We start from the raw sequence: 55,839 nt of genomic DNA, 5'->3' as shown, positions 1-55,839 counted from the left end.
GCCAGCAGGTTGGTCTGCTCGGCGATGCTGTGGATCACGCTGACCACGCCGCTGATCTTCTGGCTGTCGTCGGCCAGGCGCTGGATCATTTCGGCGGTCTGCTGCACCCCCGAAGACAGGCCGGTGATCGACTGCTGTACCCGGCTTACCACTGCGTGGCCATTGCCGGCCAAGGTGTCGGCGGTTTTTGACAAGTCGCGGGTGGCGCCGGCGTGCTGGGCGATGTGGTAAACCGTGGCCGACATCTGGTTGATCGCCGTGGCCGCCTGGTCGGTCTCGCTCTGCTGGCCGAGCATGCCGTGGCGCACATCGGTCATGCTCGACGCCAGGCGCGCCGCACCACTGTCCAACTGCCGGGCCGTGCTGGCGACGGTGTCCACTACACGTTGATAACCGGCCTGCATAGCGTTGAACGCCGCCGCCATCTGACCCACTTCGTCCTTGCAGGCCAGGGGCACGCGGGCGGACAGGTCGCCGGTTTTTTCCACGTGCAGCATCACGTCTTTCAATGTGTTGAGTTGACTGAGCAAGAAGCGGATCAACAACTGCGAAGCGCCCAGCATCGCCAGCATCAGCACGAACACCGCCATGGCGTATTGGCTGAAACGTTCGCCGAACACTTGGCGCAAGCTGACGCCATGGGCCAGCACGGCGAGTTGTTGACCATCATCGTTACGACGAATCACTTGGGCGCCCAGCAGCGGGTCATCGCCAAACATCGGCCCGGCATTCAGTTCGACCCAACCATTGGCCTGGGCCAACGCAGGCAGCGGTTGTCCGTTCACGGCCGGGATCTGGTCGCGCTGAAATGCCAGGAGGTCATCGGCCTTGGGCAATGACTGCCCGGCAGGCCAGGCACCCAACAGGGATGCCTGAGCCTGGGCATTGGCCTGGACGGCGTGGTTGCGCGCCTGCTGTTCGAGGTGAACCGCGTAGAGCACCAGCAGCAAGGTCGTGATAAAGGCGACCGCATTGACCGCCCAGAATTTGTACTTCAGTGAGATATTGCTAAGCCAGGCACCCATGGAAGGTCTTCTCTGATAGCGGAAACAGTTTTGGCAAGGTGCCATTATTTTGCTGCTATCAGAGGAGGTGGGTTTTGATGTGGATCAACAGAGATGACGCCAGGCGTCTTGTGCTTGAGCAGGGTCCTTGTGGGAGCGAGCCTGCTCGCGATAGCGATGTATCAGCTTGCAGATAAGTAACTGACACACCGCCATCGCGAGCAGGCTCGCTCCCACAGGGTGTTCGGATTGATCAGGAAATCGAGGGCAACCCGAAAAACGCCCGGGCGCATGCCGTGCTGTGGGCCGCCAGGTCTTCCTGGGTTTCGCCGCGGTGCAAGGCCACTTCGCGCAGCACCTCGGTCAGGTAGGCAGGTTCATTGCGACCGTTCTTGGGTTTGGGCCGAAGCGTGCGAGGCAGCAGATACGGCGCGTCGCTTTCGAGCATCAGCCGACCGCGGGGAATCTCGCGCACCAACGGATGCAAATGCGTGCCCCGACGCTCATCACAGATCCAGCCCGTAATGCCGATATGCAAATCCAGGTCGAGGTAGTTGAACAGGGCCTTTTTTTCACCGGTAAAGCAGTGCACCACCGCCGCTGGCAACTGATCGCGAAAACCCCGCAGCATCTCCAGCAGGCGCTGGTCGGCGTCCCGCTCGTGCAGGAACACCGGCAATTGCAACTCGACCGCCAGGGCCAGGTGTTCTTCCAGAACCTTTTCCTGTTGCGGCCGGGGAGAGAAATCGCGATTGAAGTCCAGCCCGCATTCACCCACCGCACGCACCCGGCTTTGCATCATCAGGTCCTTGAGGTGCCTGGCGCTGTCGGCGGTCCAATCACTGGCACTGTGGGGGTGAATGCCCGCGGTGGAAAATAACCGTTCCCCGCCGTCGTCCAGGCGCTCGCACAACTCCAGGGCTTGTTCGCTGCCCTCGAGGCTGGTGCCGGTCAACACCAGTTGGCAGACCCCGGATGCATAGGCGCGCTCAAGCACCGCCTGATGTTTATCAGCGAAACTGGGGTTGGTCAGGTTGACGCCGATATCGATGAGTTGCATGGTGCTACCTCGGCCCAAAGGCTGGAAAGCATATCAGAGCTGTAGATTTATAAGAAAAGCCAAGAACTACAACGAGTTGGGGCTGTCTGTTGAGGCCGCGTGACAAGTCAGGTTGGTATAAAAGCCATCACTGTGCCAGTCTTGCGCACTTTTCAGCGCCCCAGGCGCTCTGTTTCTGTCGGCTCAGCCTCATTTTCAAGGCGCCCGGCAGCATCTCTCGGAGAGTGGATGACACGTCCCCAGACGTTGCTACTGCTGTGTTGTTCGCTGCTCTTGCCGATGCCGGCCGAGGCGCTGCTGCCTGGACCGGTGCAAACCGTGGCGCCGGGTACGGTGCGCGACCTGGCGCAAATCCGCAGCAGCCGGGTGTTGAAAGTGCTGGTCAACCAGAGCCGCAACAGCTCTGGTGAAGTCCAGGGCCAGCCCATTGGCGTCGAGTATCACCGGTTGCGGGCCTTCGAGCAGTACCTCAACGGCCACGCCCGGGATGGCCAGGAGATCACCCTCAAGATCATTCCCAAGGCCAAGGACCAATTACTCGGCGCCTTGCAGCGCGGGGAGGGCGACCTGGTGGCGCCCGGCGAACTGCTGGAGCCGCAAGCCGGCCTTGCGGTCAGTCCCAGCGATCCGATCCGTAGCGATGTGCCGTTGCTGCTGGTGGGCATCAAGGGCGAGAAACGCTATACCCGTGTGGAACAACTGTCCGGCAAGACCCTGGCCCTGCCCAACGGCAGCGCGGCGGGGGATGCAGTGAGCCAGGTCAACCAGAAACTGGCGTTGCTCAAGTTGCCACCGGTGAAAATCGAATGGGTCGATCCTACCCTGGCGGTGGAGGACGTGTTGGAGATGGTCCAGGGCGGGATCTTCCACCTGACCATCGTCGAGCAGCCCATCGCCGAACGCTGGGGCAAGATTCTTCCCAAGCTGCGTTTCGACCGCCAGGTGTTGATCGGCGAGCCGGGTGCTGAATATTGGTTCGTTCGTCGTGACGCCGGCATGCTGCGGGCCAGCATCGACCGCTTCCTGGCGACCTATAAGGCACCGGACAACCAGGATGCGGCGTTCCTGCGCATCTATCGTCGTCTTTACCAAGTCCACTATCCGCTGGCGCGCGCCGATCGACAGCGCCTGGAGAAACTGCGCCCGGTGCTGCAAAAACATGCCGAGGCCCAGGGCATGGACTGGCTCAACCTGGCGGCGCTGGCCTTCAAGGAATCAGCCCTGCAACCGAGCAGCCGCGGCGGCGGTGGCCCCACGGGCCTGATGCAGATCACCCCATCGGCCGCCCAGCGGGTCGGGGTCGATAACATCCAGAACCTGGACGCCAATGTGCAGGCCGGCGCCAAATACCTGGCCATGATTCGCCGCAAGTTCTTCGCCAGCCCCAAGCTTAACGAGCGCGAGCGCATGGCGTTCGTCCTGGCCGCCTATAACATGGGGCCGGAGCGCGTCCAGGGCATGCGCGCCGAGGCCCGTCGGCGCGGATTGAACCCCAACCAGTGGTTCTTCCAGGTCGAGCGCATCGCCATGGAGCAGGTGGGGATGGGCGCCGTCAGCTACGTTAATAGCGTGAACAAATACTATCTGGCCTTTGACCGTGAGCGAGAGTCACTCGAACCGGCCGGGCAAAAGGTCGCCCTGCGAAAATAATCAATTAAACTGATTGGTTTGTCGTATTTTTTGCGCTTTTTGCATAGGTGTTTTTGATTAATATGGCGACCAACAACCACACACCTGGGATGAACCCGCATGAACTCGTTGATCAATAAAGTAATGTTTACCCGAGCCGGCTACGGCCTGACTGTTCTGCGTGTCGCCGTCGGCGTCATCTTCGCTGCGCACGGCTCGCAGAAACTCTTCGGCCTGTTCGGTGGCTACGGCCTGGCCGGCACGGCGCAATGGATGGAAAGCATCGGCCTGACGCCGGGCTACCTGATGGCGACATTGGCGGGCGGCACCGAGTTTTTCGCCGGGCTGGCGTTGGTCATCGGCCTGCTGGTGCGTCCGGCGGCGCTGGGCCTGGCCTTTCTGTCGCTGGTGGCGATTTTCTCGGTGCACATTGGTAATGGTTTGTTCATGGCCAATAACGGTTATGAATTTGCCCTGGCGTTGTTGGCGGGGAGTGTTGCGGTGTTGATCGAAGGTGCGGGTAAGCTGTCGGTGGATCGCGCTGTTGCGGGCTGACGGTGTTCGGGGTTATGTATCTATATCCGTTTCCTTTGTAACGGCTACTTAGGGTTTCGCTCTTCCAGCGGGTCACTTTTGGAAGAGCGCCGCGCCCCAGATCAAGAGCTCGCCGAGGCGGCCTGACAGCCGACCTGATTCTTCCGGCCCTGCACCGACCCACTGTGGGAGCGAGCCTGCTCGCGATGGCGGTGGGTCTGCTTGCATCAATACTGAATGTGCCGACGCCTTCGCGAGCACGCTCTCTCCCATAATTCGAGGTATGGCTGGAGTGACAGGGCGACTGTCAGGCCGTCTCGCGAGCAAGCTTTGCTCCCACAGATTGGCCTCCACAGATTTTCTCCAACAGCTCAGGTCCCAAAGACCTGACGGATGTACAACCGCCAGAGCCAGGCCGGCTACCAGGCCGCCTCGGCGAGCTGATGATCTGGGGCGCCCCATTAACCACGCTGGCCGAAACCCTAAGCAGCCGTTACCGCAGCAACGGATATACACACCCACCTATTGAAGACAGAAAAAGCATCAATCCCGTAGCCACCGATTCTTGACACCCCCCAGCCAGCTTCTCTACGATGCCCCTCATGCGCCGATTTAAACAGCTACTTGCGGGGCGCCAGGTAACTCATCCAGTTACCGTCAGAAGCCAGAAACAAGGCTTCGAAATACCGCTAAAGCGCTGGTTCGGTGTTGCCTCTCACCTGCCATGCAGACTTTTGAGGCAGAGACACGACACGATGAACGCACCCAGTCCCCTTGTACGTCTTGCGCCGATCACGGCGAATCTTGTGCAACGCAACCCGAAAATTCTCTTGGGCGGCACCCACCAGCCCACTCTCCTGCGTTATCTCGACGGTTGGCCGCGACGCAACCACGGGCCCGCTGCATTCCTGATCCAGTTTGTCGAAGACGGTGAATCCCTGGCGCGTTTCGCCAATGACAGCTTCGACCTGGCCGTTATCCAGTCCCCCTGCGCGGCGGACGCGCCGGAAATGATCCGGCAATTGACACGCGTCGCGCGGCAGGGATTGATCACTCGCCGTTGAGGTGTTCGGCCTTTGGTCGCGGACGAAGCGGGCGGCCGATTAGGGGTACGCGATGTCGACGATGTAGACCCGCTTTTCCCCGGTAGGCGTCTGGACCTTGACCTCGGCATCGAGGGCCTTGCCAATCAGTGCGCGGGCCAACGGCGAGTCGATACTGATCAGGTTCTGTTTCAAGTCCAGCTCGTCCGGACCGACGATGCGATAGCGTGATTCCTTGCCATCCTCATCCTCGACGGTGACCCAGGCGCCGAAGTACACCTTGTTTGGATCGCTGGGCTTTTCACTGACCACCTTCAGCGCTTCAAGACGCTTGGTAAGGAAGCGCACGCGACTGTCGATTTCCCGCAGCATTTTCTTGCCGTAGGTGTATTCGGCATTTTCCGAACGATCGCCCTGGGCGGCCGCTTCGCTGACCGCCTGGGTTACCTGGGGACGGCGTACATGCCACAGCTCATGGAATTCGGCGCGCATCCGTGCTTCACCCTCGGGGGTGATCAGCGCGGTGCCGGCGGTGCGGGGAGGGCGATAGCGGCTCATGGCAAGTTCTTGTAATTGCGAAGTCGGGAGTCTATCAACCCTCGCGCAACACTGTCAGCGGGCTGGCATTGAGTGCGCGACGGGTGCCAAACACCCCGGCACCGCCGATCAACACGGCGCCCACCAAGGGCAACAGCAGTAGCCACGGATGCGGATGCCACGGCAAGTCGAAGGCGTAACGGTAGAGCACCAGGCTCACCAGTTCCGAACCCAGGGCCGCGAGCAGGCCACTGACCGCGCCCAGCAGTCCGAACTCGATGCGTCGGGCCTTGACCAGCAACGGCCGTTCGGCACCCAGCGCGCGCAGCAGCGCACCCTGGCGAATCCGTTCGTCGAGGGTCGCTTGCAGGCCGGAGAACAGCACGGCCATCCCCGCCGCCAGCACGAACAGCAATACATATTCCACGGCCAGGGTGACCTGGGCCAGGATGCTGCGCAGCTGTTCGAGCAGGGCTTCGACTTGCAGGATGGTTACCGCCGGGAAGGCCCTGGACAGGTCGACAATCTGTTGGTCGTGGCCCGCCGCCAGGTAGAAGCTGGTGAGGTACGTGGCCGGCAGGTCCTTCAGTGTGCCGGGCTGGAAGATCATGAAGAAGTTGGGCTGGAAGTTATCCCAGTTGATTTCCCGCAGGCTGGTGACCTTCGCTTCGCGGTTGACGCCGCCCACGCTGAACACCAGGCGATCACCCAGCTTGATCTTGAGGTTATCGGCGACCTTGCCTTCCACCGAAACTCCCGGGATGTCGTCCGGTGGCTGCTGCGGCCACCAGGCACCGGCCGTGACGACGTTGCCCGCCGGCAGGTCGGCGGCCCAGGTCAGGCTCAGATCGCGTTGCAGTGCGCGGTCGCCGGCGGAGTCCTTGGTGACGAACTCCGTGGCCGGCTCGCCGTTGATGCTGATGAGTCGCCCCGGCACCACGGGGTAGAGCGGCGCCGATTGCGCGGACAGTGCCACCAGCTTGTCGGTGAACGCCTGCTTGTCGTTGGGCAGGATGTTCAGGGCGAAATAGTTCGGGGCATTTTTCGGCAGCTGGTTTTGCCAGGTGTCCAGCAATTCACCGCGCAACAGCGCAATGAGCGCCATGGACAGCAGGATCAGACCGAACGCCAGGGCCTGACCGGCCGCCGCCAGGGGATGGCGCAGCAACTGGCCGAGGCCCAGCCGCCAGGGCAGGGCAGCGCGGGCCAGCAGACGGCGCAGGCTCTGGAGCAGCAGTAACAGCAGGCCGCCGAGCATCAAGGCGGCAACGACGCCGCCACCGAGCAGGGCGAAGGTGAGGACCAGGTCCAGGCTCAGGCGCCACATGATCAGGCCCAACGCGCCCAAGGCGGCGCCATAGACCATCCAGGTACTGGAGGGTATCGGCAGCATGTCCCGGCGCAGCACGCGCAACGGCGGTACCCGACCCAGTGCGGCCAGTGGCGGCAGGGCGAACCCGGCCAGGGCTACCAGGCCGGTGCCGATCCCGGCAATCGCCGGCAGCAGGCCTCCTGGTGGAACAGCCGTGGGCAACAGGTCATGCAGCAGCGCGAACAGGCCCAGTTGGGCGATCCAGCCAAGTAACGCGCCGCTGATGCTCGCCAGCAGGCCGAGCACCGCCAACTGCAGGCTGAACAACAGCATGGTTTCCCGGCGTGACAGACCCAGGCAGCGCAGCAGGGCGCTGGCATCGAAACGTCGGGTAGCGAAACGGTTGGCCGACAGCGCGACCGCAACGCCGGATAACAGCACCGCCACCAAGCTGGCCATGTTCAGGTAGCGCTCAGCCTTGCCCAGGGCGCCGCCGATCTGCCGGTTGCCGTCGCGGGCATCCTGCAGGCGCTGGTTGGGCTCAAGGCCCGGTTTGACCAGGTCGCGATAGGTTTGCAGCGCCGTGGCCGGGCCGCGCCACAAGTCACGGTAGCTGACACGGCTGCCGGGTTGCACCACACCCGTGGCGTCCAGGTCCGTGAGGTTGATCATCACCCGGGGCGTGAGGCTGTAGAAATTACCGGCGCGATCGGGTTCGTAGGTCAGCACCCGGCTCAGGCGCAGGGTCTTGTTGCCGACGTCGATGTGGTCGCCAATCTTCAGGTCCAGGGCCGTCAGCAGGCGGGCTTCGACCCAGGCCTCGCCAGGGGCCGGACGCCCACCGGTCTCTTCCGGGGCGAATGGGGCCGCGGCGCTTTTCAGTTCGCCGCGCAATGGGTAGGTGTCGTCGGCAGCCTTGACGCTGGACAGCTGGATGCCGTTATCGGTGGCGACAACGCTGGAGAACTCCACCACCCGGGCGTGTTCCAGGCCCAGTTCGGTACCGCTGCGAATCTGTTCCGCACGGGCTGGCGAGCTGCCTTCGAGCAGCAGGTCGGCACCGAGGAATTCGGTGGCGCGCAGCATCATCGCGCCGTTGAGGCGGGCCCCGAAGTAGCCGATGGCGGTGCTCGCCGCCACGGCCACCAGCAGGGCGAAGAACAACACCCGCAACTCACCGGCGCGGGCATCGCGCAGCAATTGACGGACAGCAAGACTGAACAGGCGCAACAGCGGCAAGCGTGCCATCAAGGCTCCAGGGGCGCGACCATCTGGCCGGCTTCAAGTCGGATCAGGCGCCGGCAGCGATGGGCCAGGCGTTCATCGTGGGTGACCAGCACCAGGGTCGTGCCGCTTTCCTTGTTCAGCTCGAACAGCAGATCGCTGATGCGCTCGCCGGTGTGGCTGTCGAGGTTACCGGTGGGTTCGTCGGCAAACAGCACGTCGGGCTCGGCGGCAAAGGCGCGGGCAATCGCCACGCGTTGCTGTTCACCGCCGGAGAGCTGGCGCGGCGAGTGGGTCAGGCGCTGGCCCAGGCCAACCCGCTGCAGCAATTCGGTGGCGCGTTCGCGAGCATCCTTGCGACCGTCCAGCTCCAGCGGCAGCATGACGTTTTCCAGGGCGTTGAGGCTGTCGAGCAACTGGAACGACTGGAAGACGAAACCGACATGCTCGGCACGGATCCGTGCCCGCTGGTCTTCATCGAGCGCGCTGAGGGCCTGGCCGGCGAGGGTGACTTCACCGCTGCTGGGCAGGTCGAGACCGGCCAGCAGGCCCAACAGGGTGGATTTGCCGGAGCCGGACGCACCGACGATGGCCAGGCTGTCGCCTTTGTTCAGTTCCAGGCTGAGTTCGTGCAGGATGGTCAGTTCACCTTCCGCGCTGGGGACCACTTTGCTAAGGTCCGTCGCGGTGAGAATGCTTGAGCCCATGGAGAATCCGATGCGTGTGTGGTTTTTGAGTGCCGGCCTGGCCTTGATGTGCATGGCCCAGAACGCAGCGGCGGGTACAGTCCTGATCGTTGGCGATAGTATCAGCGCGGCTTTCGGCCTGGATACCCGGCAAGGCTGGGTGTCGTTGCTCGAACAACGGCTCAAGGCCGAGGGTTTTGACGACAAAGTGGTCAATGCGTCCATCAGTGGCGACACCAGCGCAGGAGGCCAGGCGCGGCTGCCGGCGCTGCTTGCAGCCCATAAGCCGGACCTGGTGATTCTGGAGCTGGGTGGCAACGATGGCTTGCGCGGGCAGCCGCCAACACAATTGCAACAAAACCTTGCAGCGATGATCGACAGCGCCCGCGCCAGCGGTGCCAAGGTCTTGCTGTTGGGCATGCAATTGCCGCCCAACTATGGACGGCGATACACCGATGCGTTTGCCCAGGTCTACAGCACCTTGGCCGAAGAGAAAAAGGTCCCGCTGGTGCCGTTTTTCCTCAAGGAGATCGGCGGTGTCCCGGGGATGATGCAGGACGACGGATTGCACCCGTCCGTCGCCGCCCAGGGCAAGCTGCTGGAAAATGTCTGGCCGACGCTGAAACCGCTGCTTTGACGCTTTTCTACCGGCGGGCTTTCGGCTAATGTGGCGCCCCCGATTTGGAGCCCCCGATGCCGCGTCCCGCCTGGTCCCTGTTTGCCTACCAACTGATCGAGCCTGACGAGCAGCTGGACCTGTTCGCCTGCCAGGAAGTGCGGGTGCACCTGGTGACCCGGCAGTTGGAACTCGGCGGCTCGGCCGACCGGACACTGTGCGGCAGCCTGCTGCCGGCACAGCCGCGCTGGTCGGGCGTCGATCGGCGGATCTTCCAGGACCATCGCCTGTGCTCATTGTGCCGGGCGATCCTCGAATCCCAGAAGCGCGGCACCTCGCCGATCTGGCCGGAACTGCGGTTCGAGTTGTAATCACTAACCGTCCGTCATGACACCGAATAAATGTGGGAGCCGAGCTTGCTCGCGATGACGGCGGTACATTCCTTCGATGTAACAGGAGCCACCGCTATCGCGAGCAAGCTCAGCTCCCACAGGGACTGGGATGAATGCCGAAGAGTGCTGTGCATCGGACGCCGCCTTGCCTCCCTCCCCGAAATAACAGATGGCGGTGTACAATCGCCGCCTACATACCCTCTGTTCGATCTGCGAAGGATTTCCCGGATGTTGCCGCGCTTGCCTGCCGTCGCCCGCTGCCTGTCTCTAGCCGCCCTGTGCATGGCGGGCCCCGTTGCAGCACTGGAGCTGCCTTTGCCACCGCCGGGTGAAGACATTGTCGGCCAGGTGCAGGTCATCAAGGCCAAATACGAAGACACTTTTGCCGACCTGGGCACGACCTATGACCTGGGTTACAGCGAGATGGTTGCCGCCAACCCGGGGGTCGATCCCTGGTTGCCGGGCGCCGGCACGGAGATCGTGCTGCCGACCCGCTTCATCCTGCCGCCGGGCCCGCGCGAGGGCATCGTGATCAACCTGGCCGAGTACCGTCTCTACTATTTCCCCAAAGGCCGGAACGTGGTCTACACCTTCCCGCTGGGGATTGGTCGTGAGGGTTGGGGGTCGCCGATCGCCCACACCAGCATCATCGCCAAGACACCGAACCCGACGTGGACCCCGCCGGCCTCGATCAAGGCCGAACATGCCGCCGACGGCGACCCGCTGCCAAATGTGGTGCCAGCCGGCCCGGATAACCCGCTGGGGCCGTTCAAGTTCACCCTGGGCACGCCGGGCTACCTGATCCATGGTTCGAACAAGAAGTTCGGCATTGGCATGCGGACCAGCCACGGTTGCTTCCGGATGTTCAACAACAACGTCCTGGAGATGGCCGGCATGGTACCGGTGGGCACGTCGGTGCGGATTATCAACGACCCCTACAAGCTTGGCCTGAGCGGTGGCAAGGTTTACCTGGAAGCCCATACGCCGCTGGACGACAAGGGCAACCCGTCGGTGGTGGACAAACACACTGCGGTGATCAACGCGATGCTCAAGCGTGAGGACATCACCAGCAACCTGCGGATGAACTGGGACGTGGTGCGCGACGTGGTGGCTGCCGAAGATGGCCTGCCGGTCGAGATCGCTGTACCGAGTACCTCGGCGCCGATGGTTTCCAGCGCACCGATCGATCTGCAACAGTAACCGCTCCCTACCCACCCGCCGGCGTCCAGCGATGTCGGCGGGTTTTTTATCGCCTGGAGAAAATACCGGGCAATAAAAAAGCCGACCCATGAAATGGGTCGGCTCGATAACAATCCCGAAGGACTATTACTTGCGGCTAGCTTTTTCCAGCATGCGCAGAGCACGCTCGTTAGCTTCGTCAGCAGTCTGTTGTGCTTTTTGAGCAGCAGCCAGAGCTTCATCAGCTTTACGGTAAGCTTCGTCTGCACGAGCCTGGGAGCGAGCTGCTGCGTCTTCGGTAGCAGTCAGACGTGCTTCGGTTTCTTTCGATGCGCTGCTGCAACCGGTAGCCAGAACTGCGGCCAGGGCCAGAGCAGAGAATTTCAGAACGTTGTTCATCGTGTTCCCCTTCAAGGACTTTCTATTAGTGACTGTCTCCCCAGACTGGGGAGTTAGCCGGCGTACATACTACCCATTACTTGTAGTAAGTAAACTGACGTAGCGCAAGAAGCAAAAAAATTGTAGGCGGTGATTCTTTTTCAAGCAACTTTTCTGACGGTTGTTGAAAAAATACACAGCCGCAAGCCCGTGGCAGGAGTGCGTAAAGGAAGAAAAGTTCCACCCACGGCGAACTCCTCCTAGAGCCACTAACGTCGTTGTTTGTTGATTCGCCTGGCATTTTGGACATTTTTTGCGCACTGTCCCAGGCATCTTTGTTGGGTGTTGGCGGTGACTTTAACTAGCGGCGCTCGTCTCAAGACTCAACAACTGGCGATGTTCAGCTACTGCACCGTGACCGACTACAGAGCGACGATGGTGCTCGGTCGATAAAACCGACGAGGTTCCCCCTTCGATGACAGGTGTGCCTTGAGCATTTGCGTCATTGGTGCCTACTATTCACGATGTGCTCGGATTTGAGCGGATCGGTTTTGGCGCTCGTGACCAGGAAGGCAGGTGGCGTAGATGTTCCTTCGCCGGAAAAACATCGGTAAGGTAGGGTCAGCATTCAGACCCGCGAGGAGTAGTGATGAGCGAGGCGTTGTCCATCCACCATGACCAGGCTGGTCATCAGTTCGAGACCAATGTGGACGGTCATCGTGCCTATCTGACCTATATGGACCTGGGCAAGCAGACCCTGGACATCTATCGCACTTTCGTGCCCAACGCCCTGCGCGGCAGGGGCATTGCCGCGGCGCTGACCGAAAGGGCGCTGCAGTACGCCGAAGAAATGGGCTACACGGTGATCCCGTCCTGCTCCTACGTGGAGCGCTACATGGAGCGTCACCAGCGGCACGCGGCGAAGCTCTGAAATAACGGATTCCCAATAAAAAATGCCGGGCTGAGAAGCCCGGCATTTTTTTGCGTCGATTTTTATCTGTTGGCGAAGGCCGATCAGCTGCGCTGGCGCTTTGGCAGCACGTCCTTGAGTTTGGCGTGCATGCTGCGCAAGGTGTTCTCGGTCGCGCTCCAGTCGATGCAGGCATCGGTGATGGATACGCCGTACTGCAAGTCGGCCAGGTCTTTCGGGATCGCCTGGCAGCCCCAGTTCAGATGGCTTTCGACCATCAGGCCGATAATCGACTGGTTGCCTTCCAGGATCTGGTTGGCGACGTTCTCCATCACCAGCGGTTGCAGGGCCGGGTCCTTGTTGGAGTTGGCGTGACTGCAATCGACCATGATGTTCGGCTTGATCTTCGCCTTGTTCAGGGCCTGTTCACACAGGGCGACGCTGACCGAGTCATAGTTCGGCTTGCCGTTACCACCGCGCAGTACGACGTGACCGTAGGCGTTGCCCTTGGTGGTGACGATCGACACGCCGCCTTCCTGGTTGATGCCCAGGAAGCGGTGAGGGCTGGAAACCGATTGCAAGGCGTTGATTGCCACCGTGAGGCCGCCGTCGGTGCCATTCTTGAAGCCCACTGCCGATGACAGGCCGGAGGCCATCTCGCGGTGAGTCTGGGATTCGGTGGTGCGCGCGCCGATGGCCGACCAGCTGATCAGGTCCTGCAGGTACTGCGGGGAGATCGGGTCCAGCGCTTCGGTGGCGGTGGGCAGGCCCATTTCCGCCAGGTCCAGCAACAACTGGCGACCGATGTGCAGGCCGTCCTGGATCTTGAACGAGTCGTCCAGGTAGGGGTCGTTGATCAGGCCTTTCCAGCCGACGGTGGTCCGCGGCTTCTCGAAATACACGCGCATCACCAGGTACAAGGTGTCGGAGACTTCCGCGGCCAGCACTTTCAAGCGCTCGGCGTATTCGTGGGCGGCCTTGATGTCATGGATCGAGCACGGCCCGATGACCACGAACAGGCGATGGTCGTTGCTATCGAGAATGTTGCGGATGACTTCCCGGCCCTTGGTCACGGTGCGCAGGGCTGCGTCACTCAGGGGAATATCGCGCTTGAGCTGGTCAGGCGTGATGAGGGTCTCGTTGGAGGCGACGTTAAGGTCATTGATCGGTAAATCAGCCATCGTGTTACTCGTCAGGTCACGGGTGCCGGCCGCCAGCGATCCCCGCGCGGCGGTGCACAGCGAATGTTAAGCGCGTCGGGGAGCCGAACCTTATCGCGTTACGAGGGGGCTCGACAATGGGCAGGGGCAGGTTTCAAGGGGATTTGTCCAGCTTTTGCCGGCGCAAGGCTTGCCCACGATGAAGGCACCTCGGTTCAAGGGTAAACGGGTAGACTTCCTCGCGGGCAAGGCTCGCTTTCACCGCTTTACCAGAGGAGTCGCAAAGATGCAGGCAGGGGTAAAACCGCGGATTGGCATGATCGGCACCGGGGCGATTGGCGGGTTCTATGGCGTGCTGCTGGCGCGGGCCGGTTTTGATGTGCACTTTTTACTGCGCAGCGAATTCGCAGCCGTGGTCGAGCGCGGCTTGCAGGTCGACAGCACGGTGCATGGCGCGCTGACCCTCGACCCGGTCCAGGCGTATCGCTCGGCAGCCGATATGCCGCCCTGCGATTGGCTGCTGGTCGGCGCCAAGACCACCAGCAACGCCGACCTGGCCCCGGCCATCCTCCAGGCCGCGGCCGACGGTGCAAAAGTCCTGCTGCTGCAGAACGGCCTGGATGTCGAGGAGGACCTGCGGCCGCTGTTACCTGAATCGCTGCACGTGTTGGGCGGCCTGTGCCTGGTCTGCGTGCATCGTGTCGGCCCCGGCATTATCGCCCACCAGGCGCTGGGGGCGGTCAATGTCGGTTACCACAGCGGTCCGTGCGCCGATCAGGCTGAACGCATGGCGATTGTCGAAGAGGCTGCGGCGCTGTTCCGCCGCGCCGGTATCGACTCCCAGGCCATGCCGGACCTGCAACAGGCCCGTTGGCAGAAGCTGGTGTGGAATGTGCCCTACAACGGTCTTTCGGTGCTGCTGGGGGCAAGCACCACGCCGTTGATGGCCGACGATGCCAGCCGCCAATTGATCCGGGCACTGATGAGGGAGGTGGTGCGCGGTGCGCAGGCCTGCGGTCATCACATCGCCCCGGGTTACGCCGAGTATCTGTTCTCGATGACCGAGAAGATGCCCGACTATTGGCCGAGCATGTATCACGATTATTCTCACAAGCGGGCGCTGGAGCTGGACGCCATCTATCGCCGGCCACTGGCGGCGGCAAAAGCGGTGGGGTGTGAGCTGCCGAGGATCGAAGCTTTGTACCAGGCGTTGGCGTTTGTCGATCAACGCAACCGCTGAAGGGGAATGGGGGCGACATGGCAAACAACATTGACGACAAGCTGGTGCTGGCGATTTCGTCGCGGGCGCTGTTTGACCTGAGTGAAAGCCACAAGGTGTACCTGTCGGGCGGCGTCGAGGCCTACCGGCAATACCAGATCGAACATGAAGACGAAGTGCTGGAACCGGGGGATGCATTCGCCCTCGTGCAAAAGCTGCTGAGCCTCAATGCGCACCTGGGTCGAGCCCGGGTCGAGGTGATCCTGGTCTCGCGCAACAGCGCCGACACCGGCCTGCGGGTGTTCAACTCGATCCATCACTATGGCCTGGCGATCTCGCGCGCCGCATTTGCCGGCGGTCGCAGTCCTTATCCCTACCTCAAGGCGTTCGGCTGCGATCTGTTTTTGTCCACTCACGCCGAGGACGTGCGCAGTGCCCTGGACGCCGGGTTCGCGGCTGCGACCATTCTGTCTGGCGGTGCCAGCCGTGCCGCCAGCGAAGAACTGCGGATTGCCTTCGATGGCGACGCGGTGCTGTTTTCCGATGAATCGGAGCGCGTCTATCAGGCCGGTGGTCTGGAGGCGTTCCAGGCCAGCGAACGGCAGTCGGCGCGCGAGCCCTTGCGAGGCGGGCCGTTCAAGGGCTTCCTGGCGGCGCTCAATGCACTGCAGCGCGAATTTCCCGAGGACGCCTGTCCCATCCGCACGGCGCTGGTGACGGCCCGTTCGGCACCGGCCCACGAGCGGGTCATCCGTACCTTGCGCGAGTGGGATATCCGCCTGGATGAATCGCTGTTCCTCGGCGGCCTGACCAAGTCGGCATTCCTCGAAGCCTTCGCCGCCGACGTGTTCTTCGACGACCAGACCGGTCACTGCGAGCTCGCCCGCGAAGTGGTCGCCACGGGGCACGTCCCCCATGGCATCAGTAATGAGTTGAAGCCCTGATGGCCGCTTGTTCAGGGCGCCAAGCGGAACGTCATGGACCCCGAGGCGCTGCTAAGCTGAATCCATCTCCGCCATTCTGGCACGCGAGGAGGTCTCATGATTCGTTCGATGCTGTACGCCACAGACCTGGGGCTCTACGCCCCTTATGTGATGCAGCATGCCTTGGCGTTGGCACGGACGTTTAAAGCCGAGTTGTATGTGGTGCATGCGGTAGAGCCAATGGGGTTGTTCGCCGAATCGGTGTTGCAAAGCTATCTCGATGAGCAGGCGCTGAACGAATTCCATCGGCAGGGTCTGAATACGGTGATGGCCAACATCGAACAACGGGTTCTCGACAGTTTTCGCGAAGAGTTGGGGGAGGGGCAGCAGGACTTGCAACTGATCAGATCGGTCAGGGTATTCCAGGGTGATCCGTCCCAGGTCATTCTCGAGCAGGCGGCGAAACTCTCGGTCGATTTGCTGATCGTCGGCAGTCATTGCCAGGGGGCGGATGGTGAAAGCCCCTTGGGCAGGACCGCCGCCCGGGTACTGCAGTTGTCCCGGGTGCCGGTCTACCTGGTGCCGCTGGTGCAGCGGCGACGCCAAGGAGAGGCATGAGGCTATATGATGGCCTTTTATAAAAAGTTCTAGATTTATTGTCAAAACCTTTCATATAGTTATATACCGTCGCTGATGCCCGTGACGTCCAACTGCTTTGAGGGATTCATATGAAGCTTCAACAACTGCGCTACATCTGGGAAGTGGCGCACCACGACCTCAACGTTTCCGCTACCGCCCAGAGCCTCTACACGTCGCAACCCGGCATCAGCAAACAGATCCGCCTGTTGGAAGACGAACTCGGTGTCGAAGTTTTCGCCCGCAGCGGCAAACACCTGACCCGCGTGACCCCGGCCGGCGAGCGCATCATCACCACGGCGGGCGAGATCCTGCGCAAGGTCGAAAGCATCAAGCAGATCGCCCAGGAATTCTCCAACGAGAAAAAAGGCACCCTGTCGATTGCCACCACCCACACCCAGGCCCGTTATGCGCTGCCGCCGGTGATCAGCAATTTCATCAAGCAGTACCCGGACGTTGCGTTGCACATGCATCAGGGCTCGCCGATGCAGATCGCCGAAATGGCCGCCGACGGCACGGTGGACTTCGCCATTGCCACCGAGGCCCTGGAGTTGTTCGGCGACCTGGTGATGATGCCGTGCTACCGCTGGAATCGTTGCGTGGTGGTGCCCCAGGGCCACCCGCTGACCAAGTTGCCGAAGCTGACCCTCGAAGCCCTGGCCGAATACCCGATCGTGACCTACGTCTTCGGTTTCACCGGCCGGTCGAAGCTCGACGAAGCCTTCAGCCACCGGGGCCTGACCCCCAAAGTGGTGTTCACCGCGGCCGACGCCGACGTGATCAAGACCTACGTGCGCCTTGGCCTGGGCGTTGGCATCGTGGCGAAAATGGCCGTCGACACCAAGCTCGACAATGACCTGGTGGTGCTCGATGCCAGCGAGTTGTTCGAATCCAGCGTGACCAAGATCGGCTTCCGACGCGGCACCTTCCTGCGGGGGTTCATGTGCGATTTCATCGAGAAATTCGCCCCGCACCTGACCCGGGAGGTCATGGCCAAGGCCATCCAGTGCCACAACAAGCAGGAACTCGAAGAACTGTTCGACGGCGTCGAACTGCCGGTGCATTGAACCGCGTTTCTAGATCGCCTCGGTGACAGCAAAGTGTTGCCGGGCACCCGCCACGACGATCTCCACTTCATCCCCTTCGGACTTGCCCAGCAGGCCTCGGCCCAGCGGCGAGCGAGGGGTGATGACGGTGATCGGTTGCCCCACCAGCGAAACCTTCAACCCCGCCGCATCCGGTCCCAGGAACAGCCATTGCTGGCGACCGTCTTGATCTTCCAGCCCGATCAACGTCCCCACCTGGATCCCGCGCTGCTCGTCGTAGGGCCTGAGTACCAGGTTCTGGCAAAGGGCGAGGGCCTGGCGGATTTCTTCCACGCGCCTGGCTTGCCCTGCGGCGAGGTAGGAAGCTTCCAGGCCGAGGGTGTCGTATTTGTTCTCGGCGACATTTTCTTCGTGGGTCGCGGTCTCATACGCGGTTTGGGCTGCGCGTTCGGCGATCTCGAGATCGATCTTGAGCTTGTCGAGAATCAGTTGGTGGACAGTTTGCTTGTTCATGATCATTCGCAGAATTGCAGGACGTTGGCGCGGCTTTTTTCATTGGGCGCGGTCTGGTCCTGCTGCAGCCAGAACTGGCACTTGGGGTTGGACAGGTTGCGGGGGTTGTTACGAGCCTGATCGAGGGCTTGCCGCTGCTCGTTGCGCTGCAGGTTTTGCTGGTACTGCTCGAACATCGGCGTAGGCGGTTCCGGGGCCGGTTGCACTGCGGCTGGTACCGCCGGCGGTTGCGCCAGTTGATGCACGGCCGCAGCGACCGGCGCCAGTGGCTCGCCGAGGAGGTATTTCGACAGCAACCAGCCCGTCAGGACGATGGCAAGGAAGCCCAGCCACAGGCCGAGGGCGATGCTGACGGTCAATTTCAGGGCTGAAAGACGCGGGGCGGGCGGGTAATCAGGCATGGCTGCTTCCTGGCAGGGGCATGGGTAGGCGGTGATTGTCGCATGAAGATTAATCGCCGTCGGCTCTTCTGCACGCCGGGTTTATTCGGGACAATCAGGCCTTTGCCACAGGGAGTCGGGAATGGCCGTGCGCTGGGATATTTTTTGCACCGTCGTCGATAACTTTGGCGACATTGGGGTCACCTGGCGCCTGGCTCGGCAATTGGTGGCCGAGCATCAATGCGCGGTGCGGCTGTGGGTCGATGACCTGCGGGCGTTCGAGCGGCTGTGTCCGGAAGTTGATGTCACGCTGTCCGAGCAATGGCAGCAGGGGGTGGAGGTGCGTCACTGGCCCGAGGCGTGGCCGGCCACCGAGGCGGCCGACGTGGTGATCGCGGCCTTTGCCTGCCAATTGCCGGGCGCTTATATGGATGCGATGGCTGCGCGCCCGACCACGCCGTTGTGGATGAACCTCGATTACTTGAGCGCCGAGGACTGGGTGATCGGATGCCACGGCTTGCCGTCGGTCAAATACAAACACGTGCAGAAATATTTCTTTTTTCCAGGCTTCCAGCAGGGCACCGGTGGCCTGCTGCGTGAGGCGGGTCTTGTGGAGCGCCGTCGGCAATTTCAGCAGGATGCCGGGGCGCAGCGAATTTTCCTGCAAGGGCTGGGCGTCGATCGGGCGCCGGACGCTTGCCTGATCTCGCTGTTTGCCTATGAAAACGCCGGGCTGGCCAGTTGGTTCGACACCCTGGCCGCCGATACCCAGGCGTTTCATGCTGTGGTGCCCGAGGGCCGGGTGCTGGGTGATGTCGAGCGTTGGCTCGGGGTCGATGGCCTGACGGTGGGCGCAGTGCATCGACGCGGCTCCCTGACGGTGCAGGTACTGCCGTTCATTCGCCAGGATCAGTACGATCAACTGCTGTGGTGCTGCGATTTCAATGCGGTGCGTGGCGAAGACTCCTTCGTCCGTGCCCAGTGGGCCGGTCGGCCGCTGCTCTGGCACATCTACCAGCAGGAAGAGGACGTTCACTTGGAAAAGCTCGAGGCGTTTCTCCGGCTCTACACCCGGGGGCTTTCGGCGGCGGCGGAAAAAGCGATCAGCGGTCTCTGGCGGGCCTGGAACGCCGGCCAGGACATGGCCGAACACTGGAGAGCCTGCCGCGAACAGCAGCAGGAACTGGCCGAACATGCCCAGGCATGGTCTCTGGAACAGGCCTCGCGAGCCGATCTTGCCGCAGCGCTGGTGAAGTTTTATGGAAATTGGATATGATACGCGGCCTAGATTTTTGTAAATCCCATCCAAATTCGGATATTCGCAATGAAAACTGGTAAAGAACTGAAACCCGGGACCGTGATCCGTCTCGAAAACGATCCTTGGCTGGTTCAGAAAGCTGAGTTCACCAAGTCGGGTCGTAACAGCGCGATCATGAAGACCAAGCTGAAGAACCTGCTGACCGGTTACAAGACCGAGATCGTCTACAGCGCCGACGACAAACTGGACGACGTGATCCTCGACCGCAAGGAAGCGACCCTGTCCTTCATCAGCGGCGACACCTACACGTTCATGGACACCACTGACTACACCATGTACGAGCTGAACGCCGAAGACATCGAAAGCGTTCTGCCATTTATCGAAGAAGGCATGACCGACGTCTGCGAAGCCGTGTTCTTCGAAGAGCGCCTGGTATCCGTAGAGCTGCCGACCACCATCGTGCGTCAGGTTGACTACACCGAAGGCTCCGCTCGCGGTGACACTTCCGGCAAGGTGATGAAGCCTGCCAAACTGAAGAACGGTACCGAACTGTCGGTCGCTGACTTCATCGAAATCGGCGACATGATCGAGATCGATACCCGCGAAGGCGGTTCCTACAAAGGCCGCGCTAAATAAGCGAAGTTTTTTGTATGAAAAAAGCCCGACCATTGAGTCGGGCTTTTTTATTTCTGCTGGATCATGTTGGTTCAGTGGCAGGGTAGGGTCTGAGGTAAAGCTTGTGTGGGAGCAAAGCTTGCTCGCGATGCAGGCACCTCGGTTCCAGAGATACCGCGCTGTTTTCATCGCGGGCAAGCCTTGCTCCCACAGCCCTCCACTGTCCGTTACTTCAAGTGCTGCTTGAGTTCTTCAGAGACCTGCAACATCGCCGAACGCACCGCTGGCACCTGGCTGACCACGTTGAGCAAACCGTAGTCGTGGATCATGCCGTTGTAGCGCACGGCCGTGACCGGCACGCCGGCGGCGTCCAGTTTGCGCGCATAGGCTTCACCTTCGTCGCGCAGTACATCAGCCTCGGCGGTCTGGACCAGCGCTGGCGGCAGGCCCCTGAGTTGCGCGGTACTGGCCCGTAGCGGCGAGGCATAAATCTCACCGCGCTGACCGGCGTCGGTGGTGTAGTTATCCCAGAACCACTTCATCATGTTCTTGCTGAGGAAGTGCCCTTCGGCGAACTGGTTGTAGGACGCGGTCTCGAAGCTGGCATCGGTCACCGGCCACAGCAGCGCCTGGAAGCGGATGGCCGGCGTGCCTTTGTCCTTGGCCATCAGCGCCACGACGGCCGCCATGTTGCCACCAACGCTGTTGCCCGCTACAGCCAGGCGCTTGCCGTCGACATTGAGCTCTTTGCCATGCTCGGCCACCCATTTCGTCGCAGCGTAGGCCTGGTTGATCGCCACTGGATAATGCGCCTCGGGTGAAGGCGTGTAGTTGACGAACACCGCGACGGCGCCCGAGCCCGCCACCAGATCCCGTACCAGCCGCTCGTGGGTGGGGAAGTCGCCCAATACCCAGCCGCCGCCGTGGAAGAACATGAACACGGGTAACTCACCCTTGACCCCGGCTGGCCGGACGATGGTCAGGCTGATCGACTGGCCATCGGCCTGGATGGTTTTCTCGCTGACATCGGCCTTGGGCAAGGTCAGCTTGGCCCCCGCCTGCGCGCCGACCAGCACGGCGCGGGCGTCCTTGGGCGACAGTTGCTCCAGTGGCTTGCCGGTACCGGCGTTCAGCGCATCCAGAAAAGCCTGGGTGTTGTGTTCGACGATGCCGTCGGCGAAGGCGCTGCTGACGCTGAGTGCGAGAAGGGTACCGGTCAAGGCTTTGCTGAGCGTGTTCATGTGCGTGTCCTTAGGTTCGAGTCCGGACTCAGGGGTTAGACGGCGACGTGCAGGCGCACATCAACGTTGCCACGGGTGGCGTTGGAGTACGGGCAGACCTGGTGAGCTGCGTCCACCAGGCTCTGCGCGTCGGTCTGGTCCAGGCCCGGCAAGCTGATGTGCAGATCGATATCGAGACCGAAACCACCAGGAATCTGGCCGATGCCGACATGAGCGGTGATCGAGGCGTCATCCGGGATCTTGCGTTTGCTTTGGCTGGCAACGAATTTCAACGCGCCGATGAAGCAGGCCGAGTAGCCAGCGGCGAACAATTGCTCAGGGTTGGTCGCTGCACCGCCGGCGCCGCCGAGTTCTTTAGGTGTGGCGAGTTTGACGTCGAGAATGTTGTCGCTGGAGATCGCACGACCATCACGGCCGCCGGTGGAGGTTGCGATTGCTGTGTAGAGAGTTTGCATTTGGAAGCCTCGCTTGAGTGGTTATTCTGCGCTAAATGTTTGCGCGCTAAGTAGGTGTGGAGAGAATGTATAGCGCTAATAATTAGTGCGCAAGATAAATTTTCAAGGAAAATTGAATTTTCAATCTCGGAGGGCCTGGAACCCTTGTTTTAGAGGTGTTGTAAGCGAGGATTTTTTTGGGCAAAGACGTTGGGAGCGGTGGGTCAGCGGATGGGAAGGTAGCTGTGTTGACGCCATCGCGAGCAGGCTCGCTCCCACAGGGGGATTTGCGGCGAGCGGAAATTTGCGGCCATCGAAGATCAGGGTGGGAGCGAGCCTGCTCGCGATGGCGGTGGGTCAGCGGATGGGGATGTTAGTTGTATTGAGACCATCGCGAGCCGCCATGCTCCCGCTGTGATGGCTTAACTGCCAGGCAGCGGGCTACAGGGCGTCTTGCAGGTGGCCGCGCAAGGCTTGTAAGTCAAGCTGCAGCTTCTTCAGTTGCTCCAGGGTCTGGCCGCTGGCGGCGAGGATGCACTGAGGGATGTCGAGGGCTTTTCCACGCAGGGCCCGGCCTTGCTCAGTGAGTTCGACGATCACCACGCGTTCGTCTTCGCGGCTGCGGGTGCGGCTCAACAGGCCTTCAGCCTCCAGGCGCTTGAGCAGTGGGGTCAGGGAGCCGGGATCGGTGAGCAGGCGCGTGCTGATTTCGCCGACGGTCAGCCCATCCTTTTCCCACAAAACCATCATCGCCAAGTATTGCGGATACGTCAGGCCCAGGGCCTGGAGCAGCGGCTTGTAAACTTTGGTCATCAGCAACGAGGTGGAATGCAGGGCGAAACAGACCTGGTTGTCGAGCAACAGGGCTTCGCAGGCTTCAGGGGTGTCACGCGGAGTGCTCATGGCAGAACCTTCAAACTGAATATCGTTGTGAATCTAGCGGGCGAACCTTTAATGCGCCAGATAATTCTGGCGTTCTGATCAGAAGTTGCGTTCCCCCGCTGGCGGCGACTGCGTAGGATAGGCGTTCTGGTAAAAGGGGAGCCGTCTGTGATCGAGTTTGGGGTGTTTCTGCTGTTCGGTGCCGTATTGGGCACTATGGGGGGATTGTTCGGGATCGGTGGCGGGCTGATTGCAATTCCGGTGCTGGGCGTGTGGTTCGGTCTTGATCAACAGCTCGCCCAGGGTACCGCGCTGGTCATGGTGGTACCCAACGTCATGCTCGCGCTGTGGCGCTATCACCAGCGCAATCGCATTGAACTACGCCATGTCCTGCCGCTGGCGTCCATGGGGTTCTGTTTTGCCTGGCTGGGTTCGATCTGGGCCGTGGGCATCGACGCGCAAAGCATGCGGATCGGCTTTGTGGCCTTCCTGATCGCGCTGACCGCCTATAACCTTGTGCGTATGTTCACCGCGACGACGCCGGCTTCGGCGCAGATGCGTCATGGCTGGCCATGGCTTGGCGTATTGGGGGCGGCGTCCGGCACCATGGGAGGCTTGTTCGGTGTCGGCGGAGCGGTCGTCGCGACGCCGATCCTGACCAGCCTGTTCGGCACCACCCAAGTGGTTGCCCAGGGGTTGTCCCTGGCGTTGGCCTTGCCGAGTACCGGCGTGACCCTCGCCACCTATGCTTTTCACCATGAGGTGGACTGGAGCATCGGCCTGCCGCTGGCCGTCGGTGGCCTGCTGAGCATCAGTTGGGGGGTGAAAATCGCCCACGCCTTGCCGGAACGGCTGCTGCGCGGGCTGTTCTGCGGTTTCCTGGTGCTGTGCGCGGTGCTGCTCGCCCTTAAAGTTTGAAGCCTTCGACGATGTGCTCGGCCAGGCACTCGGTGATCGGCGAAGGGTTGTGCAGGTTGCGGATCAGCATGATGCTGGCCTCGGGCAGTTCCGGCAGGTCTTCGGCCTCGCCCAGTACGCGCATGTCCGGGGTCAACAGGCTCTCCAGTTGTGCTGTGATCGCCAGGCCGGCGCCGACCACGGCCATCAGCGCCGACAGGCTGGAGCTGTTGTACGCCACGCGATACTCGCGGCCCATGGCATCCAAGGCATTGCAAGCCCACTGCCGGCAGAAGCAATCACTGTTGAACATCGCCAGTGGCAGCGGGGTTTGTTCATGGACATTGAAGCAAGCGGCTTCGGCCCAGACGAACCGTTCTTTGCGTAGCAACTGGCCGATTTCATCCCCCGGTTTGCGGGTGACGATGGACAGGTCCAGGTCCTGGCGTAGCAACAGCTGCTTGGACGATTCGCAGTGCACCTCGATTTCGATCAGCGGGTAGAACTGGGCGAAGCGTTGCAGGATTCCCGGCAGGAACCGCATCACGTAGTCGTCCGGCGTGCCGATGCGCACCGTGCCGACCATGTGTGGTTCGCGCAAGGTGTTGAACACCTCGCTGTGCAGCTTGAGGATCCGCCGGGCGTAGCCGAGCAGCACCTGGCCTTCAGCGGTGAGCTTGACCTGGCGTCCATCGCGCTCGAACAGCCGCCGCTGCAAGACATCTTCTTCCAGGCGCTTCATCTGCATGCTGACGGCGGATTGGGTGCGATTGACCAATTCACCGGCGCGGGTGAAACCGCCCTGGTCGGCGATGGCGACGAAGGTACGCAGCACTTCCGTATCGATGCTTGGGTAACTCGACAATTGATCAATCTCCGAGATGTATTGCATAAGAAACATTCGTTGGATTGATCTTAGCGTTAGCGCGAGACTTGAGCCATCCCCAACGGAGGACATCACGATGAAAGGTCAAAAAGGCTATCTACTGATAGACAAACTCTCCCACGGCTTCTCGGTCAGCGCGCTGTTGCACAAGTTTAGCCGCTGGTACGAATTGCACCATGAACGCGAGCTGCTTGCCGGAATGAGCGACGAGGCGCTCAAGGACATCGGTATCAGCCGTGCCGACGTGGAGCAGGAGGTGGTGCGGCCATTCTGGGATGACCCAATGCACAAATGAGCCATCCTTCCCTACACAAACCCCTTATTGGTGAGGTAGGTTGCGAGCAGACAAGGAGATCTCCATGCCCGCGACGCTGTCCTTTACCCTCAAACAGGCCCGGCGCCTGGCGTTGGCCGCCCAAGGATTCGATGGGCGGTCGCCGCCAGCTTCGGTGCAACCCTCGCGCCTCAATCGCCTGATCGACCGCCTCGGCGTCCTGCAAATCGATTCAGTCAATGCGTTGGTGCGCTCGCACTATCTCCCGCTGTTCTCCCGTCTCGGTCACTACAACCCCGATCTGCTCGATCAAGCGGCCTGGAGCCAGGGTCGACGTCGAACCCTGTTCGAATACTGGGGCCACGAAGCATCGTTGCTGCCAATGTCGCTGTACCCGCTGATGCGCTGGCGTATGCAACGTGCGGCCCGTGGTGAGGGGATCTACCAGCAATTGGCGCGTTTCGGCCAGGATCGGCAGGACGTCATTCGCCGCGTGCTGGCTACCGTCAGCGAGCAGGGCGCGGTGGGCGCGGGCAGTTTGTCCACGCGCCAGGAAAAGGCCGGGCCCTGGTGGGACTGGAGCGATGAGAAGCATGCGTTGGAATGGCTGTTCGCCGCGGGTGAAGTGACGGTGGCCGGGCGACGGGGTTTCGAGCGGCTCTACGATTTGCCGGAGCGGGTGCTCCCGGCCGAAGTTCTGCAACAAGCGCTGCCGGACGAAGCCCAGGCCCAACGCGCGTTGCTGGTGCACGCCGCGCAGGCTTTGGGCGTCGGCACGGAAAAAGACCTGCGCGACTACTTTCGCCTTGACCCGGCGGATTGCCGCGGGCGGTTGGCTGAACTGGAGGAAGCCGGTGAGCTGTTGCGCTGCGAGGTGCAAGGCTGGAAGCAGTCGGCCTGGTGTCGACCCGCAGTGAAAATCCCTCGCAAAGTGGCGGCCAGCGCGTTGCTGTCGCCCTTCGATTCGCTGGTCTGGGAGCGCAGCCGTACCGAGCGGTTGTTCGACTTTCGCTACCGGCTGGAGATCTATACGCCGGCCCACAAGCGGGTGTATGGCTACTACGTCTTGCCGTTCCTGCACAACGAACGTATCGCTGCGCGGGTCGACCTCAGGGCGGAGCGGGCCTTGGGTCGATTGGCGGTGCATGCCGTGCACGAGGAAACGCCCGGGCTGGACGAAGAGGGTGTGCAGGCCCTGGCGGCGAACCTGCGGCGCATGGCGAACTGGTTGGGGTTGGAGCGGGTGCAGCTCAACTGCCAGCGGGTGGGTGGGGTTCGGTTGGCGGGGGTGTTGGCCCAGCTCGTGGGTGACTGAGCGGGCCCTATCGCGAGCAGGCTCGCTCCCACATTAATCGTGTTCCCCACAAATCCTGTGTTCACCAACGATCAACTGTGGGAGCGAGCCTGCTCACGATAGCGATCTGACAGGCGACAAAAATTTACCGCCTGACCTGCTTCAACGTTTCCGCAATCAAAAACGCCAACTCCAGCGACTGGTCGGCATTCATCCGTGGGTCACAGTGGGTGTGATATCGATCCGACAGCCCATCTTCGGTGATCGGCCGTGCACCGCCGATGCATTCGGTGACGTTCTGTCCGGTCATTTCGATGTGGATGCCGCCGGCGTAAGTGCCTTCCGCTGCGTGGGCCTGGAAGAACTGTTTCACTTCGCCAAGGATCTGCGCGAAGTCCCGGGTCTTGTAGCCGCTGCTGGCCTTGATGGTGTTGCCGTGCATCGGGTCGGAGCTCCACAACACCTGCTTGCCTTCACGCTTCACGGCGCGCAACAGCGGCGGCAGGTGATCGGCGACCTTGTTGGCGCCCATCCGGGCGATCAGGTTCAGGCGACCCGGGTCGTTGTCCGGGTTGAGCACATCGATCAGCCGGATCAGGTCGTCAGGGTCCATGCTTGGCCCCACCTTGACTCCGATCGGGTTGTTCACCCCGCGCAGGAATTCGACGTGGGCGCCGTCCAGCTGGCGGGTACGGTCGCCGATCCAGAGCATATGGGCCGAGCAGTCGTAATAGTCATTGGTCAGGCTGTCACGGCGCACGAAGGCTTCTTCGTAATTGAGCAGCAGCGCTTCGTGGGCGGTGAAGAAGCTGGTTTCACGCAGGTGCGGCGAGCTGTCCATGCCGCAGGCGCGCATGAATGCCAGGGTTTCATCGATGCGGTCGGCCAGGTGGCTGTATTTTTCCGCCAGGGCCGAATTGGCGATGAAGTCCAGGTTCCACTTGTGCACCTGATGCAAGTCGGCGAAACCACCCTGGGCGAAGGCGCGCAACAGGTTCAAGGTGGCGGTGGACTGGTGGTAGGACTGCAGCAATCGCTCCGGGTCCGGTACGCGGCTTTTTTCGTCGAAACCGATGCCGTTGACGATGTCGCCCCGATACGCCGGCAGTGTGACGCCGTCGATGGTTTCGTCGTTGGCCGAGCGCGGCTTGGCAAACTGCCCGGCCATGCGCCCGACCTTGACCACCGGGCAACCGGCGGCAAAGGTCATGACGATCGCCATCTGCAACAGAACCTTGAAGGTGTCGCGGATCTTCGCCGCCGAGAACTCGGCAAAGCTTTCGGCGCAATCGCCGCCTTGCAGCAGGAAGGCCCGGCCCTGGGTCACCTCGGCGAACTGACGGCGCAGCTCCCGGGCCTCACCGGCAAACACCAGCGGTGGATAGCTGGCCAGGGTCTGCTCCACCTGCAACAAATGCGCGGCATCGGGGTAACGGGGTTGCTGCTGGATCGGCAGGGCGCGCCAGCTGTCAGGGCTCCAGGGTTGGCTCATCATGATCTCTAGGTGATTTACGCTCGGACGGCCATGTTATCAGCAAATTAGTGCGTGACCTGTTTGCGTGGCTTCGCGACAATCGCACCTTTGCGCGGCCCGTCCGGCAACCATCAGGAGATGAAATGACAGAGGAGCGCGTCGAGCATCTGCTCGCCGAGGTGCACGACGAGTTCGGCATGATCCGGGTCTTCGAAGTGGCCGATTACCGGTTTCTCGAGTTTGGCGATGCCATCGAGCAAAGCTGCGTGTTCACGGCTGACCCGAGTTGGCTCGAATACGATTACACCCGCGCCATGCTGATCGGTGCGTTGTGCCATGAACAGCCGGAAAGCGCGCTGTTCCTGGGCCTGGGGGCCGGGACGCTGACCCAGGCCTGCCTCAAGTTCCTGCCGCTGGAGGACGTCGAAGCCATCGAACTGCGCCCCGACGTGCCGCGCCTGGCGATTGAATACCTGGGGCTGGATGACGATCCGCGGTTGTATATCCGCGTTGGCGACGCCTTGGAACTGCTGGAAACCGCCGAGCCGGCGGACCTGATCTTCGTTGACCTCTATACCGATGTCGGCCCTGGCGTCGGGCACTTGGCCTGGGGGTTCCTGGCAAACTGCCAGAAGCGCCTCAACCCGGGTGGCTGGCTGGTGATCAACCAATGGGCCACCGACGATGGCAAGCCGTTGGGCGCGGCACTGCTGCGGGGTTTGTACCATCGGCATTACTGGGAACTGCCGGTGAAGGAGGGCAACGTGATCCTGATTGTGCCGGCGGACCTGGACCAGGCACTGGACATGCCAGGACTGGTCGCCCGCGCCGAGGCACTGGCGCCGCGACTGGGCTATTCGCTGCTACCGCTGATCAAGGCGATCCGGCCGGCAACCTGAGGCCAGTCCATCGGGACGCTGAATCTGTAAAGGCTACACCTGTCACAACTGAGTCGTTGGGAGCAAGGCTTGTCCGCGATGCAGGCGCCACCTATTTCGGGGATATCAAGTTGCTCTTGTCGCGAGCAAGCTTTACTCCCACAGGCGCGCGCTCACCGCTCTGGCTCCCACAAAAATATCTCCCTTTTTGGCCGAATTCCGGTATAGTGCGCGCCGGCCTTTAGCCGGGCCGCGTCAAGGTAATGCAATTTTCGGAGCCAGCTCCGGTTGCATGTCCGCACAACGGATACACCCACGACGTTCTTATTCATTCATTCGTTTTCGCAAATCCCCGCCGACAAAGCTGCCAGGGCGACTCTTGAGTCTCAACACGGCATGCGCAGCTTTGGAGCATGGGTCTTTGCGGATGCACTTAGAGGCAGACCCATGACCCAGGAACTCGGCGGCTTCGCCGCTTTCAATCTCAATCCGAACATTCTTGCAGCCGTCGCAGCGACCGGCTACGAAGAACCTTCGGCTATTCAGCAGCAATCGATCCCGATCATCATGGCCGGCCATGACATGATTGGTCAGGCGCAAACCGGTACGGGTAAAACCGCCGCGTTCGCCTTGCCGATCCTGCATTGCATCGATCCTGCCAAGCGCGAGCCGCAAGCCCTGATCCTGGCGCCAACCCGAGAGTTGGCGCTGCAAGTAGCAACCGCTTTCGAAACCTACGCCAAGCAAATGCCTGGCGTTACCGTTGTGGCCGTTTACGGCGGTGCCCCGATGGGGCCGCAACTGAAAGCCATCCGTAATGGTGCACAGATCGTTGTCGCCACTCCGGGTCGTCTGTGCGACCACCTGCGTCGTGACGAAAAAGTACTGGCCACTGTGAACCACTTGGTTCTCGACGAAGCCGACGAAATGCTCAAGCTGGGTTTCATGGATGACCTGGAAGCCATCTTCAAGGCGCTTCCAGCGACCCGTCAGACCGTATTGTTCTCGGCCACCCTGCCGCAGTCGATCCGGGCCATTGCCGAGCGCCACCTGCGCGATCCGCAACACGTCAAGATCCAGACCAAGACCCAGACCGTCACCGCGATCGAACAGGCTCACCTGTTGGTTCACGCCGACCAGAAGACCTCGGCCGTACTGAGCCTGCTGGAAGTCGAAGATTTCGACGCCCTGATCATGTTCGTACGCACCAAGCAAGCGACCCTGGACCTGGCCAGCGCCCTGGAAGCCAAAGGCTACAAAGCCGCTGCGTTGAACGGCGACATTGCCCAGAACCAGCGTGAGCGCGTCATCGACTCGCTCAAGGATGGCCGTCTGGACATCGTTGTGGCGACCGACGTCGCTGCTCGTGGCTTGGACGTCCCGCGTATCACCCACGTGTTCAACGTGGACATGCCGTACGATCCGGAATCCTACGTTCACCGTATCGGCCGTACCGGCCGTGCCGGTCGCGAAGGTCGTGCACTGTTGCTGGTCACCCCGCGTGAGCGCCGCATGCTGCAAGTGATCGAGCGTGTGACCGGTCAGAAGGTGGCCGAAGTTCGCCTGCCGGACGCCCAGGCCGTTCTTGATGCCCGTATCAAGAAACTCACCAACAGCCTGTCGCCGCTGGTGGCTGACGCCGAATCGACCCACGGTGATCTGCTTGATCGCCTGACCGCCGACATCGGTTGCACCCCGCGTGCCCTGGCCGCTGCGCTGCTGCGCAAGGCCACCAATGGTCAGGCGCTGACCCTGGCTGCGATCGAGAAGGAACGTCCGCTGGTGCCGAACAACGCACCGCGTGGCGACCGTCCCGAGCGTACCGGTGACCGTCCGGACCGTGGTGACCGTGAGCGTCGTGCACCGATCCCGTTGGGCGAAGGCCGCGCTCGCTGCCGTACCGCCCTGGGTGCTCGTGACGGCATCGCTGCCAAGAACCTGCTGGGTGCCATCCTCAACGAAGGTGGCCTGGCGCGTGAAGCGATCGGTCGCATTCAGGTGCGTGACAGCTTCAGCCTGGTGGAACTGCCGGAAGATGGTCTGGAGAAGTTGCTGACCAAGCTCAAGGACACTCGTGTGGCCGGCAAGCAACTCAAGCTGCGTCGCTATCGCGAAGATTGATCGGCTCACGGGCTGATTGATCGAACAAAAAAATCCCCGACTGGTTCGGGGATTTTTTTGCCTGTTGTTTGATGTTTCTTCAGGGAGAGTGGGGTGGACGCCCATCGCGAGCAAGCTCGCTCCCACATTGGATTTTCACCGCTCACAAACCCCTGTGGGAGCGAGCTTGCTCGCGATGGGGGCGACCTGGTCCATCAGTCAGTCAAACCGGTAGATATCCATCCCCAGCGTGCCCATCTCGAACCCTTGATGGGCAACACTGAACGCACCACCGGCCCCTCGGGCAAAATACAACGGCAACAAATGTTCATCGCTGGGATGGCTGCGCACGGCGTTGGGCGCCTGACGACGGTAATCATGCAGTGCCAACTCGTCGTCGGCCGCCAGCTTCTCCACCATCCAGTCGCGAAAGGCCTGGGCCCAGGGCTCGACGCTTTCCGGGCCGGCATTCCAATCGAGGTCGCGCAGGTTATGGGTAATGCTGCCGGAGCCGATCAGCAAGACACCTTGCTGGCGCAGGCTCGCCAGGGCCTGGCCGACCCGGGTTTGCAGTGCCGGTCCCTGGCGGCTGGGCAGGGACACCTGCACTATCGGGATGTCGGCCGCAGGATACATCAACGACAAGGGCACCCAGACGCCGTGGTCAGCGGGTCGTTCTGCATCGAGGCGTGCCGGCAAATGTGCGGCGTTGAGCAGATCTGCTACCTGGGCGGCCAGGGTTGGATCCCCTGCCGCCGGGTATTGCACCTGGTACAGGGCCGGTGGGAAACCACTGAAATCATGCCAGGTGCGTGGTCGTGGGTTGGCGTTGACCAGCAGTTCATCACTCTCCCAATGGGCGGACACCACGACGATGGCGGTGGGCCTGGGCAGTTCTGCGGCGAGACGCGCCAGTGCCGGGCCGCTGTCGCCAGGCTCCAGGGCAAGCATCGGTGAGCCATGGGAGATAAACAGGCTGGGCAGCATGAACGGACTCCTGAGCGTTAAGATGTCGTCATCTTCCGCCAGGTCAATGATCTGAATCTAATATAAGTTTCAGTCCGTTTTGATCGAATTTTTGGAGCGAAGCATGGAACCCGAGTTTTGGCACAAGCGCTGGTCATCGAACCAGATCGGTTTTCACTTGCCGGAAGTGAACCCTTACCTGAAGCATTTCTGGCCGCTACTGGGGGTGAGCCAGGGCAGTCGGGTGCTGGTGCCGTTGTGCGGGAAAAGCCTGGATCTGCTGTGGCTTGCCCATCAGGGCTACGCCGTAGCAGGCGTGGAGCTGTCTGAAAAAGCCGCCAGCGATTTTTTCCTTGAGCATCAGCTGCAGCCGAGCGTCAGTGAGGAGGGAGCGTTCAAGGTGTTCAGGGCCGGGGATATCGAAATCCGCTGCGGCGATTTCTTTGCCTTGAGTTCGGATGACGTCGCCGACTGTGCGGCGCTATACGATCGAGCGGCGTTGATTGCCTTGCCTGGATCGATGCGAGAGCGGTACGCGGCCCATTTGCAGGCGATCTTGCCGGAGTGTGCAGGGTTGTTGATTACCCTGGATTACGACCAGGCGCAAATGCCTGGTCCGCCATTTTCCGTGGGCGATGAGGAAGTGCAGCGGCTGCTGGGGAATGTCTGGCAGTTGGAAATCTTGCAGGAACAGGACGTGCTGGGGGAAAGCTGGAAGTTCCTGCAGGCTGGGGTGACAAGGCTGGATGAGCGGGTGTATCGGCTTTCCGGTCGTTGAGTCGCTGATGATTGTTCCCACGCTATGCGTGGAAACAAAGCCTGGGACGCTCCGCGTCCCACAAGGCCGAACGCGGAGCGTCCGTTGAGGCATTCCCACGCAAAGCGTGGGAACGATCATCGCATCGCTGCGGGCTTCTTCACGCTCCAGCCTGTCAGCCGCGACGACGCAGCGCGTCGATGCGCTCTTCCAGCGGAGGATGGCTCATGAACATGCGGGCCAGGCCCTGCTTGATGCCACCGTTGATGCCGAAGGCATTCAGGGTGTCGGGCATGTGCACCGGCAAGCCTTGTTCGGCGCGCAGGCGTTGCAGGGCGCTGATCATCGCGCCGGTGCCGGCCAGGCGGGCACCGGCGTCATCGGCACGGAACTCGCGTTTGCGCGAGAACCACATGACGATGGCGCTGGCGAGGATGCCCAGTACCAGTTCGGCAAAGATGGTTGCCACGTAGTAGGCGATGCCCTGGCCTTCTTCGTTCTTGAAGATCACCTTGTCGACGAAGTTGCCGATGATTCGCGCAAAGAACATCACGAAGGTATTCACCACGCCCTGGATCAACGCCAGGGTCACCATGTCGCCGTTGGCGACATGGCCGATCTCGTGGGCCAGCACCGCCTTGACTTCGTCCGTCGAGAAGCGTTCGAGCAAGCCCTGGCTGACGGCGACCAGCGCGTCGTTCTTGTTCCAGCCTGTGGCAAACGCGTTGGCCTCGTAGGCCGGGAAGATCCCGACCTCCGGCATCTTGATACCGGCTTCCCGGGACAGCTGCTCGACGGTTTGCAGCAGCCATTGTTCATGACGGGTGCGCGGCTGGGTGATGATCTGGGTGCCGGTGCTCATCTTCGCCATCCACTTGGAGATGAACAGCGAGAACAGGGAGCCGGCGAAACCGAACACCGCGCAGAAGATCAGCAGCTGATTGAGGTTGAGGTCAACCCCGTTGGCCGCCATGAACCCGTTGAAGCCGAAGAGGCTCAGGGTGATGCTGGCAATCAGCACGACCGCCAGGTTAGTGGCCAAGAACAGCAGGATGCGCATCATGGTGGTGGAAATCTCCTCATGCTTAAGATGTAGCGTCATGCGGGTATATAAGGTGCTGCCGCAGGCTATTCAACTCGGCGACTATTTCAAACTGTGTCCTACAGACGTCCCAAATGTTTGAAGGACTTTTCTGAAAATGACGGTGGAAAAGAAATCTGGCGCCTGCCCCCCGTGAACGTTGAACGCGGCGGTACATCGACTGCTCAGGCCTCAGTGTAGAAGGCCTGCCGGCGCCATCGGAACGGATATGTTGCTGAATCAGACAGCGGGCGAGGTGAGGGCCTCGCACGCTGCGCAGTTTACTGGCGGTAGGACTTGAGGAAGTTGCCGATTCGGCCGATGGCCTGGTCAAGGTCATCGACCCGCGGCAGGGTCACGACGCGGAAGTGGTCCGGCCACGGCCAGTTGAACGCGGTGCCCTGGACCACCAGCAGCTTCTCGGACAGCAGCAGGTCGAGGACGAATTTTTCATCGTTGTGGATCGGGCATACCTTCGGGTCGATCCGCGGGAATGCATACAGCGCGCCCATCGGCTTCACGCAGCTGACACCGGGAATGTCGTTGAGCAGTTCCCAGGTGCGGTTGCGTTGTTCCAGCAGCCGACCCTGGGGCAGGACCAGGTCGTTGATGCTCTGGTAGCCGCCCAGCGCCGTCTGGATCGCATGCTGGCTCGGCACGTTGGCACACAGACGCATGTTCGCCAGCATGTCGATGCCTTCGATGTAGCTCTGGGCATGGTGCTTGGGCCCGGAGATGGCGATCCAGCCGGAGCGGAAGCCCGCGACCCGATAGGACTTGGACAGGCCGTTGAAGGTCAGGCACAGCAGGTCTGGCGCCAGCGACGCGGTGCACACGTGGACGGCATCGTCGTAGAGGATCTTGTCGTAGATTTCATCGGAGAACACCACCAGGTTGTGTTGGCGGGCCAGTTCCAGCATGCCCAGCAGCACTTCCCGGGAATACACGGCGCCGGTCGGGTTGTTCGGGTTGATGATTACCAGGGCCTTGGTGTTCGGTGTGATCTTGGCCTTGATGTCCGCCAGGTCCGGGAACCAGTTGGCCTGCTCGTCACAGAGGTAATGCACCGGGTTGCCGCCGGACAGGCTCACGGCAGCGGTCCATAGCGGGTAATCCGGTGCCGGTACCAGTACTTCGTCGCCATTGTTGAGCAGGGCCTGCATCGACATCACGATCAGCTCGGACACGCCGTTGCCCAGGTAGATGTCCTCGATGCCGACGCCTTCGACCTGCTTCTGCTGGTAGTACTGCATCACGGCCTTGCGGGCGCTGAACAGACCCTTGGAGTCGCTGTAGCCCTGGGCGGTCGGCAGGTTGCGGATGACGTCCTGGAGGATTTCATCGGGCGCTTCGAAACCAAAGGGGGCCGGGTTGCCGATGTTCAGCTTGAGGATGCGATGGCCTTCCTCTTCCAGGCGCTTGGCGTGCTTGAGCACCGGGCCGCGAATGTCGTAGCAGACGTTGGCGAGCTTGTTCGATTTGCTGACCTGCATGGCGATGTGTTCCCGAAAATGAACGATCCAGGCGGCGTATGAACAACCGTACTGGGAATCCTGCGCCTGTGCCCAGGCCTGACGCGGTATGGGCGTCACAATCCGTTTGAATGCGCATGGCGTGGCTGCCAGACTGGCGTCTGACGAGGCGCAATCATACGTGCCGCCCGATCTGCGGAAAAGCGTCGGATCGGGCTTTTTCAATTGCCGAGGTGGGACGATGGAAAAGTTGGATAAAACCCTTGAAGAATGGCGTGCCATGCTCGACCCGGAGCAATACAACGTCTGCCGGCTGAAGGGCACCGAACGGCCGTTCTCCGGTAAATACAACGCCACCAGAACCGACGGCGTGTACCACTGCATCTGCTGCAACGAGCCGCTGTTCGATTCGCAGACCAAGTTCGATTCCGGCTGCGGCTGGCCGAGTTTCTACGCGCCGATCGAAGGCAGCGCAGTGGTGGAGGTGCGGGATGTCAGCCACGGCATGATTCGCACCGAAGTGGTCTGCGCCCGATGCGACGCTCACCTGGGTCACGTCTTCCCCGACGGCCCGCCGCCTACGGGCTTGCGTTACTGCATCAACTCGGTGTGCCTGGATCTGGTTCCCCGCGAGTAGATCCGACGCCGTCCTCTGTGGCGAGGGGATTTCATGTGGGAGCAAAGCGTGCTCGCGAAACAGCGCCTTGATTCTGGAAAAGGCGCGGTGTCTTCATCGCGGACAGGTCTTGCCCCCACAGGTTTGTGCAAGAGCGTCATCGAAGCCTCTGGATAATTAAATTGCACACAATCCAATTGCTCGCTATTTTGTACGCCAGTCCCAAACCCCTGGAGCCTTGCCATGAGCGACAACCTGTTAAGCATCCCGTGCACCACCATCAAGGGTGAACAAAAAACCCTGGCCGATTTCGCCGGCAAGGCCGTGCTGGTCGTCAACACGGCCAGCCAGTGCGGGTTCACGCCGCAGTACAAAGGGCTGGAGTCGCTGTGGCAGACCTACAAGGACCAGGGCCTGGTGGTGCTGGGCTTTCCCTGCAATCAGTTCGGCAAGCAGGAGCCGGGCAGCGAGGGGGCGATCAGTGAGTTCTGCGAGCTGAACTTCGGTGTAAGTTTTCCGCTGTTCAAGAAAATCGAGGTTAACGGCGCCAATGCCCATCCGCTGTTCACCCAGCTTAAGAAGCGGGCGCCCGGGGTATTGGGGTCCAAGGGCATCAAGTGGAATTTCACCAAGTTCCTGATCGGCAAGGACGGCCAGGTGGTCAAGCGGTTTGCCCCGACCACCAAGCCCCAGGACCTGACCAGCGAGATCGAAGCGCTGCTCAAATGAATGACCTGCCAGCCGATGCGCTGAAGCTCGACAGCCAGTTGTGCTTCAAGCTGTACGCCGCTTCGCGGGCGGTGATCCGTGGCTACAAGCCGATGCTCGACCAGCTCGGCCTCACGTATCCGCAGTACCTGGCGATGCTGGTGCTGTGGGAATGGCAGGAAACAGTGCCGGAGCAGCCGACAGTCAAGGCCTTGGGCGAGCGGCTACTGCTCGATTCCGGCACGTTGACACCGTTGCTCAAGCGTCTGGAACACTTGGCGCTGGTCCAGCGCCAGCGTTCGGCCCGGGACGAGCGCGAGGTGCACCTGACGCTGACGGCGGCAGGGCGTGCCTTGCGTGAGCAGGTGGGCCCGCTCAAGGCCCGCCTGTTGTGCGACAGCGGTGTTGACCTGGACCGCCTCGCGGAATTGCGCAACGGTCTCGATCACCTCTTGGGACAGATCAAGGCACTGACCTAGTCGGTACCCACTGGTTGAGGATCCCTGCCAGTTCTTCGCGGCGAAACGGCTTGGACAGATAATCGTTCATACCGGCCGCCCGACAGCGCTCGCGCTCCTCGGGCATCGCGTTGGCCGTCAGCGCGACAATCGGCAAGTCGGACCAGCGCCCGCTGCGACGAATCTGCCGACTGGCTTCGTAGCCATCCATCACCGGCATGTTGCAGTCCATCAGCACCAGGTCGAACACCCGCAGCTCAAGCTGATCGAGGGCTTCGACGCCGTGGGCCGCCACAATGACTTCGCAGCCCAGTTTCCCCAACATGCCCTTGGCCACCAGTTGGTTGACCGGATTGTCCTCCACCAACAACACCCGACCGCGCCTGGACGGCACCACTGTTTCGACCTGGGCGTCACTGATGGCGGTCTCTTCGCTTTGCAAGGCCTTACGCAAGATCTGGTACAGCGCGTGGCGCGCCAGCGGCCGGGCCTGCTGTTGCAGCGGCGCGAGGGCGGCGGCTTGCTCGCTGGGCATGAAGCTGCCGTAGGCGGTCACCAGCAGGATCGGCGCGTCGAAGGCCGGCCGCAGGGTGAACAGGCATTCCGGGCAGTCGGTAATCAGCACATCGGGCTTGAGCCCCAGCAGCCCGTCATCCACGGAGCGTCGCACATAGTCCAGCCCCCAGCCGGGCAACAACATGTCCAGCAACTCGGCCAAGCCACTGCTGCCGGCGGTGATGGCGACAACGTTGCCGTGCAACGGCGTGACAGGGGGCGCGGGGGTATGGCCGGGCAGGGGCAGCTCCGCGCAGAACCGGCTGCCGAAGCCGGCCTCGGAACTGATCGTCAGCCGGCCCTGCATGGCTTCGCAAAGGTTGTAGGTCAGCGCCAGGCCCAGCCCGGTGCCACCGAACTGGCGGGTGATTCCGGCACCGGCCTGGGTGAACGGCTGCAGGATTCTCGCCTGGGCTTCCTGAGGAATACCAATGCCGGTGTCGCAGACCTCGATGCGCACGCCGCCTTCGTGTTGGCTCAGACGCACATCGACCCGGCCGAAGCGGGTGAACTTCAGTGCGTTGGACAGCAGGTTGCTGACGATTTGCCGCACCCGCGTCGGGTCCCCCAGGACCTGGGCCGGAAACTGCGGATCGATCAGGCAGGCCAGCTCGACGCTGGGGGCGGCATTCTGCGAGAGCAGGTTGGCGGTGTCCTCGATCAGCGAGCCGAGGTCGAACGGAATGCGCTCGAGCTCCAGCTGGCCGGCGTCGAATTTCGACAGGTCGAGGATGTCGTTGAGCAGTTCCACCAACACCTTGCCCGAGTCATGGGCAATCGAGAGCTGCTGTTGTTGTTCGGCCGTCAGCGGCCCGTCCAGAGACAGGGCGATCATGCCCAGCAGGCCGTTGAGCGGGGTGCGGATTTCGTGGCTCATGCTGGCGAGGAAGGCGGATCGGGCTTCGGCCATATCCAGCGCGGTGCGCCGTGCCACCTCCAGCTCTTCGTTGGATTGGCTGAGGCGGGCGTTGCTGGCCTTGAGTTCGGCGGTGCGTGCCGAGACGATGTTTTCCAGCTGCGCGAGGTATTCGGTGAGGCGGTTCTCGGCGGTGCGCCGCTGCTGGATTTCGGTGGAGATGTTTTCGAACTGCTGGTTGGCGACCGACACCAGCACGCCGATTTCATCGGACTGGTGGCCGGCGGGGCATTCCAGGCGATTCTGTTCACTGCTGCTCGGGTCGCGGCTGCTCAGTTCGCGGATGACTCGCACCAGGGGTTTGGTCAGCATCACGTAGAACAGCGCCAGCAGCAGGCCGGTGAGGATCAGGCTGCGGGCGAACCCGTTGAGCAAGGTGACTTCGGCTCGACGCAGGAAGCGGCTGCCGAATGAGTAGGTGTCGACGTCCAGGCGCAGCACGCCCAGGGATTCATCGGGCAGGTGGTCCAGGTAGAGACGGTCCTCGAACTGGCGTTGAGCGCCAAACAGGAAGTCGCTGATGAATCGATAATTGCTTTGCAGTTCGGGCCGTTTGACGCTGGCCAGCACGGTCTTGTTGTTGTCGACCAGTTCGGCGCCGATGATCGCCGGTGATCGCAACAGGCCCTGGGACAGCTCCTGGGCCAGCTCCGCATCGATGTTATAGGCGATGCGCGAGGCCGGGTTGTGGCTGATTTCCAGCAGCGACAGGATTTCACGGTTGATCGAGGCGTCTTCGCTGGCATAATCGATGCCGATCTGCATCAGGCTCAGCAACGTGCCCAGCACGAAACCCACCATAACGGTCACGCGGGCCTGTTTGTAGGACAGCCGTTGGGTGAATCTGATGTCCATTGAGTGATGAACCACTTACGTTTCCCTTCGCCGCTCAAGCATAGCTGATCATCGTTGAATTCCGGTGTGACCGGCTCCTGTTATTTGGGGTAGACCCGCCATTGGGTAAGGCGTTTCGTCGCGGTAGCGCCATCATTACCGTGAACCAGTCCGAGGAAAAGACGTGGATGCTCGATTGAATGCTTTTCTTGAACGCGCCGATGCCGTGCTGGCCCGGATCGAACCGTTGTTGCCGGCTCCCCGGCCCGACATTGATTGGCGCCAGACCCTGGCCGCCCGCTGGCAGCGTGACGGTCGCAGCGGTTACCTGCTGCCGCTTCAGGTCAGCCTGGACATGCGCCTGTCGGACCTGATCGGCGTCGAGCGACAGGTCGAACAGCTGAGCCGCAACACCCGGCAGTTCATCGACGGCATGCCCGCCAACCATGCGCTGCTGTGGGGTTCGCGCGGTACGGGTAAATCGTCGCTGGTGCGCGCCCTGTTGGCCGAACATGCCCAGCACGGTTTGCGGCTGATCGAGATCGAGCGTGATCATCTGGCGGATCTGCCGCGAGTGGTTGAGCAGCTCGCGAAACTGCCCCAGCGTTTCGTGTTGTTCTGCGATGACCTGTCGTTCGAGTCCGGTGAAGGCGACTACCGTGTGCTGAAAAGCGTGTTGGATGGCTCGCTGGAACAGGCGCCGGACAACGTACTGTTGTACGCGACCTCCAACCGCCGCCACCTGGTGCCGGAAAAGGAAAGCGACAACGAAAACTGGAAGCGGGTCGATGGCGAGCTTCACCCCAGCGAAGCCGTCGAGGACAAGATCGCCTTGTCCGACCGGTTCGGCTTGTGGCTGTCGTTCTATCCGTTTACCCAGGAGCATTTTCTCAACGTGGTGGAGCACTGGATCGGTGAGCTGGCCGCCAAGGCCGGGCTGGCCTGGCAGCGTGACGAGGCGCTGGATGTGCTGGCGGTCCGCTGGGCCACCGGTCGTGGCAACCGCAACGGCCGTTGTGCGTACCAGTTCGCCCGTTACTGGGTAGGCCTGAAATTGTTGGAGCACAAGGCATGATCGATTTGAAGAGCACCGGCGAAGGCCTCGACGGCTACGGTCTGTTAGCGGCACAGCTTGAATCCTTGTTGGCCGATGAGCGTGATTTCATCGCCAATGCGGCGCAGTTCTCGGCGTTCCTGTTCAGTCAGCTGGACGACCTGAACTGGGCCGGCTTCTACCTCAATCGCAACGATGAGCTGGTCCTGGGACCGTTCCAGGGCCAGATCGCCTGCGTGCGGATTCCCTTCGGCCGTGGCGTGTGCGGCACGGCGGCGGCGACCCGGCAGACCCAGCGGGTCGAAGATGTCCATGCCTTCGCCGGGCACATCGCCTGCGACAGCGCGTCGAACAGTGAGCTGGTGGTGCCGCTGCTCAAGGACGGGCGCCTGATTGGCGTGCTTGACCTGGACAGCCCGAAACCGGGGCGCTTTACCGAACAGGATCAGGCCGGCATCGAAGCGTTGGCGGCGATTTTCCTGCGCCTGACCGAGTGCTGATGGTTCGATAGGCGCTCCTGCAAGGACGGTGTTCATGGCTTCAAGCCGGCCTTGACCCGCAGGCTATCCGGGTCAACGTCGTCGATCTGGCTCGGGTCGAGAAACTGCTCGGCATAACGCGAGTAGATCTGCTCATCGAGAAACAGCCCGAACAGCTCGGGATCGATATGGGCCTCACGGCACATGGTGGCCATGATGCCCAGGGCTTCACTCAGCTTCTTGGCTTTCTTGTAGGGGCGGTCGGCTGCCGTCAGCGCTTCGAAAATGTCGGCAATCGCCATCATCCTCGCCGGCAGGCTCATTTCGTTGCGCTTGAGTCCCTTGGGGTAACCGCTGCCGTCCATCTTCTCGTGATGACCGCCGGCGATTTCGGCCACATTGTCCAAGTGGCTGGGGAAGGGCAGTTGGCTGAGCATCAGGATTGTCTGCACCATGTGATGATTGATGACGTAGCGCTCCTCTCGTGTCAGTGTGCCCCGGGTAATACTGAGGTTATAGAGTTCGCCGCGGTTGTATTTCCAGCGTGGTACATCGAGCTGGAAACCCCAGGGATTATCCGCCGGGATCAGCTCGGCCTCGTGGCGCTCGAACAGGTGCTCGGGCTTGTCCGCCAACAGCGGCTCAGTGACGGGCAGTGTCGGTGGGGGCGTGCGGGCCTGGCGCCGGTTCTCCTCCCAGGAAACCCCCAGGCGATCATCGAGGGTTCGACGCCACGGGCGTCGGGCGATGGCCTGCAGGCGTTGCAGGTCAGCGTCGGCCATGGCTTCGGAGCCCAGATTGCAGCGGGCGACAAACGCAAAGTCCTCATCCAGGCCGGCCAGTGTGGCGTCGCGACGCCGGGCCAGGGATGACGGTTCGCCGCCGGTTGCCACGGCCTGCCAGTAATCGACCCAGGCGTCACGCTTGAGCACTTCGAAGCGCGTGCGTATTTCGTGGATCCGGTCGTTCAGGGTTTCCAGCTTGGTGGCTTTGTCCACGACGTATTCGGGGGTCGTGACCTTGCCGCAATCGTGCAGCCAGGCGGCGATGTGCAGCGCTTCCCACTCATCCTCGGTCGGTTGGTACGCATCGAACGCCGGCGCCTGGCTGGCAGCGGCGGCCTGGGCGAGCATCAGCGTCAGCACCGGCACCCGTTGGCAATGGCCGCCGGTATAAGGACTCTTGGCGTCGATTGCACCGGCCAACAGTTGAATGAACGAATCCAGTAACTGCTTTTGCCTGGCTTGCAGGCGTTGGCCTTCGATGCTGACGGTGGCGGCGCCGGATACGGCCTGAAGGAAGGCGATGCGGTCCGGTTGGAGTTTTTCCAGGTCGGCTTCGGTGCCACTGTCGTTGATCAGCAACACCAGTACGCCGACGGTTTCCTGGTGACGATTGCGCAAACGAATGCCGATCAGGTGAGCCCTGGGCGCGTCCATGGCTCGCAGCACACCTTGCAGGTCACCCGCCTGTTCAAAGCCCAGGGAGGTCACCAGATTGTCCGAGGCGGCCAGTTGCTGTAGCCATTGTGGACTGTCGTCAGCCTGCAGTTCATAACTGTTCAATTTGAACGTCTTCAGGTCTCGGGGCTTACCGTCGATTACCAACCCATACGGCTTGGCCCGATTATCGTCATTCTCTCGCAAGTAGATCAGCCCGGCCTGGGCCTGGGCGATTTTCACGGTCTCGAACAACACCCGCTCCAGCAACGGTGCGAAGCGGGTTTCGGCGCGCAGGCTGGCGGTGATTTCAAAGAAGCTTGCCAGGGTCTCTTTCATGCGCGCCATCGACACGCCCAATTGATCGACCTCCAGCACCGGCGAGCGCCGCGACACCGGGTAGTTGAAGTCAAAACTGCGAATGGCATCGGCCTCCTGCACCAGGGCGCGCAACGGCTTGACCAGAATCCTCGACGTCAGCCAGCCCAGCGGCAGGCACAGCAACAAGGTGGCGAGCGTGACGAGCGCGCCTTGCCAGCGCATGCGATAGGCGTCGTCCAGCAGTTCATCTTCAGGTACCAGCAATGCCAGTTCCAGGCCCTGTGGCCCGCCCTCCTGCATATGGCTGCGCGACACGATCCACCGGCGTCCGGCTGCTTCCAGCCGAGGGGTATCCGTGCTGTCGTCGAGTGCGGCAGCGATGGCCGGGTTGAGGTCGCGAGCCTTGATCAGGCGCGCCGACTGGGCATCGGCAACCAGTCGGCCACTGTCGGGGTAGGCCACGGCGTTGCCTTGGGGGTCGAGCAAGACGATCTCGGTGCCGACAGTGGCCTTATGCTTGGCCAAGGTCTGGGACAGGGCTGCAAGCGTCAGGTCGGCACCGATGACGGCGTGCTCACCGCTGCGCCGGGCGAGGGTCGTGCCGATGGTGTGGGTGGAGAAGAAGACGTAGGGGGCGGTGGTGATTTGATCGGCGGTATCCAAGGCACTGCGAAACCAGCCTCGACTGCGCGGATCGAACGTTTCGTCGGCGATGTCCCGGCGATCGATGAGCGCCAGGCGCTCGTCGTAGAACAATGACTGGGCGCGCACCGCGGCCGCAGGGCTTGCCCGCTCCACGGTCCAGACCTGATAGGCCGCATTGGCCGGTGCATCCAGGGCGGTTTTCAGCGGGGCACTGCGCAACGGCCGAACCATCAGGAAATTACCCTGGGTGTCGCCCAGGTACAACGACGCCAGGTTCGGGTTGTCCCGCAGCGCCTGGCTGAAGGGCCCGAGCAGGGCCAGGCGTTGGTCCATCTGCGGCGTGCGTGTCGCCGGGTAATCGGCCAGCAGGCTGAGCAGGTGGCGGATCGGTTCGTAGGTGCCGTACAAATCCAGGCGCACATCCTGTTCAATGCGATTGAACAGTTTTTCACTGCTCGACAGGATGATTTGCGTGGTGTGCTGATAGTTGAAAATACCCAGTACGACCCCGGTCAGCAGCAGAAGCAGGGTAAACATCACGCTGATATGGACATGCAGGGGGAACCGGCGTTTTTCCGGACGCGGTGCGCTGGGCATTGCAGTCACTCCAAGTGAAGGGGCGTTCTCAGCGGGTTTTTCCGCGCGAAGGGGACACTGATCGAGAACACCCTGGTACGCACTGCTGAGCGAGCAGCATAGTAAACACTGGGTCATTCTGCCTTGGCGAGCGCCGTTTCCAGGGCAAGCCCCAGTTCCGTCATCGTCTGGTCGAGGGCTTCGATGCACTCGTTGATCTGCTCGGCTGTCGAGGCCGGGTGACAGGCCTGCTCCAGCGCCTCGCACCGCTGGATCAACGCCGTCGCCTGCACGATTCGGGCGACCCCTTTGATTTTGTGCGCCGTTTCGGTCAGTACCTGGCGGTCACCGTCTTGGGCAACGTCAAGCAACTCCTGGCGGTCCAGGCGGTTGCTATTGAGCAATTCGGCCAGCAGTCGCTGAATGGACGAAGGGTCGCCGCCGGTCAACGCGTGCAGGCTTTGCAGGTTGAAAACGCTCGGCTGGCGGCTGGGTTTTACGCTTTTGATCCACTGGCTCAGGGCGCTCAGGCTGATCGGCTTGAACAGGCAGTCGTTCATTCCGGCATCCAGGCAGCGCTGCTTTTCCTCCGGTTGGGCATTGGCGGTAAACCCGAGGATCACGCAGGACGGCCGTTTCTGTTCGGACTCATCACGACGAATCGATCGGGCCAGTTCATAGCCGCTCATGATGGGCATGTTGCAATCGGCAATGACCAGGTCGAAATGCCCTTGCTGCCATACCTCGAGCCCATGGGCGCCATCACGGGCGACCTGGTATTGATAGCCGAGGTATTCCAGTTGCTGCGACATCAGCAGGCGATTGGCGGGATGATCATCCACCACCAGCACGTTCAAGGCGGCCTTGGCCGTTTCGATGGCCGGTAAAGTCGCTGCGCAAATCGGCGCCGTTGGCAGGACGGCCAGTTGCAGGCGGACCTGGACCTGAGTGCCAAGGCCGGGTTGGCTGTTCATCAGCAGGGTGCCGCCCATCATCTGGCACAGGTTGCGACTGATCACCAGCCCGAGGCCGGCGCCTTTGCGGGCCATCCGACCGGTATTGTCGACCTGGGCAAAAGGCTCGAACAGACGTTTCAGGTCGGCCGGGCCGATGCCGATGCCGCTGTCTATAACCTCCAGGTGCAGGTGCCGGATGTCGTCCTGGTCGGTTGCAGACAGCTGCACCTTGACCAGCACTCGGCCCTGTTCGGTGAACTTGAGGGCGTTGCTGATCAGGTTCGAGACCACCTGTTTGAACCGCAACGGGTCCATCAATACGTCCGGGTTGCCCTCGGCAGCGTCGAACTGCAGCGACAATGCGAGGTTTTTCTGCCTGGCGACGCCTTCGAAGACTCGAATGACCGATTGCAGCAGGGTCCGGAGATTGACCCGCTCGGGCGCCAGGCTCAGATGCCCCGATTCGATACGGGCGATGTCCAGGATGTCGCCGATCAGTTCGAGCAAGCCGGCGGCCGATTCGTAGGCGACCTCTATGGTCGAACGGTCCACATGGCCCTTGTCGGCCTGTTTGAGGGCCAGTTCGAGCATGCCGATCACGGCGTTCATGGGCGTACGGATTTCATGGCTCATGGTTGCCAGGAACGTACTCTTGGCCCGGTTCGCGTCATCGGCCTGTTTCTTGGACGCACGCAGCTCTTCGAAAAGCTGCCGGCGCTCACTGATGTCGATCCAGCCACCGATGATGCCTTGTACCTCTGCGGCCGAGTTCCGGTAAGGCAGAATCCAGTGATAGATCGTCAGCGCTCGATCGCCGATGTGCAAGGGACGATCAACGATCAGTGGGGTGCCCTCGGCCATGACGCGTTGATAGTCCGCCTGGTACTCCTGCGCTTCGAATGCATTGCTCATTGAACCCGGAAGCACATTCTTGCCGATGACGTCTTCGCGCCTGGCGTCGAACGTTTCCAGATAACTGTCATTGCAGCTCTGCAGGACGCCGTTGCGATCCCTGACGTAGATCGGGTGGGGCGTACCGTTGAGCAGCGAATGCATGAATTCGAGTTGGTCATTGAGGGCGAGTTCGGCCCGTTGCCGCTGCCTGATCTGGCGTTGCATGTAGGCGTTCCAGGCCAGGGAAAGCAGCAACAGCAGGCCGACACCCGCGACGATCTGGAAGAACAGGCGATGATAGGTGCGCCAAGTATGTTGCGAGGGTGAGACGTAGCCGCGCCAGCGGTTATTGATCACACCCAACTGGTCGGGATCGATGCTGATCAGGGCCTTGTCGAGAATTGAATTCAGCGCTGTGGCGTTTTTTCCGCTGGCCAGCGCGAACAGGGCCTGCTGGGTGCCGACGGTGCTGTTGATTTGCAGGGTGTTCCGCCAGGAGTGGGATGAGATGAAGTAGTTCGCCATGACCAGCGAGCTTACGCTCCCATCGACCTGGCCCTGGGCGAGCATTTCCATGGCGCCCAGGGTGCCGTCCGTTTCGACGATCCTGATGTCCGGATACTGGCTGCGCAGCCATTCGATCAGCGGATTACCCTTGGCGATTGCCAGGCTGCGGCTGTCGAACTGGTCGAGCGTGGCCGGTGTACCCGACTGTTTGCGGGTCAGCAGGACGAACGAGCTGTCGAGGTAAGGCCGGCTGAATTTCAATTTCTGCTGCCGTTCCCTGCTGGGCAGGAATGCCGCGATCAGGTCGGCCTGACCCTGCTGGATCGCGGCGATCATCTCGCTGTCACTCTGGCGGCGCTGGATGTCCAGGCGCAGTCCGGTACGCAGCCTGATCAACTCCAGCAGGTCGGCGCTGATCCCCCGCAAGGTGCCGTCCGAATCGAAGAACGTAAACGGCGCGGAGTTTTCATTCACCACCACCCGCACCACCGGATGCGCCGCCAGCCACCGTTGTTCCCGGTCGGTCAGTTGTATCTTGTGATCGGCCAGGTACACGTCGCTGCCCGCGCTCCAGCGTTTGGAAATGCTGGCTTGTTCAGCGAGGGGAATCTGGTTCAGCGTGGCGTTGACGATCTCCAGCAGGCGGTTATCGCTACGTCGTACCGCGAAGCCAAAGCCGAAGGCCTCATGTTGACCGAAACTGGCCATGCGGATATTGCTCAGGTAGCCCTTGCTGATCATGTAGTGGGTGGAAAGGGTGTCACCGAGAAACACGTCGGCCTGGCCGAAGGCGACGGCATTGATTGCGTTCTGGTAGGACGGGTAGGTCGTCAGGTGGGCCTTGGGGTACAGGCGCTCGATTTCCTCAAGGGGCAGGTAGTGATAGACCATGCTCAGCCGCAACCCTTCGAGGCCGTCGGCCAGGGATGGGCTTTCCTGGGTCCGGGTGACGAGCACCGGTTGGTCCACGGCATAGGGCGTCGACAGTGCGATGTCGGGGTGACGGGCTTCGAAACCGTTGGCGGTGCCCAGCAGGTCGATTTGCCCATGTTCGAGTGCCGCCAGGGCGGCGTCTCGGGAATTGAAGCGCAGGACTCTCATGGGCAGGCCGGTCGCCTGGGCGATGATAGCGGCATAGTCGGCCGTCATGCCCTCGTAGTCCTGCCCGCTGGTGGTGAGGTCGAAGGGGGGATAATCCGGCGCGGAGGTGCCCAGGACCAACTCCCGGCGAGCCTGTAGCCACGCCTGTTGCGCATCATCGAGCCGGATTGAGGCCGCCGCCGTCGAGCGACCCAGCAGCGTCATGTTCTCGGGCATCGCCGGTGCCGCCGCGAGAAGGCCTGCATATAACCCTGCGCTCAATAGCAGGAGATATTCCTTTATGCATCTGAGCATCCTGTTCTTCTCACACAAGTGCGTTGCGCTTCGCCATTTCGATCAGATCAACAAGAGACTTGACCTTGAGTTTCTGCATTAACCGTTTCTTGTAGGTGCTGACGGTTTTATTGCTGAGGAACATACCCTTGGCGATTTCCTTGTTGGTGCGGCCCTGGGCGAAAAGTTGCAGGACCATCAACTCCCGGTCATTGACGCTCTTGAACAGATCCAGCTCGATACAGCGCGGATCATCCGGGTGTATCGGGTTCAACGCCTGGCTGGGGAAGTAGTTGTAGCCGGACAGCACGGCCTTGATAGCGCTGACAAGTTCGCTGAGGTCTTCTTGTTTACACACATAACCGGAGGCCCCCGACTGCATGCAGCGGATGCCGAACAGCGTTGGCGATTGCGCCGTGAGCACCAGGGTCTTGAGAGGCGTGGTCATGGCGTTGAAGCGCGAGAGAATTTCCAGCCCGTCAAGTTTAGGAATGCTGATGTCCAGGATGACCAGGTCCGGCATGCATTCGCGCACCATTTGCATCGCATCGACGCCGTTGTCAGTTTCCCCTACGACCTTATAACCCTCATGCTCCAGAAGCATGCGAACGGCGAGGCGGATGACCGGATGATCGTCGACAATGAAAACGGAGTTCATGAATAAAATACCCTGCGAGCTTGAATAAAGGGCGCACCTTAGCCCAGTTACAGCAGGGGTCGTACGAAGAGACGGCCGCACAACTTCAATTTCAGAAGTTTCCTACAAAAAAAGAGGCAGAGTATTACGGTGTATTTAGGTTTAAGTAGGGGAATTGAATAGGAAGCGGCAGGTTTATTGGAAGTTTGTGTAGGGATATTGCTGCGCAGATGTTGTTTGTGCGAACAGATAGGGAGGGGGATATCCAAATCCTGATATGACCTGCGGACGTTGTGGGAGCGAGCTTGCTCGCGATAGCGGTGTGTCGCTCAGCAGCATTGTCACTGAGCTTGCGCTATCGCGAGCAGGCTCGCTCCTACAGGGGATCTGAAGGCGTATACAAATCCTGGGTCCACCAGAAAACTGTAGCAATAGCCATCTCACTGGCGCGTGCGGCCGGTCATCTCCTGCGCCATGTCGCTGGCGTAGCTGTCCGTCATCCCGGCGATAAAGTCGATCATTCGCAGGAACGCACCGTGCAGCGGACCATCGGGATCGGGTGCATTGTTGCCCAACAGATCAAGGATGCGGCGGTTCTTGAAGGAGGGCGTACGGCCGCCGTGCTGTTCGAGCGCGGCGCCGCAAAACCCGTTGAGCAGGATTTCCAAGGTGGTGTAAGCGCCGATTTCATGCAGCGTCTTGCGTTTGTCCTGGAAAATCTTCTTGCGCGCCATGTCCTTGGCATTCAACACGCAGCGCTTGGCCGGACCGTGCATATGTTCCACCAGGTCCCCCGGCAACGTGCCCGCAAGCAACGCCTCCTGCTGCTCGACAAACGCCCGTGCAGCGGCGTTGGTCAGGTGTTCAATGGCTTTGCCGCGCAGGATCGCCAGTTTGCGCCGCCGGGAATCCTGCGGACCCAGTTGCCGGTAGGTGTCCGGCAGGTCGTCCCCCACCAGGTCCAACAGCAGGGATTCCACCTGTGCATATTCCAGCAGCTCCATCTCCACGCCGTCTTCCAGGTCGATCAGCGCGTAGCAGATGTCATCGGCCGCCTCCATCAGGTACACCAGCGGATGGCGCGCCCAGCGTTGGTCTTCGATCTGCGGCAAGCCGAGCTTATGGGCGATCTGCTCCAACAGCGGCAGTTCGCTCTGGTAACAACCGAACTTGTGCTTCTTGTAGCCGAGGGAGTCGGCGTGGCGAGCGGTCCAGGGGTATTTCAGGTAGGTGCCGAGGGTGGCATAGGTCAGCCGGGTGCCGCCGTCGAACTGATGGTATTCAAGTTGCGTGAGGACACGAAACCCTTGCGCGTTGCCTTCAAAGTTAAGGAAGTCGTCGCGTTCGACTTCGCTCATGGCGTCCAGCCAGCCGCGGCCCGCCGCCTGCTGGAACCAGTAGCGAATGGCGTCCTCGCCGGAGTGACCGAATGGCGGGTTGCCGATGTCGTGGGCCAGGCAGGCTGATTGCACCACCATGCCCAGGTCGCTCGGCTCGCACCAGTCGGGCAGGGCGCTGCGGATCGTCTCGCCCACGCGCATGCCCAGGGAGCGCCCAACGCAGCTGACTTCCAGCGAATGGGTCAGGCGCGTGTGGATATGGTCGTTGCTGGACACCGGATGCACTTGCGTCTTGCGTCCGAGACGACGAAAGGCGCCGGAAAAGATGATGCGGTCGTGGTCCTTGTGGAACGGACTACGGCCCAGCTCTTGTGGGCTGTGGAGGGTTTTTCCGAGGCGTTCGCGCGTCAGCAGGGTGTGCCAATCCAAGGCCGGTTGCTCCGTTTGATAAGGTCGAGGCCCTAGCTTCCCGGTTCGTGGGGCGCCGTGCAAGGGCAAGTCGTCACACCTGCCCTGGCAACAACCGTCAGGATTTGCGCGCGCGGTTGGCGAGCTTGATCAGCGGCAGCAATGTCGTCGCCAGCTTGACCAGGCCGGTGATGCCGCTGGTGCGGCCGCTACGGGTACGTTTACCGGTGATGAAGCCGAGCAGCGACACCGCCGCCACGCCCCAGAGTGGCGCGTGCTTGATACCGAAACCTTCGTGCCAGCTTTGCGACAGGCCGCGTACCCGTTGCAGCGGAAGCAGCAACTGGCGCGTTTCCTGGCGTATTTCCTGGCGATGCATCTCCATGCGCAGGCGCACCAGCGCCTTGCGCATTTCCTGCCGTGTCCGGGCTTGAGGAATATCAGGCAGGCTCATGGCAACAGGCGCTCCCGGTCATTGGCCAATTCTTCGAGGGTGGCATGGAAAGGTGACGACTCGTCAAAGATGGCTGCCTTGAGCCGAAGGCCACAGAACAATGCCGCCAGCAGGTAAAACAGACACAGGCCGATAATCCCTGCCAGGCGATAAGTGTCCCAGACCAGGATCAGCACCAGCGCCGAAAGCCCTACCAACAGCAGCAGACCGAACACCAGTGCGAGGCCGGCAAACAGCAGCAGGCTGACAGTGCGAGCCTTCTGTTCCTGCAATTCCATGCCGAACAATTCGACGTGGCTGTGCAGCAAGCCCAGGACCGCCGCCCCGAGGCGGCGCGCCGTCGGTGAGGTGCCCGCTTCGGGCGAGCCGGATTCGTCGAGGCCGATCATCAGCGTCGTGTCGCCAGCAGGCCGATCAGGAAGCCCACGCCCGCCGCGATGCCGACGGATTGCCAAGGGTTGGCCTGTACGTATTCTTCGGTGGCAACGACGGCCGCCTGACCACGTTCGCGCAGGGAGTCTTCGGTCAGCTTGAGCGTTTCGCGGGCACGCAGGAGGGTGTCCTGGATCTGGCTGCGCAGCACGTCAGCCTGGTCACCCGCCAACGTCGCGGTGTGGTCCAGCAACCTTTCGGTGTCGCTGACCAGTGTCTGAAAGTCTTCCTTCAGGATTTCTTGAGCAGTCTGTGCCTGGGTTCTGGCCATGGGTGGATCTCCGTGAGTGACGTCTGAAACGTTCGAGTATGAGCCTTGCCGGAAGGTTCAGTGAAAGTGCTGGTACAACTTTTGCTCAGGCTTTTGCCATGTACTGGTGCGTCAGCCTGCACCGGTGCGCTGAAGCTGGGCGCGAGCCCGAAAACCTTAACCCAAATAATCAAAGCCCGCGAAGTGCCTTGAAGCGGAACTTCGTTATACCTGTCTCAATGCACCAAAGCGGTTCGTTGCTCTTCACCGGGTCGACGGATGCGTTTCAACTTGGTGCGTTGCCGAGGTAGGTGAACCGGTTTGGTGCTTTTTCCAACTTTCAGGTCTGCCATCACCATGGAAAATATGCAAAGTGCCGTGGACAATCTGGTCCACAGCTCCAACACGCTGTTCATCCTGCTGGGGGCAGTCATGGTCCTGGCCATGCATGCTGGATTTGCGTTCCTTGAAGTCGGGACGGTCCGGCAGAAGAACCAGGTCAATGCACTGTCGAAGATCCTCAGCGATTTCGCCGTCTCGACCCTGGCCTATTTCTTCATAGGCTACTGGATTTCCTACGGCGTGACCTTCCTGCAACCGGCAACGGTGCTCAGCACCGACCATGGCTACAGCCTGGTGAAGTTCTTCTTCCTGCTGACCTTCGCCGCCGCCATCCCGGCGATCATTTCCGGTGGCATCGCCGAGCGTGCCCGGTTCGCACCGCAGCTGTGCGCCACGGTACTGATCGTGGCGTTTGTCTATCCGTTCTTCGAAGGCTTGGTCTGGAATGGCAATTTTGGCCTGCAGGCCTGGCTGCAAACCCGCTTCGGCGCCAGTTTCCATGACTTTGCCGGCTCCGTGGTAGTGCATGCCATGGGCGGCTGGCTGGCGTTGGCCGCCGTGCTTTTGCTCGGGCCGCGTAATGGCCGCTACCGGGACGGACGCCTGGTGGCGTTCGCACCGTCGAGCATTCCGTTCCTGGCGTTGGGTTCATGGATCCTGATTGTCGGCTGGTTTGGTTTCAACGTGATGAGTGCCCAGACCCTGCCTGGAGTGAGTGGACTGGTGGCGGTCAATTCGCTGATGGCGATGGTCGGCGGTACCGTGGCGGCATTGATCGTGGGGCGCAATGACCCAGGCTTCCTGCACAACGGTCCGCTGGCCGGGTTGGTGGCGGTCTGTGCCGGTTCCGACCTGATGCATCCGGTCGGCGCACTGGCTACCGGTGCCATTGCCGGCGCCTTGTTTGTCTGGTGTTTTACCGCAGCGCAGGGCAAGTGGAAGATCGACGATGTGCTGGGCGTCTGGCCGCTGCATGGGCTGTGCGGTGTCTGGGGCGGCATTGCCTGCGGTATTTTCGGGCAAAGTGCGTTGGGCGGCCTGGGTGGGGTCAGCCTGGTCAGCCAGTTGGTCGGCACGATTCTGGGCGTTGTCATTGCCCTGGCCGGCGGGTTTGCGGTGTACGGCGTGATCAAGCTTTGGCTGGGGCTGCGCCTGACCCAGGAAGAAGAGTATTACGGCGCCGACCTGTCGATTCACAAGATCGGGGCGATCAGCCAGGACTGACATGCGCACTAGGGCGCCTTGTCCTGGTCGCCCGGATAGAAGCCGTGCAGCAGCCGGTAGCGGTCGTGACGGACCTGATCTACATGCTGTCGGACCTGCTGCTCGGGCAAGCCGAGCATGATCAGGGCATGAGAGGCCAGCATCAGGCTGGATTCGAGCAATTCCGGCACCACTTCGCTGGCCCCGGCGGCCTTCAGTTCGGTCAACTGACTGTCGTCACGGGTGCGCACCAGAATCGGCACCAGCGGGTTGACCCGGCGCGCCGCCTTGAGCACGGTGATGGCGATGTCGGTGTTATCGACAGCGATCACCAGCAATCTGGCGCGGCTCAGCCCTACCGCGACAAGCAGGTCGCTTCGTCGCGAATCGCCATAGTGCACGCAGCTCTCGCCGACGGTGGCTTCCTGGATGATCACCGGGTCGTCATCGAGGGCGATGAACGCCTGGCCTTCGCGCCGCAGGAAGCGACCGATGGACTGGCCGACGCGCCCGTAGCCGCAAATGACCACATGCCCTGAAAGACCGGCGTTAAGCGCGCTGATCTGCTCCAGCTGCGCTTCTTCGTTGGGTTTGCGATGCAGGTGGGCAGCAACGCGTGGCGCGGCGCGCAGCAACAGCGGCGTCAGCAGCATCGAACAGAACGTCGCAGCCAGTAGCAGGCCGCTGAGTTCGGCAGGCATGAGGTGGTTCTGTTGCATCAGTGCCATCAGGGCAAAACAGAATTCACCACCCTGGGCCAGGGCCAAGCCACTGCGCCAGGCGGTTTCGCCGTCGCTGCCGCGCCATTTCACCAGGGCGGCGACCACGCAACCCTTGATGACCATCAACCCGAGCGTCAATCCAAGGATCAACAGGCCGTTATCGATGAACAACTGCAGGTCGATCAGCATGCCGATGCTGACGAAGAACAGACCCAGCAGGATGTCGCGGAACGGGCGAATATCGGCCTCGATCTGATGCCGATAGTGGCTTTCGCCCAACAACATGCCCGCCAGAAATGCCCCCAGGGCCGGTGACAGGCCCAGCAGGTGGGTCAACCATGCCGTCAGCAACACAATCACCAGGGCCAGCAACACGAACAGCTCTGCGGATCGCGACGCGGCCACTTCATGGAACAAGCGGGGCAACAGCAGGCGGCTGGCCAACAACAGGCCACCGAACAGCACGAGCGTTTTGCCCAGAGTGAGGGGCAGCGCCCAATACCACGGATGCTCGCTGCTGCCGGCGAACACTGGCACCAGGGTCAACAGCAGCACGGCAATGACGTCCTGGAACAGCAGCACGCCGATGGCGTTCTGGCCGTGGCTGCTGAAGATTTCCCCCAGGCTGCCCAGCTCCTTGCTGACGATGGCGGTGGACGACAGGGCCAGCCCTGCACCGAGCAACAGCGCAGCGACCACCGAAGCGCCAGACCCTACCAGCAGCGCTGCGAGGAGTGCTCCCGAACACAGTACCTGCAGGCTGCCGAGGCCGAACACGACCCGTCGCAGCTCGAGCATTTTCGACAGGGAAAACTCCAGCCCCAACGAGAACAGCAGGAACACCACCCCGAGCTCGGCCAGGTCCGGCAACGCCTCGCTGTCGTTCACCCAGCCCAACGCGGTCGGCCCCACCGCCAGCCCGACGCAGAGATAGCCCAGCACAGGCGGCAGGCGCAGCCGTCGGAACAGGGCGATGACCACCAGGGACGAGGCAAGAATGATCAGCAGGTTGGTGAACAAGGGACACTCCGTTTCAAGGCGGCAACTCACAGCGTAGCGGGGGAAAAGCGTCAAGCGTCGCCGCAAAGACATTCACCGTCAGTGATTTGCATCAGCGTTTTACCGAAACAACCTGAATCGAGTGGCCTGTACGGTTTCCCGGTGCACGCCTAGAATGAGCGTCTATCTTTTTCGGGTTTACCTGCCATGTCTCCTGAATGCCAGCTGTTGGGCACCCTCGGTTGCCATCTGTGTGAAGTTGCCGAAGGGGTGCTGATGCCTTTCGTTGAACATGGGTTGTTGGTGGAACTGGTGGACATCGCCGAGAGCGAGGCTTTGTCCGAGGCCTATGGGCTGCGGATCCCGGTCCTGCGTCGGATCGATACGGGCGCGGAGCTGGACTGGCCTTTCGATGATCCAGACCGGGTTGCCGCGTTTCTGCTTGAGCCGTTTCCAGCATCATGGTGACACGCGGTTATTGGCGAACATCGTACTCTTCGGTTACTGTATGTCTATACAGTTATCTGGAGTGTGCCCCTTGGTCAATGTCGAACAACTTAAAAGCAGCGTAAACAGGATGTCCGCGGACGTTGTGCGCGAGGCGGTCCTGGAATTGCGCCTGGATGGGTTGGTTACCGAAGGCAAGACCCCCTTCAACAAGCTGCACTTCAACACCTGTTTCGCTGAGATCGAGGCATTGTTCCAGCGCGCTGGCTATCACAAGCAACTGGATGTGGTGGGTTACCAGGGCCTGTTGTACGCGCTGTACGATCCCGGTCGCTGGGAGGCGGTAGAGGTGCTGCGCTGGTTGAAGGAGTTCACCGAAGCGGCGGCAAAACCGACACCTGTATCGGCCTGAAGCAATCATCGCTGGGCGGGCTCAGGCGACTGGCGGATAATACCGCCCTGCAAAATGGCTCAAGAGTTTTCCATGTCTGGTTCATCGTTTTCCGCTGCTCATCATCAGGCCAGTACGTTGTACCTGCCGCCCGGCACCTGGCCGACGGTGCTGGAGTGCCTGTGCGAACATTTTCGCGCCATCAGCCGCGAGCAATGGCTGGACCGGATCGCCCGGGGGCGGGTGCTGGATGGGGAGGGCAACGCCATCCGTGTCGACTTGCCATACCGCGAAGGCCTGCGCATCCACTACTTCCGTGAAGTCCCCGATGAAAAGCCGATCCCGGTGGTGGAGTCGATCCTGTACGCCGACGAACACCTGGTCGTGGCCGACAAACCGCATTTCCTGCCCGTTACGCCGGCGGGCGAGTACGTCGAGCAAACCTTGTTGCGACGGCTGATCCGGCGGCTGGACAATCCCCATCTGGTGCCGCTGCACCGCATCGACCGGCACACCGCCGGACTGGTGCTGTTCTCTGCCAACCCTCGGAGCCGCTCGGCGTACCAGGCGCTGTTTCCTGCTCGGCAGATCGAGAAGCGCTACCAGGCCATTGCCCGTGCGTTGCCTGGGTTGACCTTTCCTCGGGTGCATAAAAGCCGAATGATCGACGGTGAACCGTTCTTCCGGATGCAAGAGGGGGCGGGCGAGCCGAATACCGAAACGGCCATTGAAGTATTGGAAAGGAACGGCGAGCTGTGGCGTTATGGGCTGTATCCGGTTACGGGCAAGAAGCACCAGTTGCGTGTGCACATGAGTGCGCTTGGGGCGGGAATCTGTAACGATCCGTTTTATCCTGAGGTGCTTCGGGATGCGGAGGATGACTATGCCAATCCGCTTAAGTTGTTGGCTCAGGGGTTGCGGTTGATTGACCCGGTGACTGGGTTGGAGCGGGTGTTTGAGAGTGGTATCAGCTTGCAGTGGTGACGGTGTAT

Annotated in this window: 54 protein-coding genes (1 of these 54 only partly in view); 28 read left to right on the top strand and 26 right to left on the bottom strand. The window is 61.4% G+C overall.

The genetic code is table 11. The features are described 5' to 3' along the window. Together J7E36_RS20440 and J7E36_RS20435 are read right to left on the bottom strand one after the other, a co-directional pair. Positions 1-1,025, bottom strand: partial view of a methyl-accepting chemotaxis protein gene (locus J7E36_RS20440; protein ID WP_215007001.1) — the 5' portion only. It extends 460 nt beyond the left edge of the window; the window shows 1,025 of its 1,485 coding nt (coding positions 1-1,025); it begins with the start codon at positions 1,023-1,025; its stop codon lies off the left edge, out of view. Between the two features lie 232 nt (positions 1,026-1,257). Continuing rightward, a complete protein-coding gene (locus tag J7E36_RS20435; protein ID WP_215006998.1) occupies positions 1,258-2,064 on the bottom strand; it encodes a TatD family hydrolase in 807 nt (268 codons plus the stop codon). A 228-nt stretch (positions 2,065-2,292) separates the two neighbouring features. On the opposite strand from J7E36_RS20435, the gene J7E36_RS20430 reads away from it, so the two are divergent. The 3 genes from J7E36_RS20430 (at position 2,293) to J7E36_RS20420 (ending at position 5,291) form a co-directional block, all read left to right on the top strand. Next, the gene (locus J7E36_RS20430; RefSeq protein ID WP_215006995.1) at positions 2,293-3,714 is read left to right on the top strand and encodes a transglycosylase SLT domain-containing protein; all 1,422 of its coding nucleotides are present in this window, start codon (positions 2,293-2,295) and stop codon (positions 3,712-3,714) included. A 99-nt stretch (positions 3,715-3,813) separates the two neighbouring features. Continuing rightward, complete coding sequence (locus J7E36_RS20425; protein WP_215006992.1) at positions 3,814-4,248, top strand: DoxX family protein; 435 nt, start codon at positions 3,814-3,816, stop codon at positions 4,246-4,248. A gap of 734 nt (positions 4,249-4,982) precedes the next feature. Next, on the top strand, positions 4,983-5,291 hold the full coding sequence (locus J7E36_RS20420) for a class I SAM-dependent methyltransferase (RefSeq protein ID WP_212796954.1): 309 nt from the start codon (positions 4,983-4,985) through the stop codon (positions 5,289-5,291). A 39-nt stretch (positions 5,292-5,330) separates the two neighbouring features. Here J7E36_RS20420 and greB read toward each other — a convergent pair whose 3' ends face one another. From greB to J7E36_RS20405, 3 genes are read right to left on the bottom strand one after another with little or no spacing between them, the layout of a single operon-like run. Next, positions 5,331-5,828, bottom strand: a complete 498-nt coding sequence (gene greB / locus J7E36_RS20415) for a transcription elongation factor GreB (RefSeq protein ID WP_215006990.1) — start codon at positions 5,826-5,828, stop codon at positions 5,331-5,333. Between the two features lie 34 nt (positions 5,829-5,862). Continuing rightward, on the bottom strand, positions 5,863-8,367 hold the full coding sequence (locus tag J7E36_RS20410) for an ABC transporter permease (RefSeq protein ID WP_215006987.1): 2,505 nt from the start codon (positions 8,365-8,367) through the stop codon (positions 5,863-5,865). Next, positions 8,367-9,050 (bottom strand): ABC transporter ATP-binding protein, encoded by a 684-nt coding sequence (locus tag J7E36_RS20405; RefSeq protein WP_215006984.1) that lies wholly within the window; start codon positions 9,048-9,050, stop codon positions 8,367-8,369. The genes J7E36_RS20410 and J7E36_RS20405 overlap by 1 nt, the downstream gene beginning before the upstream one ends. A gap of 10 nt (positions 9,051-9,060) precedes the next feature. Between J7E36_RS20405 and J7E36_RS20400 the strand changes: the two genes are divergently transcribed. The 3 genes from J7E36_RS20400 (at position 9,061) to J7E36_RS20390 (ending at position 11,237) form a co-directional block, all read left to right on the top strand. Continuing rightward, entirely contained in the window at positions 9,061-9,666 is a 606-nt protein-coding gene (locus tag J7E36_RS20400; RefSeq protein WP_215006981.1) for an arylesterase, read from the top strand. Positions 9,667-9,722: 56 nt separating this feature from the next. Next, positions 9,723-10,016 (top strand): hypothetical protein, encoded by a 294-nt coding sequence (locus J7E36_RS20395; RefSeq protein ID WP_041020059.1) that lies wholly within the window; start codon positions 9,723-9,725, stop codon positions 10,014-10,016. 249 nt (positions 10,017-10,265) lie between these two features. Next, on the top strand, positions 10,266-11,237 hold the full coding sequence (locus J7E36_RS20390; RefSeq protein WP_215006977.1) for a L,D-transpeptidase family protein: 972 nt from the start codon (positions 10,266-10,268) through the stop codon (positions 11,235-11,237). A gap of 126 nt (positions 11,238-11,363) precedes the next feature. Here the strand turns inward: J7E36_RS20390 and oprI are convergent, their stop codons facing one another. After that, positions 11,364-11,615 (bottom strand): outer membrane lipoprotei OprI, encoded by a 252-nt coding sequence (gene oprI, locus J7E36_RS20385; protein WP_003183784.1) that lies wholly within the window; start codon positions 11,613-11,615, stop codon positions 11,364-11,366. Positions 11,616-12,243: 628 nt separating this feature from the next. Between oprI and J7E36_RS20380 the strand changes: the two genes are divergently transcribed. Next, complete coding sequence (locus J7E36_RS20380; protein WP_003183779.1) at positions 12,244-12,525, top strand: GNAT family N-acetyltransferase; 282 nt, start codon at positions 12,244-12,246, stop codon at positions 12,523-12,525. A gap of 83 nt (positions 12,526-12,608) precedes the next feature. On the opposite strand, the gene J7E36_RS20375 is transcribed toward J7E36_RS20380, so the two are convergent. Then, positions 12,609-13,685, bottom strand: a complete 1,077-nt coding sequence (locus tag J7E36_RS20375; RefSeq protein WP_215006974.1) for a 3-deoxy-7-phosphoheptulonate synthase — start codon at positions 13,683-13,685, stop codon at positions 12,609-12,611. A gap of 265 nt (positions 13,686-13,950) precedes the next feature. Between J7E36_RS20375 and J7E36_RS20370 the strand changes: the two genes are divergently transcribed. From J7E36_RS20370 to cysB, 4 genes are all read left to right on the top strand, one after another. Further along, the gene (locus tag J7E36_RS20370; RefSeq protein WP_215006971.1) at positions 13,951-14,904 is read left to right on the top strand and encodes a putative 2-dehydropantoate 2-reductase; all 954 of its coding nucleotides are present in this window, start codon (positions 13,951-13,953) and stop codon (positions 14,902-14,904) included. Between the two features lie 17 nt (positions 14,905-14,921). Continuing rightward, complete coding sequence (locus J7E36_RS20365) at positions 14,922-15,827, top strand: 5'-nucleotidase (protein WP_215006968.1); 906 nt, start codon at positions 14,922-14,924, stop codon at positions 15,825-15,827. A gap of 96 nt (positions 15,828-15,923) precedes the next feature. Then, positions 15,924-16,424 carry a universal stress protein gene (locus J7E36_RS20360; protein WP_215006965.1) on the top strand — a complete coding sequence of 167 codons (501 nt, stop codon included), beginning with the start codon at positions 15,924-15,926 and terminating at the stop codon, positions 16,422-16,424. Positions 16,425-16,534: 110 nt separating this feature from the next. Then, positions 16,535-17,509, top strand: coding sequence for an HTH-type transcriptional regulator CysB (cysB, locus tag J7E36_RS20355; RefSeq protein WP_003183769.1), 975 nt, complete (start codon positions 16,535-16,537; stop codon positions 17,507-17,509). A gap of 9 nt (positions 17,510-17,518) precedes the next feature. Here cysB and J7E36_RS20350 read toward each other — a convergent pair whose 3' ends face one another. Together J7E36_RS20350 and J7E36_RS20345 are read right to left on the bottom strand one after the other, a co-directional pair. Further along, positions 17,519-18,001 carry a GreA/GreB family elongation factor gene (locus J7E36_RS20350; RefSeq protein ID WP_215006962.1) on the bottom strand — a complete coding sequence of 161 codons (483 nt, stop codon included), beginning with the start codon at positions 17,999-18,001 and terminating at the stop codon, positions 17,519-17,521. Between the two features lie 2 nt (positions 18,002-18,003). Further along, positions 18,004-18,402 (bottom strand): hypothetical protein, encoded by a 399-nt coding sequence (locus J7E36_RS20345; protein WP_215006959.1) that lies wholly within the window; start codon positions 18,400-18,402, stop codon positions 18,004-18,006. 121 nt (positions 18,403-18,523) lie between these two features. Between J7E36_RS20345 and earP the strand changes: the two genes are divergently transcribed. Both earP and J7E36_RS20335 read left to right on the top strand, forming a co-directional pair. After that, positions 18,524-19,657 (top strand): elongation factor P maturation arginine rhamnosyltransferase EarP, encoded by a 1,134-nt coding sequence (earP, locus tag J7E36_RS20340; RefSeq protein ID WP_215006957.1) that lies wholly within the window; start codon positions 18,524-18,526, stop codon positions 19,655-19,657. A 48-nt stretch (positions 19,658-19,705) separates the two neighbouring features. After that, complete coding sequence (locus tag J7E36_RS20335) at positions 19,706-20,275, top strand: elongation factor P (protein ID WP_003199385.1); 570 nt, start codon at positions 19,706-19,708, stop codon at positions 20,273-20,275. Between the two features lie 206 nt (positions 20,276-20,481). On the opposite strand, the gene J7E36_RS20330 is transcribed toward J7E36_RS20335, so the two are convergent. From J7E36_RS20330 to J7E36_RS20320, 3 genes are all read right to left on the bottom strand, one after another. Further along, on the bottom strand, positions 20,482-21,495 hold the full coding sequence (locus tag J7E36_RS20330) for an alpha/beta hydrolase (protein WP_215006954.1): 1,014 nt from the start codon (positions 21,493-21,495) through the stop codon (positions 20,482-20,484). A gap of 35 nt (positions 21,496-21,530) precedes the next feature. After that, a complete protein-coding gene (locus J7E36_RS20325; RefSeq protein WP_215006951.1) occupies positions 21,531-21,950 on the bottom strand; it encodes an organic hydroperoxide resistance protein in 420 nt (139 codons plus the stop codon). Positions 21,951-22,370: 420 nt separating this feature from the next. Continuing rightward, positions 22,371-22,832 carry a MarR family winged helix-turn-helix transcriptional regulator gene (locus J7E36_RS20320; protein WP_215006948.1) on the bottom strand — a complete coding sequence of 154 codons (462 nt, stop codon included), beginning with the start codon at positions 22,830-22,832 and terminating at the stop codon, positions 22,371-22,373. 147 nt (positions 22,833-22,979) lie between these two features. On the opposite strand from J7E36_RS20320, the gene J7E36_RS20315 reads away from it, so the two are divergent. Beyond that, the gene (locus tag J7E36_RS20315) at positions 22,980-23,729 is read left to right on the top strand and encodes a sulfite exporter TauE/SafE family protein (protein WP_215006945.1); all 750 of its coding nucleotides are present in this window, start codon (positions 22,980-22,982) and stop codon (positions 23,727-23,729) included. Here J7E36_RS20315 and J7E36_RS20310 read toward each other — a convergent pair. Continuing rightward, complete coding sequence (locus tag J7E36_RS20310; protein ID WP_172679721.1) at positions 23,719-24,573, bottom strand: LysR substrate-binding domain-containing protein; 855 nt, start codon at positions 24,571-24,573, stop codon at positions 23,719-23,721. The genes J7E36_RS20315 and J7E36_RS20310 overlap by 11 nt on opposite strands. Positions 24,574-24,670: 97 nt before the next feature. Here J7E36_RS20310 and J7E36_RS20305 point away from each other — a divergent pair, with 97 nt between their 5' ends. Together J7E36_RS20305 and J7E36_RS20300 are read left to right on the top strand one after the other, a co-directional pair. Further along, a complete protein-coding gene (locus J7E36_RS20305; protein ID WP_215006942.1) occupies positions 24,671-24,889 on the top strand; it encodes a DUF1127 domain-containing protein in 219 nt (72 codons plus the stop codon). A gap of 64 nt (positions 24,890-24,953) precedes the next feature. Then, positions 24,954-26,183, top strand: a complete 1,230-nt coding sequence (locus tag J7E36_RS20300) for a winged helix-turn-helix domain-containing protein (protein ID WP_215006938.1) — start codon at positions 24,954-24,956, stop codon at positions 26,181-26,183. 124 nt (positions 26,184-26,307) lie between these two features. Here the strand turns inward: J7E36_RS20300 and J7E36_RS20295 are convergent, their stop codons facing one another. Beyond that, positions 26,308-27,654: a class II 3-deoxy-7-phosphoheptulonate synthase gene (locus J7E36_RS20295; RefSeq protein WP_215006935.1), complete on the bottom strand. Its 1,347-nt coding sequence runs from the start codon at positions 27,652-27,654 to the stop codon at positions 26,308-26,310. A 125-nt stretch (positions 27,655-27,779) separates the two neighbouring features. Here J7E36_RS20295 and J7E36_RS20290 point away from each other — a divergent pair, with 125 nt between their 5' ends. After that, positions 27,780-28,535, top strand: a complete 756-nt coding sequence (locus J7E36_RS20290; protein ID WP_215006932.1) for a spermidine synthase — start codon at positions 27,780-27,782, stop codon at positions 28,533-28,535. Between the two features lie 426 nt (positions 28,536-28,961). Further along, the gene (locus J7E36_RS20285) at positions 28,962-30,635 is read left to right on the top strand and encodes a DEAD/DEAH box helicase (RefSeq protein ID WP_215006929.1); all 1,674 of its coding nucleotides are present in this window, start codon (positions 28,962-28,964) and stop codon (positions 30,633-30,635) included. A 198-nt stretch (positions 30,636-30,833) separates the two neighbouring features. Here the strand turns inward: J7E36_RS20285 and J7E36_RS20280 are convergent, their stop codons facing one another. Then, positions 30,834-31,601, bottom strand: a complete 768-nt coding sequence (locus J7E36_RS20280) for a DODA-type extradiol aromatic ring-opening family dioxygenase (protein WP_215006926.1) — start codon at positions 31,599-31,601, stop codon at positions 30,834-30,836. A 103-nt stretch (positions 31,602-31,704) separates the two neighbouring features. On the opposite strand from J7E36_RS20280, the gene J7E36_RS20275 reads away from it, so the two are divergent. Then, positions 31,705-32,358, top strand: coding sequence for a thiopurine S-methyltransferase (locus J7E36_RS20275; RefSeq protein ID WP_215006923.1), 654 nt, complete (start codon positions 31,705-31,707; stop codon positions 32,356-32,358). Between the two features lie 154 nt (positions 32,359-32,512). Here J7E36_RS20275 and htpX read toward each other — a convergent pair whose 3' ends face one another. Together htpX and J7E36_RS20265 are read right to left on the bottom strand one after the other, a co-directional pair. Beyond that, positions 32,513-33,400: a protease HtpX gene (htpX, locus tag J7E36_RS20270; protein ID WP_215006920.1), complete on the bottom strand. Its 888-nt coding sequence runs from the start codon at positions 33,398-33,400 to the stop codon at positions 32,513-32,515. Positions 33,401-33,699: 299 nt separating this feature from the next. Next, positions 33,700-34,911 carry a pyridoxal phosphate-dependent aminotransferase gene (locus J7E36_RS20265; RefSeq protein WP_095963474.1) on the bottom strand — a complete coding sequence of 404 codons (1,212 nt, stop codon included), beginning with the start codon at positions 34,909-34,911 and terminating at the stop codon, positions 33,700-33,702. Between the two features lie 220 nt (positions 34,912-35,131). Between J7E36_RS20265 and msrB the strand changes: the two genes are divergently transcribed. The 3 genes from msrB to J7E36_RS20250 all read left to right on the top strand — a co-directional run bounded on the left by msrB (position 35,132) and on the right by J7E36_RS20250 (position 36,693). Then, complete coding sequence (gene msrB / locus J7E36_RS20260) at positions 35,132-35,527, top strand: peptide-methionine (R)-S-oxide reductase MsrB (RefSeq protein WP_215006916.1); 396 nt, start codon at positions 35,132-35,134, stop codon at positions 35,525-35,527. A 222-nt stretch (positions 35,528-35,749) separates the two neighbouring features. After that, on the top strand, positions 35,750-36,235 hold the full coding sequence (locus J7E36_RS20255) for a glutathione peroxidase (RefSeq protein ID WP_215006914.1): 486 nt from the start codon (positions 35,750-35,752) through the stop codon (positions 36,233-36,235). Then, a complete protein-coding gene (locus tag J7E36_RS20250) occupies positions 36,232-36,693 on the top strand; it encodes a MarR family winged helix-turn-helix transcriptional regulator (RefSeq protein ID WP_215006911.1) in 462 nt (153 codons plus the stop codon). The genes J7E36_RS20255 and J7E36_RS20250 overlap by 4 nt, the downstream gene beginning before the upstream one ends. On the opposite strand, the gene J7E36_RS20245 is transcribed toward J7E36_RS20250, so the two are convergent. Continuing rightward, positions 36,677-38,998: a hybrid sensor histidine kinase/response regulator gene (locus tag J7E36_RS20245; protein ID WP_215006908.1), complete on the bottom strand. Its 2,322-nt coding sequence runs from the start codon at positions 38,996-38,998 to the stop codon at positions 36,677-36,679. The genes J7E36_RS20250 and J7E36_RS20245 overlap by 17 nt on opposite strands. A 163-nt stretch (positions 38,999-39,161) precedes the next feature. Here J7E36_RS20245 and J7E36_RS20240 point away from each other — a divergent pair, with 163 nt between their 5' ends. Further along, positions 39,162-40,052, top strand: coding sequence for an ATP-binding protein (locus tag J7E36_RS20240; protein WP_215006905.1), 891 nt, complete (start codon positions 39,162-39,164; stop codon positions 40,050-40,052). Further along, a complete protein-coding gene (locus tag J7E36_RS20235) occupies positions 40,049-40,531 on the top strand; it encodes a GAF domain-containing protein (protein WP_215006903.1) in 483 nt (160 codons plus the stop codon). Before J7E36_RS20240 ends, J7E36_RS20235 begins: the two co-directional genes overlap by 4 nt. Before the next feature lie 32 nt (positions 40,532-40,563). Here J7E36_RS20235 and J7E36_RS20230 read toward each other — a convergent pair whose 3' ends face one another. The 7 genes from J7E36_RS20230 to J7E36_RS20200 form a co-directional block, all read right to left on the bottom strand. After that, complete coding sequence (locus tag J7E36_RS20230; RefSeq protein ID WP_215006900.1) at positions 40,564-43,512, bottom strand: HD domain-containing phosphohydrolase; 2,949 nt, start codon at positions 43,510-43,512, stop codon at positions 40,564-40,566. 113 nt (positions 43,513-43,625) lie between these two features. Continuing rightward, a complete protein-coding gene (locus tag J7E36_RS20225; RefSeq protein WP_215006897.1) occupies positions 43,626-47,243 on the bottom strand; it encodes a transporter substrate-binding domain-containing protein in 3,618 nt (1,205 codons plus the stop codon). A 10-nt stretch (positions 47,244-47,253) separates the two neighbouring features. Continuing rightward, entirely contained in the window at positions 47,254-47,880 is a 627-nt protein-coding gene (locus J7E36_RS20220; protein ID WP_215006894.1) for a response regulator transcription factor, read from the bottom strand. Positions 47,881-48,299: 419 nt separating this feature from the next. Beyond that, positions 48,300-49,628 (bottom strand): deoxyguanosinetriphosphate triphosphohydrolase, encoded by a 1,329-nt coding sequence (locus J7E36_RS20215; RefSeq protein ID WP_215006891.1) that lies wholly within the window; start codon positions 49,626-49,628, stop codon positions 48,300-48,302. A gap of 97 nt (positions 49,629-49,725) precedes the next feature. Then, positions 49,726-50,061 carry a hypothetical protein gene (locus J7E36_RS20210; protein ID WP_215006889.1) on the bottom strand — a complete coding sequence of 112 codons (336 nt, stop codon included), beginning with the start codon at positions 50,059-50,061 and terminating at the stop codon, positions 49,726-49,728. Further along, the gene (locus J7E36_RS20205) at positions 50,058-50,450 is read right to left on the bottom strand and encodes a phage holin family protein (protein ID WP_215006886.1); all 393 of its coding nucleotides are present in this window, start codon (positions 50,448-50,450) and stop codon (positions 50,058-50,060) included. The genes J7E36_RS20210 and J7E36_RS20205 overlap by 4 nt, the downstream gene beginning before the upstream one ends. Continuing rightward, on the bottom strand, positions 50,450-50,764 hold the full coding sequence (locus J7E36_RS20200; RefSeq protein ID WP_215006883.1) for a DUF883 family protein: 315 nt from the start codon (positions 50,762-50,764) through the stop codon (positions 50,450-50,452). Before J7E36_RS20200 ends, J7E36_RS20205 begins: the two co-directional genes overlap by 1 nt. A gap of 336 nt (positions 50,765-51,100) precedes the next feature. On the opposite strand from J7E36_RS20200, the gene J7E36_RS20195 reads away from it, so the two are divergent. After that, the gene (locus J7E36_RS20195) at positions 51,101-52,309 is read left to right on the top strand and encodes an ammonium transporter (RefSeq protein ID WP_215006880.1); all 1,209 of its coding nucleotides are present in this window, start codon (positions 51,101-51,103) and stop codon (positions 52,307-52,309) included. A gap of 8 nt (positions 52,310-52,317) precedes the next feature. Here J7E36_RS20195 and J7E36_RS20190 read toward each other — a convergent pair whose 3' ends face one another. Next, entirely contained in the window at positions 52,318-54,030 is a 1,713-nt protein-coding gene (locus J7E36_RS20190; protein ID WP_215006877.1) for a cation:proton antiporter, read from the bottom strand. Positions 54,031-54,216: 186 nt separating this feature from the next. Here J7E36_RS20190 and J7E36_RS20185 point away from each other — a divergent pair, with 186 nt between their 5' ends. From J7E36_RS20185 to J7E36_RS20175, 3 genes are all read left to right on the top strand, one after another. Continuing rightward, positions 54,217-54,477: a glutaredoxin family protein gene (locus tag J7E36_RS20185; RefSeq protein ID WP_215006874.1), complete on the top strand. Its 261-nt coding sequence runs from the start codon at positions 54,217-54,219 to the stop codon at positions 54,475-54,477. 70 nt (positions 54,478-54,547) lie between these two features. Next, a complete protein-coding gene (locus tag J7E36_RS20180; protein WP_215006871.1) occupies positions 54,548-54,868 on the top strand; it encodes a transcriptional regulator in 321 nt (106 codons plus the stop codon). A 72-nt stretch (positions 54,869-54,940) separates the two neighbouring features. Then, positions 54,941-55,831 (top strand): pseudouridine synthase, encoded by an 891-nt coding sequence (locus J7E36_RS20175; RefSeq protein ID WP_215006868.1) that lies wholly within the window; start codon positions 54,941-54,943, stop codon positions 55,829-55,831. The last annotated feature ends 8 nt before the right edge of the window (positions 55,832-55,839 follow it).

Origin of the sequence: Pseudomonas fluorescens (assembly GCF_018614775.1) — a bacterium.
GTDB lineage: Bacteria > Pseudomonadota > Gammaproteobacteria > Pseudomonadales > Pseudomonadaceae > Aquipseudomonas > Aquipseudomonas fluorescens_BY.
This window is presented reverse-complemented; position numbering and strand designations above follow the sequence as displayed.

Bases quoted from the DNA above. Each gene is read 5' to 3' on its own strand.
- J7E36_RS20435 (WP_215006998.1), bottom strand. From the start codon at position 2,064: ATGCAACTCATCGATATCGGCGTCAACCTGACCAACCCCAGTTTCGCT.
- J7E36_RS20430 (WP_215006995.1), top strand. From the start codon at position 2,293: ATGACACGTCCCCAGACGTTGCTACTGCTGTGTTGTTCGCTGCTCTTG.
- J7E36_RS20425 (WP_215006992.1), top strand. From the start codon at position 3,814: ATGAACTCGTTGATCAATAAAGTAATGTTTACCCGAGCCGGCTACGGC.
- J7E36_RS20420 (WP_212796954.1), top strand. From the start codon at position 4,983: ATGAACGCACCCAGTCCCCTTGTACGTCTTGCGCCGATCACGGCGAAT.
- greB (WP_215006990.1), bottom strand. From the start codon at position 5,828: ATGAGCCGCTATCGCCCTCCCCGCACCGCCGGCACCGCGCTGATCACC.
- J7E36_RS20410 (WP_215006987.1), bottom strand. From the start codon at position 8,367: ATGGCACGCTTGCCGCTGTTGCGCCTGTTCAGTCTTGCTGTCCGTCAA.
- J7E36_RS20405 (WP_215006984.1), bottom strand. From the start codon at position 9,050: ATGGGCTCAAGCATTCTCACCGCGACGGACCTTAGCAAAGTGGTCCCC.
- J7E36_RS20400 (WP_215006981.1), top strand. From the start codon at position 9,061: ATGCGTGTGTGGTTTTTGAGTGCCGGCCTGGCCTTGATGTGCATGGCC.
- J7E36_RS20395 (WP_041020059.1), top strand. From the start codon at position 9,723: ATGCCGCGTCCCGCCTGGTCCCTGTTTGCCTACCAACTGATCGAGCCT.
- J7E36_RS20390 (WP_215006977.1), top strand. From the start codon at position 10,266: ATGTTGCCGCGCTTGCCTGCCGTCGCCCGCTGCCTGTCTCTAGCCGCC.
- oprI (WP_003183784.1), bottom strand. From the start codon at position 11,615: ATGAACAACGTTCTGAAATTCTCTGCTCTGGCCCTGGCCGCAGTTCTG.
- J7E36_RS20380 (WP_003183779.1), top strand. From the start codon at position 12,244: ATGAGCGAGGCGTTGTCCATCCACCATGACCAGGCTGGTCATCAGTTC.
- J7E36_RS20375 (WP_215006974.1), bottom strand. From the start codon at position 13,685: ATGGCTGATTTACCGATCAATGACCTTAACGTCGCCTCCAACGAGACC.
- J7E36_RS20370 (WP_215006971.1), top strand. From the start codon at position 13,951: ATGCAGGCAGGGGTAAAACCGCGGATTGGCATGATCGGCACCGGGGCG.
- J7E36_RS20365 (WP_215006968.1), top strand. From the start codon at position 14,922: ATGGCAAACAACATTGACGACAAGCTGGTGCTGGCGATTTCGTCGCGG.
- J7E36_RS20360 (WP_215006965.1), top strand. From the start codon at position 15,924: ATGATTCGTTCGATGCTGTACGCCACAGACCTGGGGCTCTACGCCCCT.
- cysB (WP_003183769.1), top strand. From the start codon at position 16,535: ATGAAGCTTCAACAACTGCGCTACATCTGGGAAGTGGCGCACCACGAC.
- J7E36_RS20350 (WP_215006962.1), bottom strand. From the start codon at position 18,001: ATGAACAAGCAAACTGTCCACCAACTGATTCTCGACAAGCTCAAGATC.
- J7E36_RS20345 (WP_215006959.1), bottom strand. From the start codon at position 18,402: ATGCCTGATTACCCGCCCGCCCCGCGTCTTTCAGCCCTGAAATTGACC.
- earP (WP_215006957.1), top strand. From the start codon at position 18,524: ATGGCCGTGCGCTGGGATATTTTTTGCACCGTCGTCGATAACTTTGGC.
- J7E36_RS20335 (WP_003199385.1), top strand. From the start codon at position 19,706: ATGAAAACTGGTAAAGAACTGAAACCCGGGACCGTGATCCGTCTCGAA.
- J7E36_RS20330 (WP_215006954.1), bottom strand. From the start codon at position 21,495: ATGAACACGCTCAGCAAAGCCTTGACCGGTACCCTTCTCGCACTCAGC.
- J7E36_RS20325 (WP_215006951.1), bottom strand. From the start codon at position 21,950: ATGCAAACTCTCTACACAGCAATCGCAACCTCCACCGGCGGCCGTGAT.
- J7E36_RS20320 (WP_215006948.1), bottom strand. From the start codon at position 22,832: ATGAGCACTCCGCGTGACACCCCTGAAGCCTGCGAAGCCCTGTTGCTC.
- J7E36_RS20305 (WP_215006942.1), top strand. From the start codon at position 24,671: ATGAAAGGTCAAAAAGGCTATCTACTGATAGACAAACTCTCCCACGGC.
- J7E36_RS20300 (WP_215006938.1), top strand. From the start codon at position 24,954: ATGCCCGCGACGCTGTCCTTTACCCTCAAACAGGCCCGGCGCCTGGCG.
- J7E36_RS20295 (WP_215006935.1), bottom strand. From the start codon at position 27,654: ATGAGCCAACCCTGGAGCCCTGACAGCTGGCGCGCCCTGCCGATCCAG.
- J7E36_RS20290 (WP_215006932.1), top strand. From the start codon at position 27,780: ATGACAGAGGAGCGCGTCGAGCATCTGCTCGCCGAGGTGCACGACGAG.
- J7E36_RS20285 (WP_215006929.1), top strand. From the start codon at position 28,962: ATGACCCAGGAACTCGGCGGCTTCGCCGCTTTCAATCTCAATCCGAAC.
- J7E36_RS20280 (WP_215006926.1), bottom strand. From the start codon at position 31,601: ATGCTGCCCAGCCTGTTTATCTCCCATGGCTCACCGATGCTTGCCCTG.
- J7E36_RS20275 (WP_215006923.1), top strand. From the start codon at position 31,705: ATGGAACCCGAGTTTTGGCACAAGCGCTGGTCATCGAACCAGATCGGT.
- htpX (WP_215006920.1), bottom strand. From the start codon at position 33,400: ATGATGCGCATCCTGCTGTTCTTGGCCACTAACCTGGCGGTCGTGCTG.
- J7E36_RS20265 (WP_095963474.1), bottom strand. From the start codon at position 34,911: ATGCAGGTCAGCAAATCGAACAAGCTCGCCAACGTCTGCTACGACATT.
- msrB (WP_215006916.1), top strand. From the start codon at position 35,132: ATGGAAAAGTTGGATAAAACCCTTGAAGAATGGCGTGCCATGCTCGAC.
- J7E36_RS20255 (WP_215006914.1), top strand. From the start codon at position 35,750: ATGAGCGACAACCTGTTAAGCATCCCGTGCACCACCATCAAGGGTGAA.
- J7E36_RS20250 (WP_215006911.1), top strand. From the start codon at position 36,232: ATGAATGACCTGCCAGCCGATGCGCTGAAGCTCGACAGCCAGTTGTGC.
- J7E36_RS20245 (WP_215006908.1), bottom strand. From the start codon at position 38,998: ATGGACATCAGATTCACCCAACGGCTGTCCTACAAACAGGCCCGCGTG.
- J7E36_RS20235 (WP_215006903.1), top strand. From the start codon at position 40,049: ATGATCGATTTGAAGAGCACCGGCGAAGGCCTCGACGGCTACGGTCTG.
- J7E36_RS20230 (WP_215006900.1), bottom strand. From the start codon at position 43,512: ATGCCCAGCGCACCGCGTCCGGAAAAACGCCGGTTCCCCCTGCATGTC.
- J7E36_RS20225 (WP_215006897.1), bottom strand. From the start codon at position 47,243: ATGCTCAGATGCATAAAGGAATATCTCCTGCTATTGAGCGCAGGGTTA.
- J7E36_RS20220 (WP_215006894.1), bottom strand. From the start codon at position 47,880: ATGAACTCCGTTTTCATTGTCGACGATCATCCGGTCATCCGCCTCGCC.
- J7E36_RS20210 (WP_215006889.1), bottom strand. From the start codon at position 50,061: ATGAGCCTGCCTGATATTCCTCAAGCCCGGACACGGCAGGAAATGCGC.
- J7E36_RS20205 (WP_215006886.1), bottom strand. From the start codon at position 50,450: ATGATCGGCCTCGACGAATCCGGCTCGCCCGAAGCGGGCACCTCACCG.
- J7E36_RS20200 (WP_215006883.1), bottom strand. From the start codon at position 50,764: ATGGCCAGAACCCAGGCACAGACTGCTCAAGAAATCCTGAAGGAAGAC.
- J7E36_RS20195 (WP_215006880.1), top strand. From the start codon at position 51,101: ATGGAAAATATGCAAAGTGCCGTGGACAATCTGGTCCACAGCTCCAAC.
- J7E36_RS20185 (WP_215006874.1), top strand. From the start codon at position 54,217: ATGTCTCCTGAATGCCAGCTGTTGGGCACCCTCGGTTGCCATCTGTGT.
- J7E36_RS20175 (WP_215006868.1), top strand. From the start codon at position 54,941: ATGTCTGGTTCATCGTTTTCCGCTGCTCATCATCAGGCCAGTACGTTG.